This is a genomic window from Klebsiella sp. RCJ4 (genome assembly GCF_009025755.1).
In the GTDB taxonomy this organism is placed as follows: domain Bacteria; phylum Pseudomonadota; class Gammaproteobacteria; order Enterobacterales; family Enterobacteriaceae; genus Klebsiella; species Klebsiella michiganensis.
Genome location: NZ_WCIN01000010.1, coordinates 57,672 through 105,027, shown reverse-complemented (window position 1 = coordinate 105,027; position 47,356 = coordinate 57,672). Strand labels below are relative to the sequence as shown.

Below are 47,356 nucleotides of genomic sequence, written 5' to 3'. Positions count from 1 at the left end.
ACTCAGGAACAGATCGACGCCATTGTGGCGAAAGCCGTCGATAAAGCCCTGGCCGAACGCCAGGCGAAAATCGACGCCGCGGCTGATAAAAAAGTGGATGTTATCACCAACCCGCAGACCACCGCGGCCACGCCGGATATGGCGATCCCCTTCGGCCTGAAGTTCAGCGGCTACGCCCGCTACGGCGCGCAGTTCCAGACCGGCGATCAGAAGTTTGTCGGCGTCGATGGCTCCTATAACGGCGCCTCGGCGATCGGCCGTTTAGGCAACGAAGGCAACGGCGGCGAATTCCAGATAACCAAAGCCTTCAGGAGCAGTAAAGGCGCTATCTGGGATATCAACGTCATGTTTGACCACTGGAGCGATGAAGTTAACCTGAAAAAAGCCTACGTCGGCGTCACCAACGTGCTGGAGTCTAATCCCAACGCCTATATCTGGGCCGGCCGCGACTTCCATCAGCGCCCGCAGCAGGGGATCAACGACTACTTCTGGATGAACCACGACGGCCAGGGTGCCGGGGTGAAGAACTTTGATATCGGCGGCGTGCAGTTTGACGTGGCGGGAGTGTCGCAGGTGGAGTCCTGTAGCCCGGAAGTGATGGCGGACGAGGCCAACCCGTCGCGCATCACCTGTACCGGCGGCTCCGGTACCGGCGATAACGGCCACTACGCCCTGACCACCAAAACCCACAACATCAAGGCCGGGCCGATCGACGTTGAGGTGTACGCCAACTACGGTTTCGATTCGAAAGCGGTGGACAGCGACGAACGTCTCGACGCCTGGCAGGGCGGGCTGGTGCTGAGCCACACCAACGACAGCGGCGTCAATAAAGTGATCCTGCGCTACTCCGATAACTCGGATAACAGCGTCTACAACAAAACCGATGACCTGACCGCGATTTACGCCAGCTTTGAAGGGCTGCATAAATTCACCCGGCAGGCGCAGATCGAATATCTGCTGGCCTTCCACGACTATGACAACGGCAAGGATAACACCGATAACCGTAAAAACTACGGCGCCATTGTCCGTCCGATGTACTTCTGGAACGATGTGCACTCCACCTGGCTGGAAGCGGGCTACCAGCGCGTCGATTACGACCAGGGCGGCGATAACCACGGCTGGAAGCTGACGCTGTCGCAGAACATCGCCATCGGTATGGGGCCGGAGTTCCGCCCGATGCTGCGCTTCTACGTGACCGGCGGCCAGGTGGATAACAAGCGCACCGCGAAGGTTAACGGCACCAAAGATGAGCAGCTGGATTCGCTGAACGTCGGCGGCATGTTTGAGGCGTGGTTCTAAGAGAGTGAAACCATCCCGGGTCGCGGCGTCAGAGCCCGATCCGGGCTATCAGATCGTAACCTGTAGCCCGGCTAAGCGCAGCGCGAGCCGGGAAGAAGCCGCATCGATATATTCATCCCGGCGCATTCCCCGGGCTGCGGCGTAACGCCTTACCCCGGCTACCGCTGGCTTAGGTGGTTTGCAAAAGGAGCCGGAGATCACCTCTGGCTCATCCGGCGAGCGATGCGTTCAAGCTTAATCATCAGCAGCAGCGTGACGCCCACCAGCACGATGGTCAGCGCCGAACCATCGGCAATATTGCCGCGATCGGTCAGGCTGAAAATCGTCACCGGCAGCGTTGTCCAGCCCGGCGGGTAAATCATCACCGTCGCGCCCAGCTCCCCCATCGACAGCGACAGGCTTAACGCCAGTGCTGAAATCATCCACGGCGTCATCAGCGGCAGCGTAACGTAGCGCAGGCGATACCACGGCGATGCCCCGAGGCTGGAGGCGACGTTTTCAATATCGGCGGAAATCCGCGCCAGACCGGTGGAAACGTTGCTGAAGGTAAACGCGGAAATCAGCACGAAGTGCGCCGCCAGAACGATCCAAAAGGTGCCGTTCATCTGCAGCGGTCCCTGGCTGAAGGCCACCAGAATGCCAAGACCCACAGAAACGGATGGGATGGCGCTTGGCAGATAGAACATCAGCCCAAGGTATTTTTGCAGCTTCGCACCGTACTGCCGCAGGGACAGCGCAGCCCACATGCCGCACAGCAGAGCGAACAGGCTGGCGCAAAACCCGACCATCAGGCTGGAAAAGAGCGCATCCCACGCGGCGCCGCGAAACGCGTTAACAAAGTGTCCGAAGGTAAAGCCGGACGGCAGCAGGCCGTTCCACTGCTGGCTCAGGCTGGACATCAAAATCACCGCCAGCGGCAGGAAGAAAAACCCGGCAAACAGCGTCACCGCCAGCGCTCCTGCCGCCGTACGGCCTTTACGCGACCAAATCAACATCGTTAGCTCCTCACGCCGGTACGCGCGGCGGCCAGCCGATAGAGCATAAACAGCCCCAGCGACAGCAGAATATTAATCAGCGCAATCATGCAGGCGACGCTGTAGTCCGACTCGAGAATAGCCTTGCTGTAGACCATCATCGGTAGAGTATTTACCCCTTTGGCGCCGATAAACAGCACGATGCCGAACTCGTTGGTGGTCAACAGCAGACACAGGCTGCCGCCCGCCATTAGCGCCGGCAGCACCGCCGGAAAAATCACCTGGCCGATGACCCGCAGCGGATGCGCGCCGAGGATGCTCGCCGCTTCAAGCTGGCTTTTATCAATCTGCCGCAGCCCGGCCATCAGCGGGCGCATCACCAGAGGGGTGAAGACGGTCATTTCCGCCAGTATGACCCCCTGAATCGAATAGAGAAAATCCACCGGCGGCAGTTCAAAAGCAAACAGCGACATCAGCGTTCCGTTCAGCAGACCGGCGGAGCCGTAAATAAAGGTGAAAGCCAGGGTGATGAGAAAGGTCGGCAGCGCAATAAAGGTATCAATTATCCGGCTAATCAGCTGGCTACCGGGAAACGGGATAAACACCAGAATCAGCGCCAGCACGCTGCCGAGCAGCAGGCAGCCTGATGTCGCGATAACCGCGATTTGCAAGGTATTGAGCAATGCGCTGAGAAAGCGCCGGGACTCCACCACCTGCCAGAAGGTTTCGAGGCTCAGATGACCCTCGGTATCGCGCAGCGCCTGTTCGCCGATGAGCAGCAGCGGGTAGAAAAACAGGGTCGCCAGCACCAGCAGCGGCGGCAGCAGCCACAGTAAGGGCCGCAGATGAACAGAGCGACGCGGGAGCGTTAAGATCTGCGACATTATGACACCTCAATCAGGACCGCATCGTTGGGTTCAAAATAGAGCGCCAGCCTGTCGCCCGCACGCGGCAGCGGATTCACGTGGGTCATCACGATACGCACCGCCTCCCCCGCCACGTCGCATAGCAGATGGGTCAAATCGCCCTGCCAGTGCACGGAGGTCAGGATGGCGTTCAGCCGGTTGCTGGTGGCCGATCGCGGCGCGAGACTCATATGCTGCGGGCGAATACACAGCAGCTTATTGTTGCCATGCTGGCCGCCGCGGCTGAACGCGGCGATCAATCCGCCGCCGCAGCTGACGCTGACCAGGCCAGGTCCCGCGGTATCTGTCAGCGCCGTCGCCTGCAGGATATTGGCACGTCCGAGAAACTCAGCGCTAAAACGATTAGGCGGATAGTGGTAAAGCTGATGGGTTTCGCCGTGGGCAATGAGCGAGCCGTCTTTCATGATGCCAATCTTGTCCGCCAGGGTCAGGGCTTCGGTCTGATCGTGGGTGACGTAGAGAATGGTCAGCTCCGGCAGTTCGCGGTGCAGACGGGCAATTTCCTCCACCATGTTGTGACGGATTTGCGCATCCAGCGCCGAGAGCGGCTCATCAAGCAGCAATACCCGCGGACGCACGGCGATGGCGCGGGCAATCGCGACGCGCTGCTGCTGGCCGCCGGAAAGCTGGTGCGGATAGCGGCTGGCGTAATCCGCCATGCCGACGATTTTCAGGGCTTCCTGAACCCGTTCAGCGATCTGCGCTTTGGGCTGCTTCTGCGCCCGCAGGCCGAAGGCGACGTTATCTTCTACCTTCATGTGCGGAAACAGGGCGTAGTTTTGAACCACCATACCAAGGCCGCGTTGATACGGCGGCAGGTGGGTGATATCCGTGTCGCCAAGCAAAATTCGACCACCGGCAGGCTGCACAAAACCGGCTATCGCCCGCAGCACCGTGGTTTTCCCGGAGCCCGAAGGGCCAATCAGCGCCAGCACCTCACCGGGGTCAATGGTTAATGTCAGCGGCTTCAGCACCACGTTGCCGTGATAAGAAACGCGCAGCGCGTCGAGAGTAATTCCGGACGTCCCCGCCAGCGACGGGGTGGGGGCAACGGTCGTTTTCATTAACATCACGCTTACTCGCTGTCCGTCACTTTATGCCAGCGGGCAATATCCGCCGACAGCGAAACCGCAACGTCGTCCCAGTTGGGTTCCCAGCTTTTCACGCCGTTAAGCGCCGCTTTCGCCGCTTTAAAGTTAGCGTCTTCCGGCGTCACGTCGCTGCGCACCGGCAGACCCCAGGAGAGCGCGCTGACGCTGGACTGAGCGGATTTATCGAGCAGGAAGTTAATCAGCTTTTTACCGTTTTCGCCGTTCGGACCGTTCTGCACCAGGCCGATGGTATAGGGCAGCGCCAGCGCGCTGCGTTCGCCTTGCGCGTCCGCTGGCCAGAAGATTTGCACATTCGGGTTACGCGCCATCTGCGACAGGTTCATTTGCAGATCGCCGTTAGCGATGTACAGCTCGCCTTTATTGACCAGCGCGGTCAACTTACCGGTGGAAGCAGACGGACCAACGTTATTGGCCTGGAGCTTACCGAGATAATCGAACCCCGCCTCTTTGCTCCCCATGCTGTGAAACGCCTGTAGCATGACCGCCGTACCGTCACCCGCCTGCCCCGGCGTCGAGTACTGCAGTTTGTTCCTGAAGCGGCTATCGAGCAAATCCTGCCAGCTGGCCGGCGCGGTTTTCAGCAGCTTACTGTTATAGATAAAGGTCAGATAGTTATTCACCAGCGGCGAGTAGCGGTCGTGTACGCCCGGGATCCGAGCGCTGTCCTGCGGCTGAAATTCGGCCAACAGCTGTTCTTTCGCGGCACGCTGGATAAACGGCGGCACCGTCACCAGCACATCGGCCTGAGGGTTGGTGCGCTCTTTTGCCAGGCGTTCAACAATCGCCCCGGAACCGCCTTCCACGTACTGCACCTTGATGCCCGTTGCTTTGGTGAAAGCGGCGAACTGGTGCTGGTACCAGCTGTTATCACCATCGTGCAGGCCGTCAGCGGAGTAAACCGTGACGATGCCATCTGCCCAGACCGGAGAGCTGGTCAGCGCGAACAGGGACAGCAGGGCAAGTCGGGAGAGTTTCATCGTATATGCCTCATCGGGTAGTTAGTCGTTCTGGTGTAGACCAGATTGTTTTTCACGCTACCGGGGGTTTATGACAAAACGATGAATGAAGTGTGGCGAAAGGATGACGCCGGTGCAGAAGAATCCCTCCCGGAGGCGGCGCTTGACGCGCCTGTCCGGGCTACCCGTCCGCAGTCAGCGGTGAGCCCGTAGCCCGGGTAAGGCGCCAGCCGCAACCCGGGAAAACGCTCGGGCTGGACCAATAAAATCAATGGGTATCGACTTCAATACGGAGGCTGTCGTGGCGCCAGTACTCAATATCGTAATCGAGAATTCGCCCGTGCTGATCGTAGTTGAGGCGGCGCAAGAGCAGCGCCGGCCGCCCTTCCATCACCCCCAGGGCTTCCGCGGCCTGGGGCGGCATTGAGGTGGGCCAGAACGACAGATGCATACTGGTATATATCAGGTCATAGTGGGTCTGATAAATTTCGGTCAGGCTGCCGTTTAAATCATGGCGCAGCAGCTCCGGAACCCTGGCCGGCAGGCAGTGATTTTCACAGTAGCAGATTGCCCGCCCGTCAGCATGGCGCAGTCGGGTGAGCAGGTAGATCTGGTCGAACGGCTGCAGCGCCAGCGGCGCCATAACGTCCAGCGGAACGGCGGCCAGACGACCGTCGAGCAGCACCGTTTTCGGCTCCCGCCCCTGTTCCAGGCACAGCTTGTGGAAGTTGGTATTCTGCGTCGGATCCAACCACAAGCGCTCCGGCGTAACAAACCAGCCGCGGCGGTCGGCGCGATAAATCACGCCGCTGGCCTCAAGCTGCGCCAGGCTCTCGCGCACCGTAATACGCGTGGTATTGAACAGCGCGCACAGCTCGCGCTCGGACGGCAGCTTATCGCCGCTCTTCAATGCGCCGTTTTGAATACGCGCCTGAAGCTGCGCCTTGATCAGCAGATACTGTGGCGTCTCGCCAGAGGGTGATTTCATGTTCGCTCGCGGCCAAATTTGATGCGCTCATTATACATAACCAGATGAATTTTTTGTTGCAGCGCTACTTTCCCTTTGACCTTTTCGGGGCACGATCGTCATTATAAAAAACATCTGGTATAGACCAAATGGTGAAAACAATGACTTCGCGTAATTATCTGCTGCTGACGCCCGGACCGCTAACCACTTCCCGTACGGTAAAAGAGGCGATGCTGTTCGATAGCTGTACCTGGGACGACGACTACAATCTCGGCGTCGTTCAGGTCATTCGCCAACGGCTGGTGGAACTGGCGACGCCCGCTCACGGCTACACCTCAGTGCTGCTGCAAGGCAGCGGCAGCTACGCGGTTGAAGCGGTGCTCGGTAGCGCGATCGGCGCGCAGGGGAAAGTGCTGATTATCAGCAACGGCGCCTACGGCGCGCGCATGATCGAGATGGCGAAACTGATGTGCATTGCGCACCATCCCTACGACTGCGGCGAAGTGGCGCGGCCGGACGCGGCGGCGATCGAACGGATCCTGCAAACCGACCCGGCGATCACCCATATCGCCATGGTGCATAGCGAAACCACGACCGGCATGCTCAACCCGATCGAAGAGGTCGCCGCGCTGGCGAAACGGTACGACAAACGCTACATCGTCGATGCCATGAGCAGCTTCGGCGGCATTCCCATGGACGTCGCCGCCCTGAATATCGATTATCTGATCAGCTCCGCCAACAAATGCATTCAGGGTGTGCCGGGCTTTGCCTTCGTCATTGCCCGGGAGGCGGAACTGGCAAACTGCCAGGGCCGCTCGCGCTCGCTGTCGCTGGATCTGTACGCCCAGTGGCGCTGCATGGAGGATAACCACGGCAAGTGGCGCTTCACCTCACCGACCCATACCGTGCTGGCCTTTGCCCAGGCGCTGAAGGAGCTGGCGGAGGAAGGCGGCGTGCGCGCACGTCATCAGCGTTACAGCACGAACCAGCAGCGTCTGGTGGCGGGAATGCGTGCGCTAGGCTTTCAGCCGCTGCTCGACGATAGCCTGCACTCGCCGATCATCACCGCGTTTTACTCCCCGGATGCGCCGCAGTATCGCTTTAAGGATTTCTATCAGCGGCTTAAAGAGCAGGGTTTCGTGATCTATCCGGGCAAGGTGTCGCAAAGCGACTGCTTCCGTATCGGCAACATCGGAGAAGTGTACGACGCCGACATCACCGCCCTGCTGGCGGCCATCAAAAACGCCATGTACTGGCAATGCTAAGGAACCGTCATGAACCGTATTAACGCCGTTATTCTTGATTGGGCAGGCACCACCGTCGACTTTGGCTCCTTCGCGCCGACGCAGATTTTCGTTGAGGCCTTCCGTCAGGCTTTTGCCGTGGAGATTACGCTCGAAGAAGCCAGGGTGCCGATGGGTCTCGGCAAATGGCAGCATATTGAAGCGCTGGGGAAACTGCCCGCCGTGGACGCCCGCTGGCAAGCGAAGTTTGGCCGGGCGATGAACGCTGCCGATATCGACGCGATCTATGCTGCTTTTATGCCGCTGCAGATTGCCAAAGTTGTCGATTTTTCTGCGCCGATCGCCGGGGTTGTCGACACCATTGCCGCGCTGCGCGCCGAAGGCATAAAAATTGGCTCCTGTTCCGGCTATCCGCGTCCGGTGATGGAAAAGCTGGCGCCGGCCGCCGCCGCGCAGGGCTATGCGCCTGACCACTGGGTGGCGACGGACGACCTCGCCGTCGGGGGGCGGCCAGGCCCGTGGATGGCGTTACAGAACGTCATTGTCCTCGGCATCGACTCGGTAGCCCACTGCGTCAAGGTTGATGATTCCGCTCCCGGCATTACCGAAGGATTAAACGCCGGGATGTGGAGCGTGGGTCTGGCGGTTTCCGGTAACGAATTCGGCGCCAGCTGGGAGGAATATCAGCAGATGAGCGCCGAAGAGATCGCCGCCCGCCGCGAGCACGCTGCCGGGAAGCTGTACGCCGCCGGTGCGCACTATGTGGTGGATACGCTGGCGGATTTGCCGGGCGTGATTGCCGACATCAACCGTCGTCTGGCGCAGGGCGAACGCCCGTAGTTTTATTGACGATTCGCCTGACTGCGGCCCCATTACACTCGTACTTTCGTCGCCACCAGCAGGCCGGTCAGCAGCATCAACGTACCGGAGAGGACCAGCGGCGAGAGCAGACCAAGGTGATCCAGCGCCACGCCGCCAACCGCGGCGCCGCAGGTGTTGGCCAGCTGGATCACCGCCACCTGAATCGACCCGGCTTTCTCCGCCTGATCGGACAGGGAGCGGGTGATCCACGTTGACCAGCCAACCGGTATCAACGCGAAGGCAAAGCCCCAGATAACGGCAACCGTCGACGCCACGATTTTACTCTCCCCCCACAGTACCAGCACCGCCGCGCTGATGGCCAGCACCACCGGGGCAACCGCCAGCGCCGCTTTCACCGAACGTTTGAGCAGCATCGAAGAGAGCGAGGTGCCGACGAAGCTGGCGATGCCGAAGCTCAACAGCACCAGCGTCAGGCCGTCAACGTCAAAGCCTGCCAGCGTCATATACACCGGGCGAATATAGGTAAAGAAGGCGAACTGGCCGGCGAAGGCCATAAAAATGGCACACATCCCGGCCATCACGCCGGGGCGCTTTAGCAGGCCGAACATATTTTGCTGCGCCGAGGTCGACTCGCCCGGCAGAGACGGCAGCGCCTTCAGCACCCAAATCGTACAGACCCCCCCCATCACCGCGGCGCCGTTAAAGACGTTACGCCAGCCGATAATCCCACCGAGGAAGCTGCCCAGCGGCGCGGCGATCACCAGCGCTATTGATACCGCGCCAAAAATAACCGACAGGGCTTTGGGCACCACGCGCATCGGCACCAGCCGCATGGTGAGCGACGCCGACATCGCCCAAAAGCCGCCCAGCGCCAGCCCGAGGCAGGCGCGGCCGAGCAGCAATAACGCAAAGCTGTTGGCAAAAGAGACCAGCAGGCAGGAAAGGGTCAGCAGAACCGAAAACAGAATCACCACGTAGCGGCGATCGGTACTGCGGATGATCGAGGTGATAAACAGGCTGGCGAACATCGCCACGAACGCCGTGGTGGTGACCGACTGTCCGGCAACCCCTTCGGAGATGCCTAAATCCTGCGCCATCGGCGTGAGCAGGCTTACCGGCAGGAACTCAACGGTAATCAGGCAGGCGACGCAGAAGGCCACCGCAAAAACCGCCGACCAGTTGGGTCGCGCCGCCTGATGAGCCTGTGGCGTAGAGGCATTCGAAGGAGTCATAAGTTACCTGCATGGTTGAACACGGGGAAGCCGCGCAGTGTAACATTTTAAATGTGACGAATTTAACGTTTTGACAACTTTCTCACCAGCATCGCCAACGGACACAAGGTTCGCAGGATTAAAGATGGAATGCGATTCGCTTACCGGTTGGCAGCTTAACATCAATACTGAGTTCCCCCCCGAGCGCTGCAACATAGCGCTTCAGCGTTGACAAACGCGGGTCGTTATCAGCCTGTTCCATTTTTGCTATGGTGGGTTGTTTAACGCCCATTGCCTTAGCCAGCTCTGCCTGAGACATATTGAGTTCTTCCCTTAACATACTTAAAGCGATAGCCTGGCGCATCTCCTCGACTTTTTCAGCAATACGCGCCTGGCTTTCCGGGCTCTGTTTGGCCATTAATTCTTTAAGGGTCGCCATATTTTTTCCTTACTGATTAAGGTGCTTACGGTACTCAGCATCTGCAAGCTTGATCATATCTTTATAGAATCTCTTTTCATTTAACCCTGTTTTATCTCCGGCGCATAACACGATGCCACAACGAGAAGGGTCAAATACAAAGAAAGCTCGGATGGGTCTACCTTGATGCTGAATGCGCAGCTCTTTCATATTCGAAAAGGCAGAATCGTTTACTGTATCCGCAAACGGCCTTCCCAACCGGGGGCCATACTCGGATAAGATCACCATTGCGGCGAGCATATCCTCTTTGAGCGCTTCGGTCTGCGCCTCAAACCACTTGTCAAAAACCTCCGTTGTTTCAACATCCCACATCAGCGATCCCTCATAGCCAATAAGCTATAAGTAAATTATAGCCTACTAGCTATAAAAGCAACCCCTCTTTATAAAATGACTTACGCATTGGCTAATCTGCTGTTACGTGCCGCCGTCGCCAGCCCAGCCCGCTAATGAGGATTTCATTGGAAGGACGGCCAGATGATGGCCCTTTGTTACGATGACTTATGCACCGGTGGCCTCGTCGGCGTGACGTTTAACGAAGCCAACAGTGCACCGGGAAGTGATATCAGTGCAGCCAGTGGACGCCATCCTCCGCTAAAAACAGCGCGTTATAGCGCTCCTGCAAAGCGTGCAGGTCGCTCACCTCCGGCTCCAGCTCGCGAAGAAAACCTTGTGCCAGGCGGATTTGCGCTTCGGTAATCGGCGCCGCGAGGCGGGCCTTTTTCATCAACCGATACCAGTAATGCAGGTTCTGCTCGCTGCCGTCGACGATAGCAGTCTGCCAAATCAGCAGCACCTGAGCGGCATTTTGCAAATGCGCTTCATTCGGCCGTTCCAGGTAGTGCAGATACTCGTTACCGGCCGTTTTTCCCAGCTGATCGATCATCGATTCCAGTGGTACCGGCGTAATGCCTAACCGTTCGCTCAGACGGCGAATCGCACGGCGTGAATCAGAGGTAAGCACCCGAAATCCCACAACAAATACCACTATCAGCGTGGCCAGTCCTAACCAGATCATGCATCCTCTCATTCAATCGCAGCACCACTATCATAATGGGAAATTGCCCGCTGTCGACTGTCGGAGGTACCAGAATGTGACTTATCGCGACCCCGTCTCGCTATCATCAAACCGCCCGGCAAGAGGTATAAAAAAGCCCGGCGCAGGGGCCAGGCAACGTGACTCACACCCAATGACTCAGGCAGTCTGCAAAGTTTGCGTCTTTTTCTGACGGCGGATTTTACGTTCTTCAAACACCGCAACGATGGCCATCAGGCAGATGCAGCCAATTGCCGCCGCATCCAGCGCCGCAAAGGTGCCCGCCCAGCCGGTGAGGCCAAAAATCGGCGTACCGTCGGCAATCATCCCGAGGCCGAGCTTGGCGAAGCTATCGCCGATCAGATAGGCAAAGGTGCCCTTGATCCCGTCGGCAGCGCCAATCGCCTTTTTCGGCACGAAACCTACCGCGGCAACGCCGATCAGCAGCTGCGGGCCAAACACCAGGAAGCCCAGCGCAAACAGCGAGGCGAGATAAACGTACTGGTTACTGGCGTGCTGATAAACCCCCAGGGTGGCGATAATCAGCGCCAGCGCAATGCAGGCCACCAGCGCGCGACGACCGTTTGCCAGATCCGACAGCCAGCCCCACAGCAGCGTGCCGACCAGCGCGCCCACTTCAAACAGGGTAAAGCCTTGAATCGCCACCTCTTTGGAGAGCTTCAGCTCCTGGAAAGCGTAAACGGTGGACCACTGGTCAATGCCGATGCGCACCACGTACAGGAAGATGTTGGAGAAGCACAGCAGCCAGATGACTTTGTTCTTCAGTACGTACTCGACGAAGATCTGCCATTTGGTCATGGCGTTCTCTTCCGTCTCTTTATCCTCTTCGCTGATCTCTTCGCCAAACAGCTCTTCGGCGTTACCGAGGCCGTAGGATTCCGGGGAGTCGCTGCCGAAGCGCAGGCCGATAAAACCGACGATCAGCGCGATAATCGACGGGAAGATAAACATCCCGATCACGTGGCCGTCGAACAGGTAGTTGGCGCCAAACAGCGCCACGCCCGCCGCGCCGGCGCCGCCGAGGTTGTGAGAGATATTCCAGAAGCCGAGGAAGGTGCCGCGTTTACGGCGGGGCGTCCACTTGGTAATGGTCGAATAGCTGCACGACCCACCGGTGCTCTGGAAAAAGCCGCTCAGGGCGTAGAAGGCGATCATCAGGAACAGGCTGGTCGACCCCGCGCCCATGCTGGCGCTGAAGCCAAGCATACAGATGGCCGAGAGGATCAGCATAAACGGCAGAAACTGCTTGGTGTTCTTACCGTCTGCGTAGTAAGAAACCAGCGTTTTACCGACGCCGTAGGTGATTGAGAATCCGAGACCGATCATCCCCAGCTGCGTCATGCTCAGCCCGTAGGTGGAGATCATGTCGTTCTGCGCGATGTTAAAGTTTTTGCGGATCAGGTACATGGTCAGATAGCCGATGAAAACCACCAGATACGACTGCATGAACGGTTTGAACCACATTTTGCGCCGCGCTTCGAGCGGCAGGTCCAGGGTTGGCTTACGCACCTGGTTTAAGAAGGCCAGCATGATTGGGTGACTCCTGAGCTGATTTAGTACCTGCGAATGGCAGGCATTGTAAAAATCAGCCGGGAGACTCGCCTGAGACAGCGTCCAGGCGAAACCGGGAAAATTTCTTAGTTTTACGCCATTCGGCGAAGAAAGGTGAAGTGGGTCACGCTTCTCGCGGCGCCTGGGCGTTTAAAAACGGCAGCAGCAGCAGGGCGGAAATGCCGGCGGCAATGGCGATAACCACGAAAAAGCCGCTCCAGTGCCAGATTTCCATCACCTGCGCCAGCGGCCAGCCGGAGAGCGATGCGCCAAGATAGGCAAACAGGCCAACAAAGCCGGTTGCCGCCCCCGCCGCCTCTTTGTGCGAGCACTCCGCCGCCGCCATGCCGATCAGCATCTGTGGGCCAAAAACGAAAAAGCCGGTCGTGAAGAAGCAGGCCGCCTGCATCACGTAGCTGGCGAACGGCATCAGCCAGAGGCCGCCGACCGACAGCAAAATACCGGCGGCGAAAATCAGGTTCATCGGCCCGCGGTTGCCGTTAAACAGTTTATCCGAGCCCCAGCCCGCCACCAGCGCGCCGATAAAGCCGCCCACCTCGAACATGGTGACCGCCGAATTCGCCGTGACCAGATCGACGCCGAGCGTTTCCGACATATACAGGTTGCCCCAGTCGTTAATCGCCGCGCGCACCACGTACACCAGCACGTAGCACAGTGAGAGCAGCCAGATATAGGGATTCAGCAGCACGTATTTGGTGAGGATCTCTTTACGGGTCAGGCCAGCGCCCTCCTGCTGCTGGGCAATCTCCAGCTCATCGTGCCGCCAGTCGCCCACGGCGGGCAGGCCGACCGCCTGCGGCCGGTCGCGCAGCCGCCAGCAGAGAAACAGTCCGGCGAGGATCGCCAGCATGCCGGCAATCATCATCCCCGTTCGCCAGCCGTAGTGCAGCGCCGCCGCGCCAACCACCATCGGGATCAGCGCCCCGCCGACGTTATGCGCCGTATTCCACAGCGCCCACCAGCCGCCGCGTTCGGTGCGCGAATACCAGGTCGTCAGCAGACGGGCGCACACCGGCGAGCCCCAGCCCTGGAAGAAGGCGTTCAGCGCCCACAGCAGCGCGAAGGCCCACAGCGAAGTGGAAAAGCCAAACAGAATATTCACCACGCCGGTAGCGACCAGACCGATGCCCATAAAATAGCGGGCGTTAGAGCGGTCGCTGACGATACCGGAGAAAAATTTCGACAGCCCGTAGGTGATGTAGAACAGCGTTGCCAGCAGGCCGATATCGCTGCGCGTCAGCACGTTGCTGGCGAGGATTTCCGGCACGGCGGCGTTAAAGCTTTTACGCGTAAAATAAAACAGCGCATAGCCCAGCCAGATGGTCAGCAGAATATGCCGACGCCAGTAGCGGTAACGCGCGTCCAGCGCCGGTTTGTCGGTAATCGGCGGAGCCGCGGGCGGGGATTTCAAAAAGGCAAACATCGTCGCTCCTCAGGCGTAGCGCAGCGGCAGGCTGACGCAAACGCGGGTGCCGTGGGTGCAGGAGATGGTTAAGGTGCCGCCCAGCGCGCTGACGCGCTCGCGCATGCCGGTCAGGCCGAAGCCCTGCTGACCGGAGCCCGGCGGCAGGCCGCAGCCGTCGTCCTCCAGCACCAGCATCAGCCGCTGCTCCTGCTGCCAGCCCTGCAGCGTGACGGCGCTGGCGCTGGCGTGTTTGACGATATTATTCAGCCCTTCCTGGCAGACGCGGAACAGGGTGACGCGCTGGTTTTCGCTCAGCAGCGACTCATCAATGCGCCACGCCAGATGGCTGACCATACCGCGGTCCTCCAGCTCCATTTCGCGCATCAGCGAACGCACCGCCTGTTCAAGCGTCAGGTCGTCCAGCTGGCGCGGGCGCAGGCGGCCCAGCAGGCGGCGCACCGAATCATAGACGCCGAGCGAAAGCTGCTCAATCAGCTGGCCGCTCTGCCTGACGCTGGCGCTGTTAGGCGCCAGACGCTGGACGATCCCCGCCTGAGTACGGATGGCGGTGATGGTCTGCCCGATATCATCGTGCAGCTCGCGGGCCACCTCGCGGCGCACGCTCTCTTCGGTTTCCAGCAGGCGTTCCGCCAGCCGCTGGTTACGCACCAGCTCGTTTTGCAGCGACTGATTCAGCTCGCGCAGCCGCTGAATGCCTGCGCCCAGCAGCAGGCCCGTCAGGCTTTGCGCCAGCAGCGAAAGCAGCAAATCCACCGGATGATCGTGCCAGCTCTGGCTGGCAATCAGCGCGATGGCGTTCATCAGGGTCGCGATCAGCGCGCCCTGCCAGCCGTAGTGCCAGGCCAGGGCGATAATCGGCAGCGCCAGGCAGAAAGGCGTAAATCGCGAGAGCTCGGCGGGCAGCCCCAGCTGGAGCCAGAGACTGACGCTGAACAGCAGCAGGTACCAGATAAGATGCCGCCCGCGCCAGTTTACCGGCTGCGAGACCAGCGATGGCCCCAGCGGCCGCCAGACGGTACTGGTAAGGTAGTGCCAGATAACCAGGCAGGTAGGCGCCAGCGTCAGGCCGCCGGTCAGGGTCAGCAGCAGCGCGTTCAGCCCCTCCTTGCCTTCCGGCAGCCACGGCAGCGACTGGAGCAGCGCAGCGGCGATCAGCGCCCCTCCCTGACGCAGCAGGGTGAGCCAGTCACGCTGCTGGCGATAGCGTGAGATCAGCGCCACCGGCAGCAGGGTCAACAGACTTCCGGTCATCAATATTATCGGGTGCGCCAGCGCCACTTCCTGCGCCAGCCAGAAGATCAGCAGCCACTCAGCGCCCAGCAGAACCGGCCAGTAGCCGCGCGGACACTGCAGCATCAGGCCAAGACGCAGGCCAAAGGGGAAAAGCAGCACCGCAAGATCGGCACGCTCCACCAGGTGCAGGCTGATGCTCCACAGGCAAAACCACGCGGCGGAAAAGATAAAGCAACAACCGATAACCGAGAGCAGCCGGGAGAGAAAGGCGTTCATTGCCAGCTATCGAACATGCGGCGCGCCAGCTCGACGTCGTTGCTGACGCCCAGCTTTTCCAGCAGATTGGCGCGATGAACGTGCACGGTTTTTGGCGACAGGCCCAGCTCGGCGGCAATCTCTTTTACCGCCATCCCCTGCGCCAGCTTTTCCGCCACCTCGCGTTCGCGTTTGGTGAGCGGGTCCCGTCGCCCGGCCGCCAGCTTCATGGCGATATCCGGCGTCAGGTAGCAGCCGCCAGCCGCCACGGTGCGGACGGCGGCGATCAGCTCATCCGGGCTGCAGCGCTTGGAGAGAAAGCCGCGCGCGCCGGCGTTCAGCGCCTGCTCCACCAGCGCCGGGCTGTCGTGCACCGACAGCATCACGATCGCCATCCCTTTCGGCAACTGGCTTAACAGCTCAAGCCCGGAGATATCCGGCATCGAGATATCGCAGATACAGACCTGCACGCCGCGGCCGGGCAGCCCCGCCAGCGCTTCGCGCCCGGAACCGAATTCGGCGACGACCTGAAAATCGGCTTCCAGCCCCAGCAGTTGGGCAAAGCCGGAGCGGACGATAAGATGATCGTCAATAAGGGCGATTGTGGTCATGGCGATTCCTGGGGAGGATAAAAAACGCGCTTACCTTAACGGTATAAACGCCATCCTTCAAGCTGCCTCTGTTCCCCCCCAGTCACTGACTTCAGTCAGCTCCCGGGGGATTCTCAGAGTTGCCGCCCTGATGCGGCTTGAGTGATTTTGTTTATCGCGCGCAGCGGATCAAGCCGCGAGCGATTATTCGAAGAACACCGCGATTTTGCTGAACATGGAGGGATCGGACTGATTGCGCACCACCTTCTCAACGTCTTCCAGCTTTTCGATCTGGCTAATCATCTGCCCGAGGCGCTGATCGTCGTTGACCAGTAGCCAGATGCGGCTCTGGTTGCTGTCCGGGATCGGCAGACAAAGAATGCCTTCCACGTTAAATGCGCGGCGGGCAAACAGGCCGCAAACGTGGGTCATCACGCCAGGGTGGTTGCGCACGGTGAGCTGTAGAATAACGTTTTCATGAGTCGCTTGTTGCATGGCTTATTCCCCCACCATTTCAGTATTGGCCGCACCCGGCGGTACCATCGGATACACTTTTTCTTCGGCATCGATACGCACGTGGATCAGTGCCGGACCCGGGCGGTCGATAATCGCCTGCAGCGCCGCCTGCGGATCGGCTTCGTTATTTAAATCACAGGTTTGCAGACCAAAACCGGCGGCGATCTGCATAAAGTTGACCATGCCAGGATAGGTCGCGGCGAACACGCCCTGCTTGTAGAACAGGCTCTGCTGCTGGTGAACCAGCCCCAGCGCTTCGTTATTCATCAGGATAATTTTCACGTCCAGCTGATTTTCCGCCGCGGTAGCCATTTCCTGAATGTTCATCATCAGGCTGCCGTCGCCGGAGAAACAGATGACCTTGCGCTGCGGGTTAGCCAGCGCCGCGCCTACTGCGGCAGGCAGGCCAAAGCCCATGGTGCCGAGGCCGCCGGAGGTCAGCCACTGGCGCGGGCGGTTGAGCGGATACGCCTGCGCGACCCACATCTGGTGCTGGCCGACGTCGGTGGTCACGATTGCCTCATCGTCAACGCAGGCGGCAACGGCGTTAATCAGGCCATAGTGGGTAAGCGGGTCTTGCTCCTGCGGAATGGTGCAGGGGAACTCCCGCTGCAGATCGGCCACCAGCTGCAGCCATTCGCTGCGCGGCTGCGCCTCGACCTGCGGGATCAGCTGCGCCAGCACTTCGCCAACGTCGCCCTGAATCGCCACGTGCGGCTGTTTGATTTTACCCAGCTCAGAGCGGTCGATATCAACGTGGATAATTTTCGCGTTCGGGCAGAACTGCTCGGTTTTACCAATCGCCCGGTCATCAAAACGCGCGCCTAAAACAACTAATAAATCAGCCTCTTGCAAAATAAAATTGGTGCTGCGCGCGCCGTGCATCCCCAGCATGCCCAGCGACAGCGGATGCGCTTTCGGCAGCATCCCCAGCGCCATCAGGGTCTGGGTGGTTGGCAGGTTGGCTTTTTCCGCCAGCTGGCGAATGGGCTCAGGCGCGTTGATCACCCCACCGCCCAGATAGAGCACCGGACGCTGCGCGGCGTTAATCATCGCCGCCGCTTCACGCACGCTGGCGCTATCGAACGTCGGAGGCGCCGTACGGGCGCCGGGTTCCGGCAGGGCGTCAAGCTCAATGGTCGCGGCCTGAACATCCTTAGGAATATCTATCCACACCGGCCCTGGTCGCCCGGACTGCGCGATGCGAAACGCGTCGCTTATCACCTGCGGCAGCTCAGCAATGTTGCGTACCAGATAGTTATGTTTCGTGATGGGGATAGAGATACCGTAGGTGTCGACTTCCTGGAAAGCGTCGGTGCCGATCATTGAGGCCGGAACCTGGCCGGTAATGCACACCAGCGGAATCGAATCCAGACGGGCGTCAGCGATAGCGGTGATCAGGTTAGTGGCTCCCGGGCCGCTACAGGCCATACACACCGCCGGTTTGCCCTCGGTGCGCGCCATGCCCTGGGCGATAAACCCCGCGCCCTGCTCGTGACGCGCCAGAATATGGCGGATCTGCGTGCTTTGGCTTAACGCATCGTAAATGGGAAGGATGGAGCCGCCCGGAATGCCGCTGACCGTGGTGATCCCCTGACGCTCCAGTAAATGAACGACTAACTGTGCGCCAGTGAAGCGCATTTTTTGTGATGTTGTGCCCGAACTTGCCATGCTCCAGTCCTTTTATTCTGGGCCGACTTACCGGGGGGCATGAAACGAAAAACCCCGCTCGGTTTGCGCCGGCGGGGTTTGGAATTCGTGTTGTTCCGGACCCTACGGCGCGTTGCCGACGACGACCACCACAGACACGACGACCACCGCGGCAGGCGCGGTTAGTAGTAGGGTCGAAGTCAGCGTGGTAGCGTTCATGAGGGACCTGTTGTCTCAAAAAAGGGAATGAATTTATACAAACACAGCTTTTGTCATTTCACAATGGATTTATTTTCAACCAGGAGAAACTGCGCGGAAGATCACATTAATTTGCGGCGGGATAAAAACAAAAAACCCCGCCGCGGCGAGGTTTTCTGTTCGGTGTTTTTACGGTTGGTAGCCGCAAGCACACTGTATTACGTCAACGAAAAAAGTATACGCGATCGGGGAAGAAGGCGCAATTTTCACGATGGTTTTTGCTGATTTAGAGTATGGATCGCGTATACAAATTTGTCCAAAAAATACTGTTCATATATACAGTATTCATTCTATACTGAGGGGGTACGCAGGGGGAATCTGGGGCCGCACTTTTACCGGCGCAAAAAAGTCCTGGCTGAAACGGGTGGTGCCGTCAGCGCCTTAACCCCAGAAGAGCACACTGTGTTACGTCAACAAATACCCCGAATTATTGAGTCCGCCACCGGCAGGTGGCGCCTGAATATGACGGGTATACCCTGGCTGGCAACAGGCGGCGGAAAGGTACGCCAGCCGGTTGTGCTCCTGAACCAGAGGAGACGCGTATGGGCGGAGTGGATATCGTTGTTCTGATCCTGAAACTCATGGTTGCCGTGTTGCAACTACTTGATGCAGTCCTGAAGCAGTTCCGCTGATTCAGGTTCAAGTCGCACCTGAGAGGGGCGGGAAACCGCCCCTCTACAGGCTAACCTGACGGAGAAAAATTATGGCACCGTTGTTGATCGCCGCTATCACCCCGGACGAACCCGGTTTTTCGGCACTCCGCGCCGAAAGCCTGGCGCAAAACCTGAACATGCTGCGTCGCCTGGCGGAGAACTGGCAGAACGGGGAAAACCGTTTTAACGCGCCGGGAGAAAAGCTGCTGGGGGCTTTTGCGCACGGGCAGCTGGTCGGCGTGTGCGGGCTTAACATCGACCCTTTTAGCCAGCAGCCGCGGGCCGGTCGCATCCGCCATTTGTATATCGCCGAGCGCCATCGTCGGCAGGGGATCGGGCATCAGCTGCTGGTCTCGGTTATCACCCACTCCGGCAGCAGCTTTGATTTTCTCAACACCCATGCGCCGTCAACGGCCTGGTCGTTTTATGAAAATCTGGGATTTCGCCCGGTCTATGATGAACCGCGGGTCACCCATCGTCTGTTCTGTTCGCTCTAGCCGCCGCTGGCTGCTGAAGAGTGCGCATGTTACAGTCCGTTGACGATTTATTCCCCAGCGCCAGGCCGCAATGACCATTACCGTATTCTGTATTTTGCTGTTCGCCGCCCTGCTTCACGCCAGCTGGAACGCTATCGTTAAAGCCAGCGGCGATAAAATGTACGCAGCGGTAGGCGTTAGCGGCTCTGCCTCGCTCATCGCCCTGGTTCTGCTCCCTTTTGCCCCCCAACCCACGCTCGCCAGCGTGCCGTTTCTTGCCGTCTCCTGCGCGCTACAGGTGGTGTATACGGTGCTGGTGGCAAAAACCTATCAGGTCTCGGATATGAGCCAGACCTATCCGCTGATGCGCGGGACCGCCCCGCTACTGGTGGCGATAATCAGCGTCGCCTTTCTTGGCGACACTCTCTCCCCGCTGGCGTGGCTGGGCATCGGCGTCATCTGCCTGGCGATTCTGGCGATGGCCTTTAACGGGCGCGCCAGTTCGAGCCAGGGTATCGTACTGGCTCTGATCAACGCCTGCTTCATTGCGGGCTACACGCTGGTTGACGGAACCGGGGTGCGGCTTTCAGAAACCGCGCTGGGCTATACCCTGTGGACCTTTTTTATGAACGGCTTCTGTCTGCTGGGCTGGGCGATGATTGCCCGACGCCCGCAGGCCAGCCGCTATCTGCGCCAGCACTGGAAGAAAGGCATGGTCGGCGGCGTCGGTACCATGGGCTCCTATGGCCTGGCGCTGTGGGCCATGACCCAGGCGCCGCTGGCGGTGGTAGCCGCCCTGCGCGAAACCTCGATTCTTTTTGGCGCGGTTATCGCGTTTATCCTGTTGAAAGAGAAGGTAGTTCCATTGCGCATCGCCGCCGCCTGCGGCATTGCCGCCGGGGCGATTCTGCTGCGGCTGTCGTAATCCACACATGGCAACATTAGTTGCCGACTTTCGTTTACAAAACCTGCCTGAACATCCCCGACAATCCCCCCTTACAGGGTTGTTCTGTCATTTTTATGTGGTAGATTCCTCCATCGTTTAGCGGGTGTGCCAGTCACATATTCTTCATCTCCAACTTTATACAAAGTATTCATCGACATGAAACGGCATAAGAACTTCAATTTGTTGTTGATGCTGGTGCTGCTGGTGGCCGTAGGCCAGATGGCGCAGACCATTTATATTCCGGCGATTGCCGATATGGCGATATCGCTCAACGTTCGCGAAGGCGCGGTGCAGAGCGTAATGGCCGCTTATCTGCTGACCTACGGCGTCTCGCAGCTTTTCTACGGCCCGCTCTCCGATCGCGTTGGCCGCCGCCCGGTGATCCTGGTGGGAATGTCCATTTTTATGCTGGCGACGCTGGTTGCCATTACCACCCATAGCCTGCCGGTGCTGATTGCCGCCAGCGCAATGCAGGGGATGGGTACCGGCGTCGGCGGCGTGATGGCGCGAACCCTGCCGCGCGATCTGTATGAAGGGGCGCAGCTCAGGCACGCCAATAGCCTGCTGAATATGGGGATTCTGGTTAGCCCGCTGCTGGCGCCGCTGATTGGCGGCATTCTCGATACCTTATGGAACTGGCGGGCCTGCTTCGTATTTCTGCTGGTACTTTGCGCCGGCGTCACCTTCAGCATGGCGCGCTGGATGCCGGAAACCCGGCCCACCGGCGCGCCGCGTACCCGGCTCATCACCAACTATAAAACGCTGTTCGGTACCGGCGCGTTCAACTGCTATCTGCTGATGCTGATCGGCGGCCTGGCGGGCATTGCCGTATTCGAAGCCTGTTCCGGCGTGCTGATGGGCGCGGTACTGGGTCTGAGCAGTATGTCGGTCAGCATTCTGTTTATTCTGCCGATCCCGGCGGCGTTCTTTGGCGCCTGGTTTGCCGGCCGCCCGAACAAACGCTTCCCGACGCTGATGTGGCAGTCGGTGATTTGCTGCCTGCTGGCGGGGGTGCTGATGTGGATCCCTGGCCTGCTGGGCGTGATGACCGTCTGGACCCTGCTGGTTCCCGCCGCGCTGTTCTTTTTTGGCGCGGGGATGCTGTTTCCGCTGGCGACCAGCGGCGCGATGGAGCCCTTCCCGTTCCTCGCCGGCACCGCCGGGGCGCTGGTGGGCGGGCTGCAGAATATCGGTTCCGGCGTGCTGGCGTGGCTGTCGGCGATGATGCCGCAAACCGGTCAGGGCAGCCTCGGCCTGCTGATGATGCTGATGGGATTGCTGATTCTGCTGTGCTGGCTGCCGCTGGCGTCGCGCTTTCATCAACACCAGCAGCCGGTTTAAGGCTTCTTTGCGGGTTCCCCGGGTCGCGACGCGGCGCGTCTTACCCGGGCTACAAATGACGGACGCCGATAAACCCGTAGCCCGGCTAAGCGCAGCGCAAGCCGGGAAGCAGTGGCGAATTATCAGCCCCGGCATATTTCCCGGAGGCGGCGCCTGACGCGCCTGTCCGGGCTACCGGCCCGCAGACGGAGGTAAACCCGTAGCCCGGTCAGCGCAGCGCCACCGGGATGAAACTAAGCCGGTCATCATAATTGCGCCTGACTCTGCAGCCAGTGGATAAAGGCGTCAATTTTCGGCCACTGACGGCCCGGCAGGGTCGTCACGTAGTAGTGCTGATGGCACTTCAGGGTCATCTCGCCGAACGGTGCGATCAGCTCGCCGCTCTCCAGGCGCTTTTGCACCAGCCGCTTACGCCCCATCGCCACGCCAACGTGATTCATCGCGGCAATCACCGCTAAATCCGAACGATCGAAGCCAATACCCGACGATTGCGGCAAATCGACGGAAAATGTCTGCGCCCAGCTGAACCACTCATCGGTGCCGGAATCGTTGCTCCACGCCTGACGATCGTGCAGCAGCGTACAGTGGCGAAGATTGCCGGGGTTCTGCTGTAGCTGATGCTGGCGCGCGTAATCCGCCGTGCAGACCGGTACGATGGCCTCATCCATCAGAAAATGGTGGCTCAGCTGCGAGGAAGGCGCATCATCGAAGTAGATTGCCAGATCGATGCCCGCGCGCTGCATATTGACGTTATCGTTGCCGGTCAGCACGGTAAGCGAGATCGACGGATAGCGGCGGGTAAAGTCGCCGAGCGCGGGAACCAGCCAGCACTGGGCGATGGACGGGCGCGAATAGACCGTTAACGTCCCCGACAGCTCCTGGTTTTTAATATCCAGAATTTCCTGGTTCAGGCTATCCAGCGAGGACTTCAGCGCCCAGAACACCCGCTTACCTTCATGCGTCAGCTCTACTTTGCGGTGCGAACGCACAAACAGCTGGATCCCCAGCTCTTCTTCCAGCTGATTGATACGGTGGCTCACCGCGCTGGGCGTCAGCGACAGCTCCTCCGCCGCCAGCGCAAACGACTCATGCCGGGCGGCGACTTCAAAGGTATACAGCTTCGATAGCTGCCAGCCGTTAAGCAGGCGAGTGCCTAACTCTTTTAGCGTCTCCATCTCTTACTCCTTCACAATTCCCCGCCGAGTGTAAGAAATTTTTCGCGCCAGCTGCGCATTAAAGATGAATAAAAGTGATGCATAGCACACATAACAGACAATTTTAGAGCAAAATCACCTTTTTGATTCAATCTGATTCACCTTAAGGGCCGTTTATATCGTTTGTCAGCGCGTGCCGTTTTTCTGTTCAATACCCATAGATTATTCACAGGCGAGGTGGGGTATGGAATCTCAGATCTGGGTTGTGAGCACGCTGCTGATCAGCATCGTGTTGATTGTATTAACTATCGTCAAACTGAAGTTTCACCCGTTTCTGGCGCTACTGCTGGCAAGCTTTTTCGTCGGTGCCATGATGGGCATGAGCCCGCTGGATATGGTTAACGCCATTGAGAGCGGGATTGGCGGCACGCTGGGCTTCCTTGCGGCGGTGATTGGGCTGGGAACGATTCTCGGCAAAATGATGGAGGTCTCCGGCGCAGCGGAACGTATCGGCCTGACGCTCCAGCGCTGCCGCTGGCTGTCCGCCGACGTCATAATGGTGCTGGTGGGCCTGATTTGCGGGATCACCCTGTTCGTTGAAGTGGGCGTGGTGCTGCTGATTCCGCTGGCGTTTTCCATTGCCAAAAAGACCAACACGTCGCTGCTGAAGCTGGCCATCCCGCTGTGTACGGCGCTGATGGCGGTGCACTGCGTGGTGCCGCCGCATCCGGCTGCGCTGTTCGTCGCCAACAAACTGGGCGCGGATATCGGAACGGTGATCGTTTACGGTCTGCTGGTGGGCCTGCTGGCCTCGCTGGTCGGCGGCCCGCTGTTCCTGCGGCTCCTCGGCAACCGCCTGCCGTTTAAAGCGGTGCCGGCTGAGTTTGCCAACCTCGAAGTGCGCAAAGAAGAGACCCTGCCGTCGCTGGGCGCCACGCTGTTTACGGTGCTGCTGCCGATCGGCCTGATGCTGGTAAAAACCATCGCCGAACTGAATATGACCAAAGGCGGCACGCTGTATATGCTGCTGGAGTTTATCGGCAACCCGATCACCGCCATGTTTATCGCCGTCTTTGTGGCCTACTACGTGCTGGGTATCCGCCAGAATATGGGCATGAGCACTCTGCTGACGCATACGGAAAACTGTTTCGGTTCTATCGCCAATATCCTGCTGATTATCGGCGCAGGCGGGGCCTTTAACGCCATTCTGAAAACCAGCGGCCTGGCCGATACGCTGGCGGTGATTCTGTCGAACCTCGATATGCACCCGATTCTGCTGGCCTGGCTGGTGGCGCTGATTCTGCATGCCGCCGTCGGTTCCGCCACCGTCGCCATGATGGGCGCAACCGCCATCGTCTCGCCGATGCTGCCGCTCTATCCCGGCGTGAGCCCGGAAATCATCGCTATCGCCATCGGCTCCGGTGCGATTGGCTGCACTATCGTGACGGATTCCCTGTTCTGGCTGGTTAAGCAGTACTGCGGGGCAAGCCTTAACGAAACGTTCAAATACTATACCACGGCGACCTTTATCGCTTCGCTGCTTGCACTGGCCGGTACATTCCTGCTTTCTTTCATCATCTGAGCGCAAAGAGACGTAATATGAAAAACGCTGACATGACCACTTTACTCGCCCAGTTTCCTCTACTGGAGGAGCTGATAGCCCTGAAAGAAACCACCTGGTTTAACCCGTCAACGACGTCGCTGGCGGAGGGGTTACCCTACGTTGGCCTGACGACTGAAGACGTTCAGGACGCCCACGCCCGCCTCGATCGTTTTGCGCCCTATCTGGCGGAAGCCTTTCCGGAAACCGCCGCCACCGGCGGTATTATCGAATCCGAGCTGGTGGCCATCCCGGCAATGAAGGCCCGGCTGGAAAAAACCTTTCGTCAGCCCATTGCTGGCGATCTGCTGCTGAAGAAAGACAGCCACCTGCCGATTTCCGGCTCGATTAAGGCCCGCGGCGGCATTTATGAAGTCCTGACCCACGCGGAAAAACTGGCGATCGACGCGGGATTGTTAAACACAGCCGACGACTACCGCAAGCTGCTGACCCCCGAGTTCAGGACGTTCTTCAGCCAGTACAGCATCGCCGTTGGCTCCACCGGCAACCTGGGGATGTCGATTGGCATAATGAGCGCGCGCATCGGTTTCAAGGTGACGGTCCATATGTCCGCCGACGCCAGAGCGTGGAAAAAGGCCAAACTGCGCAGCCACGGCGTGACGGTGGTGGAGTATGAAGAGGATTACGGCGTGGCGGTTGAGCAGGGGCGTAAAGCCGCCGAGTCCGACCCGAACTGCTTCTTTATCGATGATGAGAACTCGCGCACCCTGTTCCTCGGCTACTCCGTGGCCGGCGAGCGGCTAAAAGCACAGTTTGCCCGCGAAGGGCGCGTGGTGGACGCCAGTCATCCGCTGTTTGTTTATCTGCCGTGCGGCGTTGGCGGCGGCCCCGGCGGGGTGGCGTTTGGCCTGAAGCTGGCGTTTGGCGATAACGTCCACTGCTTCTTCGCCGAACCGACCCACTCCCCTTGCATGCTGCTGGGGGTGTATACCGGCCTGCATGACCAGATTTCGGTTCAGGATCTGGGAATTGATAATCTGACCGCCGCGGACGGTCTGGCGGTAGGCCGCGCTTCCGGTTTCGTTGGCAGGGCAATGGAGCGCCTGCTGGATGGGTTCTACTCTCTCGATGACCAGACAATGTACGACATGCTGGGTTGGTTAGCCGAGGAAGAAGGTATTCGCCTGGAGCCGTCCGCGCTGGCCGGCATGGCCGGGCCGCAGCGGGTCTGCGCCAGCCAGGCGTATCAGCAGATGCACGGTTTCACCGCCGGGCAGATGCGCAATGCGACCCACCTTGTGTGGGCAACCGGCGGCGGCATGGTGCCGGAAGAGGAGATGGCGCAGTATCTGGCAAAAGGACGGTAAACCTCCCGTCAGGTCAACGCGATGGCGACGAAGCTTCTTTCGTCGCCATTTTTTAGCGCAGCAGATGCATAAGCTCAACCGGCGAACGATGCTGATTGAGTAGATCGCGCAGAACGCGCATATAGGGGGCGCTCCAGCTATAAAACTGCCGGTAACCCTCGCATAGCGCATTGGAGCCATCCTCCAGACGCAGCTGCGGGCAGCCCCCACCGCATAATCTTAGCCAGGCGCAGCCCGCGCAGGCTGGCCCCGGCGGATTGTTGGCATACTGCACCGACTCGCCGCGCCAGGCGCGCAGCGTGGCCTCAAACAGCGGCACGACGATGCGGTTAGCATCTTCTTTAACCCAAATCGCAAACACCGCGCAGAGGAAATCCCCCCACAGCCGGGCGTCGGAAGGTTGCAGATGGGGAATAAACTTGATGGCCACGGCTCCCTGAGCGCTCAGCTGATGGTAGACACGCTCGGGGCGTTGGCACGCCTGACGATCGATAATGACTTCCTGTACCGGAAAATCGCTCGCCAGCGATTTGCAGTTCCCGCAGTGCCGATCGTCACCGTAATCGGCCTGACATCCTGTCATGTCATATCCTTAATAAACAAAATCACCTGTCGTATATGGGTTACAGCAAACAACAATGACAGGGAAAGTACTGCGAATGCGATCAAAAATTTGTCACGAACTGCCTGCGGCTGAGCAAAATCGCTTTGCTCAACGTTCATCAGATTGCGGCTGCGGGTATAGCGCCAGAGGATGAGGGCGGCGAACGGCAATATGCACAGCGAAATCCAGAATGCGATCCCCGCCTGATGCCAGTGGTGCTTAATCGCCAGCGCCAGCAGCGCGCCATAGCCTAAAAGGGTGCGAAACCAGGCCAGCGACGTACGCTCCGGCTGCAGGCCCGGATCGCTCTCGCGACGCGCCCGGCGATTATCCGGCATAGAGCACCAGCGCCATCACCACCACGATGACGAGGGTCAGCAGAATACTGATCAGCAGCAGCGTGCGGGTATAGGGAAGATCCTGTTTCAGCCGCATCGCCTTTTCGTTGCTCAGCCAGCGTATATAGCCGTAAATCGCCAGACCGCCGGCAAACAGGCACAGCAGCAGCGCCAGAATTTCGCGAATCAGCGGCGTAGCGAAATCCGGCGCCAGCTGGTCCAGGCCGACGCCACCGGCTAAAAAGCCAAGCGAAGTGCGGATCCACGCCAGAAAGGTACGTTCATTCGCCAGCGAGAAGCGGTAATCCGGCGCTTCACCAAGGCGGGATATTTTCATCATGACTCCTTGATGGATTCCCGGTTGCGTAAAATACCGCCGATTCTACCTGACTGCCAAAGCGGAGGGCATTAATAATCGCCCCGTTTCAGAGGAAGCTCAGGCCTGATAACCGCATAAAGTCGGGCTATCAGGCCGATAAATGAATAACCGGCACCCTGTGGCTGCCGGTCAGCAGGATTAATGCAGTTCCGGCCAGTACGCTTTATTGGCCGCAATCAGGTCATCAAGAATCGCTTTCGCAACGGATGCGCTCGGCACGGTTTTCGACAGCGCAATGGCCTGCCACAGCTTGTGATAAGAGCGCTGTTCCCAGGCATCCACCACCAGTTTTTCCACCGCAACCTGCTGGCTCATCATCCCTTTCTGGAAGTGGGGAATGTCGCCTACCGTCAACGGCTCCGGTCCATTGTGGCCAACCAGGCACGGAATTTCCACCATCGCATCGGCGTCAAAGTTATGAATCGCCCCGTTGTTTGGCACAATCAGCAGCATGCGTTCCTGAGTATTAAAGGCAATCGCCGCTGCCAGATCGACGATATAGGACGCGTGTTCGTCAATTTCCAGATCGCCTGCGGACGAGTGGCCAGCGGCAATAATGGCCCGGCAGGCGCTAAAGACGTTTTTCTCACGGTGGTCCATCACCTCGTTGGCGCGGGTGCGTTCCGGATTGGAGTGCGCCACGACGTAGTCCGGGAACAGATAATACTTAAGGTAAGTATTCGGCATCGTATCCGGATCCAGCGCCTGCACGTCCTTCGCCTTGGCGAAGGTGTCGTTCCAGCTCGCCTCGGTATGGGGATCGTTTGATGGCGGAACATAGCCGAATTTCGCCACATGTTCGCGCAGTTTCGGCATCAGATCGTTACCCTGCAGATCTTCAATCGAGGTCCACCAGCCGAAGTGGTTCAGCCCATAGTAGCGCACGCGCATCTGCTTGCGGTCCTTGAGGCCGACGATTTGCGCCATCCGCCCTTCGATACCGATCGGCATATCGCAAATGTTGAGAATTCTGGCGTTCGGACGCAGGCGACGGGTCGCTTCCGCCACAATGGCCGCCGGGTTGGAGTAGTTCAGCATCCAGGCGTTCGGCGAATATTTTTCCATATAGTCCACCAGCTCCAGGACGCCGCCGATGGAGCGCATACCGTAGGCGATACCGCCAGGGCCGCAGGTTTCCTGCCCCAGCACGCCGTGGCGCAGCGGAATTTTTTCATCTTTTTCACGCATCGGGTATTTGCCCACGCGGATATGCGCCATCACGAAATCAACGTCGGTAAAGGCCACCTGCGGGTCGGTGGTATAGCTGAATTCAATCTCCGGCGCCTGCTCTTTGAGGATCACTTTGCACGCCTCGGCGATGGTCTCCTGACGCGCGCCATCGTTGTCGTAAAATTTCAGCGACCGCAGCGGGAAGCGATCCTGGTTCGCTAACAGCATCAGCACGATGCCCGGGGTGAAGGTACTGCCGCCGCCTGCGATAACAACTGAGAATTTTTTCATGATACTGCCTCCGTCATGGTGGTTTGTTCGGTCTGTAGAGAATCTTTGATGAGGGTTTCCAGCTGGTCACGGACCTGAGGGACGTGCAGGCCGACGATGACCTGAATTCCGTTGCCGCGGCGGACTACGCCGTGGGCGCCCAGCGCTTTAAAGACGTCGTCGCTTTGCGTCTTCGCCATATCGACCAGCGCGATGCGCAGTCGGGTGGCGCAGTTATTAATGCTTTCGATATTGCCCGCTCCGCCCAGCGCCTGCAGGAAGCCGGCGGCCTGGCCCAGTTTGGTATCCGCTGCCCCCGCGGCGCTGGTTTTGCCGCGCGCGGCCTGATAATCCGCTTTGCTATAGAGCTTAATTTCACTCTCTTCGCGGCCCGGCGTTTTCAGGTTCAGGCGCAGAATCAACGTGCGGAAGATGACGAAGTAGAGTGCGGTGAAGCACACGCCAACGCCTATCTGGATAAACATCATTGAGGCATGGTTGTGGAACATGGGGATCCAGTTTTGCGGCAGGAACTGGTCGAGCAGGCCGCCGCCAAAGTTGCCTACCACGCCGCAGATATACATCACCGTCGCCATAGTGGCCGCCAGCACCGCATGGACGGCAAACAGCAGCGGCGAGATAAACAGGAAGGTGAACTCTAACGGCTCGGTTATTCCCACCAGTACGGCGGTCAGGGTGGCGGGAATCAGCAGACCGGCGACTTTCACGCGATTTTCCGGCGCGGCGGTGTAGTAGAGCGCCAGCGCGATACCCACGGAACCAAAGACCTTCGAGTTACCGTGCAGCGCGAATCCGCCTTCCGGGAACAGGGTTTTCAGCGCCTCGGTACTCTGGCTGAACTCATGTAAATGCTGCGCCCAGTAAACCTGAATACCGCTTTCCACTACCGCCGGGCCGAAAATAAACGGTCCGTAGACAAAGTGATGTAAACCGGTCGGGATCAGAATGCGCTCAAGGAAAATATAGACCCAGACCCCCAGCGCCCCGGCCGAGCGTAAGAAGGCCTGCAGCGATTCAATGCCCATCTGCACTTTTGGCCAGCCAAGCAGGGTCAGCCAGGCGCAGGGGATCATCGCCAGGAAGGCGACAATCACCACAAACGAGGAGCCCTGGAAAATCCCCAGAAACACCGGCAGCGGTTTATCGAAGTAGCGGTTATGCAGGGCGGTCACCAGCCCGGAGATAACGATCGCGCCGATAATGCTGGTATCGAGCGTTTTAATCCCGGCCATCATCGTCAGGCCACTGCCTGCCGTCGGCTCCACGGAAAAATCGACGCCGAAGAAGTGGCCCCAGGTCATTCCCATGGCGTTGATGAAGTAGTTCCAGGTGAGGAAGCTGACCAGTACCGCCAGGCAGGCCCGGCCCTGGGCCTGTTTCGCCAGGCCGATCGGCAGACCGACGGCGAAAATCAGCGGCATATTACGAAAGACGGTCCAGCCGCCCTCTTCAACAATGTGAACGATCTGAGCAAATAAACTATCGGGTGCTGTGAGCGCTTCCCCGACGAACATCGGGTTGCGCAGCATAATGGCGATACCCACCACGATCCCGGCGAAAGGAAAGAGTAAAACCGGGGTAAACATGGCGCCGCCAAAGCGTTGTATTTGACTGAGCATTTGAAAATCCTCATATAACAACTCATAGGGTGAGTGGCCTTATCCATACCCGGCATGCTTCACGTACCGCGGTGAATGATTCAGGGTAATTATTTGTACTGGCCTGAAACGAGAATAGAAATTTGCCCGGTCGACAACATGCGGCGCCGTTACGATTCGTGATCGCTTTCATGGTTTTAATTGCGCCAATGTTGTCTACTTTTTAAGTAAAAATTAGACATTCTGAATTGCGCTTATTACGCCTCTGTAACCAAGCGTATTTATCCATATGTATTAACTCTATTTTTAAAGCTAATAATCCGTGCATCATCGTTTTCAACTGAGTGAATAGAGGTCTACTGGTGATCTACAAATCCATCGCCGACAGATTACGTTTGCGCCTCAACTCCTCCGATTTCGAAGTCGGCAGCCCGCTTCCCGGGGAAAAAAAGCTGGCGGAAGAGTTCGGCGTTGCGCGCATGACTATCCGCAAAGCCATCGATCTGCTGGTCACCTGGGGACTGGTGGTGCGTCGGCACGGCTCCGGCACCTACGTCGCCCGCAAAGACCTGCATCATGAAACCAGCAATCTGACCGGGCTGGCCGAGGTGCTGCGCAAGCAGGGTAAAGAGGTGGTCAGCCGGGTATTGGTTTTTGAGGTGATGCCCGCCCCCCCGGCTATCGCCAGCCTGCTGCGGATACAAATTGATGAACGGATCTACTTCTCGCGCCGGGTGCGCTATGTCGATGGCAAGCCGCTAATGCTGGAGGACAGCTATATGCCGGTGAAGCTGTTTCGCAATCTGTCGCTGGTGCATCTGGAAGGGTCGAAGTTCGATTACATCGAGAAGGAGTGTGGCATAACCATTAGCGGCAACTATGAAACGCTGTCGCCGGTGCTGGCGGACAGGCAGCTGGCGCAGTCGATGAACGTGCCGGAGCAGACGCCGCTGCTGCGTATAACCTCCCTGTCCTACAGCGACAGCGGCGAGTTTCTTAACTATTCGGTGATGTTCCGTAACGCCAGCGAGTATCAGGTGGACTACCACCTGCGGCGCGTCCAGGCGGAGAATCCGTTAACCTATCCCCCAGAACAGCACCGCCAGTAGCTGCGGCGTGATAATACGTAAGAACATGACCAGCGGATAAACGGTCGCGTAAGAGAGCGCCGCCGCGCCGCTGGTGGCATGCAGGTTGTTGGCAAAGGCCAGCGCGGGCGGGTCGGTCATTGAACCGGCCAGCATCCCGCACAGGGTCAGGTAGTTCATCTTCGCCAGCATCCGCGCCAGAATACCGACAGCCAGCAGTGGGATAGCGGTGATAAAGATGCCGTAGACAATCCAGCTCATGCCATCACCGTCAATCAGCGTCGCCACAAAATCGCCGCCGGATTTCAGGCCAACCACCGCGAGAAACAGCACAATGCCCAGCTCGCGCAGCGCAAGGTTAGCGCTGGGCGGCATAAACCAGTAGAGCTTACCGATGCTGCCGATACGCCCGAGGATCAGCGCCATAATCAGCGGCCCCCCTGCCAGGCCCAGCTTCAGCGCCGCCGGGAACCCCGGAATAAACAGCGGAATGGAGCCCAGCAGCACGCCCAGGCCGATACCGATAAATACCGGCAGCATCTGCACCTGCTGCAGTTTTTGCTGGGCGTTGCCCAGCTCGGCGGCCACCGCGTCAATCGCCTCCGGACGGCCGACGAGGTTAAGAATATCGCCGAACTGCAGGCTGGCATGGCTGCTGGCGACCAGCTCAACCCCGGCGCGATTGAGTCGCGAGATCACCACGTCATAGCGCTGTTTAAAGTGCAGATCGCGTATGCGTTTACCCAATACTTTTTCGTTAGTGACCACCACGCGCTCGACTTTCAGATCGGTACCGCGCGTGGAGAGCGAAGTGGAAACCTCCTTGCCAATCACCAGCTGGGCATTGTGTAAATCCTCCGGTCGCCCGACCAGGTGCAGCAGGTCCCCGAGCTGAATCAGGGTATTCGGCGCGGGCACCATTAGCATCTCCTCGCGCTTGAGGCGCGAGCAGATCAGCTTGTCGCTGTTAAGCATCGGCACATCCTGAATCGCCATATTGTTCAGGTTGGGGTTTTCGACCCGCACGTTGATGGTCTGAAGATGCGCGTGGCCGTTGCCGCTGATCTCGTCAAACTGCTGGGCTTCTTTCTCGACGTTGATGCGGAAAAACAGTCGCACCAGCCACATGGTCAGCAAAATGCCGCAGATACCAAACGGATAGGCCATGGCGTAGCTCATCCCCATCTGATCGACGGTATCAAGCGGCACGCCAAGGTCGCGCAGGATCTGCTGCCCGGCCCCCAGCGCAGGCGTGTTGGTTACCGCGCCGGAGAAGATACCGAGCACCACGGGAAGAGGGATATCGAACAGTTTATGCAGGACCGCGGTGACCAGGCCGCCGAGAATGACGATCAGAATAGCGAAGAGGTTCAGCCGCAGGCCGGAGACGCGCAGCGAGGCGAAGAAGCCCGGCCCCACCTGAATACCGATGGTATACACGAAGAGAATCAGGCCAAATTCCTGAATAAAGTGCAGCATAGGGCTGCTGAGCGTAATGCCCGCCTGGTCCACAAAGTGGCCGACGATAATACCGCCAAACAGCACGCCTCCGATACCGAAGCCGACGCCGCGCACTTTTACATTGCCGATCCACAATCCGACGACCGCCACCAGCGCCAATACGCTAACGGTCAATGCTATATCACTCATCGTCTCTTCCCTGTGTATAACATTACTCACAATGAGGATTATGACCGGTACTCACCAGGCTGTATGCCGCCTGGCGCACAATAATCACGGGATCAGCCAACGACCATTTTGTTGAACACAGCAAGAAAGGACAAAGTAATGCGTATCACGCACAAAAAAGCCCCGAACATCGGGGCTTTATAGGTGGTTAGCTTAATTAGCTATCTAACGCGGGGCGCTCGCTGATGGCGATACGCTGCGGGGCGATCTGTTCCGGCTCGTTGCGGGTCAAATCGATATGCAGCAGGCCGTTGGTAAAGGTTGCCCCGGAGACTTCCATATTTTCGGCGAGCGTGAAGCTCAGGCTAAACGCCTGGTTAACCAGCCCCTGGTGCAGCCATTTGGTCTCTTTTTCCGGCTGCTGCGGCGCGCCTTTTACCGTCAGGCGCGTGCCTTCAAGCTGGATATCCAAATCTTCCTGACGGAAACCGGCCAGCGCAAGGGTAATGCGATAGTGGTTGTCGTCGCTTTTTTCGATGTTATAGGGCGGGAAGCTCTGGCTTTCACCGGCGGTTTGTAGCGCGTTGGCCAGTTTGTCAAAACCGATCCATTGACGCAGCAGCGGGGATAAATCGTAGTTACGCATAGTCTTTCTCCTTCTAAGAAGCGAGTGGATATCTGCAAATCCTGTGGATTCGCCTTTGCCCCCTGACGGCGGGCAGTTTTTTTGAATGAATACCGGGCCGCCTTCGCGGCCCAACAAATTAGTTGATCTCGATACGGCGCGGCTTATTCGCTTCAGGAATAACTCGCTCAAGGTCGATATACAGCAGACCGTTTACCAGGTTGGCGCCGCGAATATGAATATTTTCCGCAAGCTGGAATTTACGCTCAAAATTGCGTTCAGCGATGCCCTGATACAGGTAAGTGCGCTCTTTCTGCTCGGCGGCATGGGCGCCTTTTACGATAAGCAGATTATCCTGCGCGGTAATTTCCAGTTCGCTCTCGGCAAAACCGGCAACGGCAATCGCGATGCGGTAGTTGTTCTCGTCTACTAACTCAACGTTGTACGGAGGATAGCCGCCATTACTCTGGCTTTGATTATTTTCTAACAGATTGAAAAGGCGGTCGAAACCAATAGCAGAACGATACAGCGGGGAGAGATCGAAATTACGCATAATACATAGCTCCTGAAATCAGCGAGAATTATCTGACCTTCCATCATGGACAGGCCGTTATTACCCGGAATACCCATTCGGCGTATTCTCCGGGAGACACATTCCTAAAATGGGTATATCCATGACCTTTTCAAGGGGAAATGGGCAATTTTTTTTGCAGTTTGCGGTCTATTGCTTAGACTGGAGGGACAGCACAAAAGGCAAAGTGCGACGCCTGCCACAGTGCGGCGCAATGGCACTATGCATCCATGGAATGGCCCGATATAACCGATATGTACGCCATTCTTCGGGCCGCGGCTCTGTTGGCTGCGCCCTGCATGATTTTGTACATAGAAGGTTCTATCAACGCCCGTAACGATGACGGAAAAATGATGAAAAACGGTCTGTTAAAGCTGGTCCTGTTTAGCGGGATGATAAGTTTAGGCGGTTGCTCCAGCGTGATGTCACATACCGGCGGTAAGGAAGGAACCTATCCGGGAACGCGCGCCAGCGCGCAAATGCTGGGAGATAGCGATGCCAACTGGGGTACGAAATCCCTGGTGGCGCTGGATATGCCGCTCACGGCCGTTATGGACACGCTGCTGCTACCGTGGGATATGTTCCGCACCGATAGCTCGGTTAAATCGCGCGTGGAAAAGAGCGAGAAAGAGACGCTGGCGACCAATGCCGTGATCCCGCCAGCGCCAATGCCGACCCCCTGATTTAGCGCGCCGTTGCGGTTACCCACAGCTGGCGGTAACCGTCCACCTCCTCCATCCAGGCAAGCCGTTTGCCGTCTGGCGAAAAGACGACCGCGTCGGCCGAAGGCGGATTGGCATGCCCATCAGTCAAAAAGTCGATTTCCCCGCTTCGCGCATCACAAAGCGCGATGCGGTTTTCCAGCACAAAGCCCAGCCATTTTCCTGACGGATGCCAGTTAAACGCCGACTGGATATCGGATCGGCTGTTGGTCAGCTGCCGCAGCTTGTCTCCCTGCGCCGAGATAAGCCACATTTGCACCACGCCGGCCTCGTCGCGCATCAGAAAAGCGATGTCCGTTGCCGACGGATTAGCGCGCACCCAATGACGCGGCGTATTCACCAGTCCCGGGTAACGGCGTTGGTGGGTAAACGTTAAGCGACGCTGAACAACGCCGGCAGGGGGAGCCGGCATCGTGGTTTCCGTTCCTGCCAATGGCGCATCGCCAGACTGCTTCCAGCCCTGCTCGCTCTCCGGCAGCTCGACAATAAATAGCTCCGGCACTTTGTCGCCATTTACCGCCAGCGTATCGCCAATAAACGCCAGCGCCCGGTTGCCCACCCAGCCCTCTTCATAGGCGCGATTAATCTCGTCGCTGCCCGGCGCGGGGGTTGGCGTTGTGCGGCTGACCAGCACGCACCAGTGGCTGCCGCCGTATTCTCGTGGATGATCCCCACGCGGTACTACCGGGCCATAGGGAACCGCCACGCCAACGTTGCGCAAATCCAGCGCCGGATCGCGTTCATGCAGCACGTGGTCGTTATAGGTAAAGCTGACAAATTCGCCGCTCGGGCTGAAGACATGCACATGGCTGCCGCCGCGCAGCGCGCCGGGAGTATAGGGGGCGGAAATATCCATCGCATCGAGGTTGTGCGTATCTCCCTGCCAGGAGACCACGCCGCGACGATGGTGGAAATCGTAATGCCAGCGCTCGTCAGGGTTTTCCGGGCCGTGGATAAAGACATATTTATCTATCGATGGATGAACGGTCACCACGCCAACGTACGCGCCCTGTCCGGCACGGTAGAGGATCTCAACCTCTCCCGTCTCGACATTCACCCGCTCGATGGTTTCGCCGGTAAAAGAGGCGCCAGAGGGACGAACGTCAAAGACCAGCCACCGGCTGTCCGCCGTCCAGGCGCGCGTGTTGGTAAGCTGATGATGACGGGGAGCAAAGGTGACTTGTTTCATAAACATACCCTGATGCGAGACTTTCGCATCAGGGTATCGTATCGGAAAGAATTAGCCTACTCGTTTGACATCCCCCACCAGCAGGATGTAAGAGAGCGCGCCCACCAGCGCAATAACGGAAATATAAACCAGCGCAGGGGCAAAACCATAGTCCTGGGCCAGATAGCCCACCACCAGCGGAACGGTGATACCGCCCAGCCCGCCGACGAAATTAAACATCCCACCGGTCAACCCGATAAGCCGCATCGGCGCAAGCGAAGAGACCAGCGACCAGGTAATGGAAGCGAAGCCGTTACCGAAGAAGGCCAGCGCCATCAGGACCATAATCCACACCGGATCGTTGGTATAGTTTGCGCCCATGATGCAGGTCGAGATCAGCAGGCCGCAGATAATCGGGGTTTTACGCGCGGCGCCTAATGAGAAACCTTTTCTCACCAGCCTGTCCGCCAGCCAGCCGGAGAGCAGCACGCCAACAAAGGCGGCAAGAAACGGAACCGTGGTCATAAAGCCCGCTTTCAGCGCCGTAATCCCCTTTTCCTGGGTCAGATAGTTAGGGAACCAGGTCAGGAAGAACCACAGCGTCGAGGTCACGGCAAACTGTCCAAGGTAAACGCCAATCAGTTTGCGATGGAATACCAGCTTCCAGTCGGCTTTGGTCAGCGGCTGCCGCGCCTCTTTTTTAACGGGCGCATCGCCGTCCACCAGACCACCGCCGTCGCGAATATAATCCAGCTCGGCTTTGCTGATGCTTTTCGTCAGACGCGGCGGCTGATAAACCTTAATCCAAATCAGTGACCATACGATCCCGATAGCGCCGGTAACGATAAATACCCAGTGCCAGCTCAGCATTTCCTGAATCCAGATTAATAGCGGGGTCAGGAATGCCAGCCCGACAAACTGGCCTGAGGTGTAAAAACCGACGGCTGATGCGCGCTCGTGCTCCGGAAACCAGCTGGTCACCATGCGATTATTGGTGGGAAACGCCGGCGCTTCAAATATCCCGGTAATCGCGCGCAGGCCAATCAACGACATCAGCCCCGTGGCAAATCCCTGCAGTAGCGTCGCCACCGACCAGCCAAAAATAGCGATAAAGTAGGTCAGCCTTGAGCCCACGCGGTCAAGGAACCAACCGCCGGGAATCTGGCAAAGCGTATACAGCCACGCGAAGGCGGAAAATACATATCCCATTTCCGCTTTGGTAATACCAAACTCTTCCTGAATATGCGCCGATGCCACCGCAAGGTTGGCGCGATCAACATAACAAATCACCACGGTAATAAAGATCATAATCAGCGTCAAATAACGACGACGCCCGGGTTTTGCAGCTGTAACTGAAATATCCATCGCAATCTGTCTCCAGATTTTGGGCATAGCGAGGCCGCTCACCATGCCCGGTAATTTACAGAGGGTTTATTTAAATTTTTTATTAATAACTTAACCGTAATGCGCTAAATAATTTGTGCTGGGGAAAGGCGGCAAATTTTCGCATTCCCGGGAGCATACATTAGTATGTGACTGGGATAAGAAAATGCAGCCAACGCATCAGCAGCGCAAAGTATGACGCGCATTTACCACTCGGCGACGCTACCATCCTCATGCCGCCACAACGGATTACGCCAGTCCGGCGCATTCTGACTTAATTCAATGACCCGCGCTTCATCGATTTCTACGCCAAGCCCGGGCTTCATTAATGGTTTAAAGAAACCGCCTTCCATATTGAAGTCGTCTTTATTTTTCACAAAGTCGAGTAATTCCGCGCCCTTGTTATAGTGAATGCCCATACTTTGCTCCTGGAAGACGGCGTTATAGGAGACAAAATCGACGTGCAGGCAGGCGGCAAGCGCAACAGGCCCCAGCGGGCAGTGCGGCGCCAGCGCCACGTCGTAGGCTTCGGCCATTCCGGCGATTTTATAGCACTCGGTAATACCGCCCGCGTGCGACAGATCGGGTTGGAGAATGGCCAGCCCACCGGCTTCCAGCACGCGTTTAAACTCGAAGCGCGAGAACATGCGTTCGCCCGCCGCGATAGGAATCGAGGTTTGCGCCGCCAGCCGCGGATAATATTCCGCCTGCTCGGCAAGAACCGGCTCTTCAATAAACAGCGGGCGATATTGCTCCAGCTCTTTAATCAGCACTTTCGCCATTGGCGCGCTAACGCGGCCGTGAAAATCGAGACCGAACTCAATTTCATTGCCGAACGCTTCGCGAATTTGCGCGACGGTATTCACCGCCGCATCCACCGCGCGAGAATTATCGATCAGCCCCAGCTCTTCGCAGCCGTTTAATTTGAAGGTATCAAAACCAATACCGCGCAGCTTCTTGATGCCATCAATCACCTCTGCCGGACGGTCGCCGCCAACCCAGCTGTAGGCTTTGATTTTGTCACGCACCAGGCCGCCCATTAGCTGCCAGACCGGCGCGTTCAGCACTTTGCCTTTAATATCCCACAGCGCCTGGTCGATACCGGCGATGGCGCTCATTAAAATCGGGCCGCCGCGGTAAAAGCCCGCGCGGTACATCACCTGCCACAGGTCGTTAATCCGCGCCGGATCCTGGCCTATGAGATAATCGCCGAGCTCATGCACCGCCGCCTCTACGGTGCGCGCGCGCCCTTCAATCACGGGCTCGCCCCAGCCAACCACGCCTTCATCGGTTTCAATTTTTAGAAACATCCAGCGCGGGGGTAAACGATACGTGGTGAGTTTGGTTATTTTCATTGCACTGCCTCTCGATACGCTTTAACAAATGCTGCCGCCTGCCGTTGGGTACGCTCTACGGATTGGCCAGCGCGATAGAGATCGCTGCCCAGCCCGGCACCGGCACAGCCTGCTTTTATCCACTGCGCCAGATTTTCCGGCGTCACGCCGCCCACCGCAAAAATGGGCACCTCCGGCGGCAAAACGGCCTTTAGCGCTTTGATGTAGTCAGGGCCAAAAGCCGAAGATGGGAAGACTTTCAACGCCTGAGCCCCGGCGTCCAGCGCGGCGAACGCTTCCGTCGCCGTCGCGCATCCGGGACAAACCGTCATGCCGTAGCTCACCGCACGGCGAATGACCTCCGGCTGAATATTGGGCGTGACGATAAGCCTGCAGCCCATTCGGGCAAGCTGGTCCACCCGCTCTGCATTAAGCACGGTGCCCGCGCCAATCAGCGCCTTATCACCATAAGCCTCAACAACGGCGGGAATACTCTTTTCCCACTGCGGTGAGTTGAGCGGAATTTCAACGGCGTCGAAGCCGGCGTCGATCGCCGCCCCCACGTGCGCCAGCGCCTCTTCCGGCGTAATCCCGCGCAGGATAGCGATAAGCGGTAAGTTAGTTTGCCACTGCATGGATGATGCTCCTTATTCCTGTCTGAAATGCGTTGTCGCCCGACACCACGGTGGTCTGACGGCCAATGGCGCTCAGTGCCTGCTGATAGCGGTTCGCCAGCGTCTCGCCGGCGACAATGGTGACCTGCTGGTCGCGAAAGCGTTGGCTCAGGGTGGCGACTTCCGCGCCAATCAGCAGTCCCGACAGAAACTCGCCGACTTGCGCGCGCGGCAGCGAACCCAGCACGTGTGAAGCGCGAACCTCAAAAAGCTGCGGCAGGATGTCTGGCGAATGCAGGCCGCGCTCAAGCCCGGCGTTAAACGCGTCAGGAGCGGAGACCTGCTCCGGTAACCCGGCGCCGACCAGCGAGTGGCGCAGCAGCAGATGATGCAGTTCGCCGGTCATCACCGTGCGAAAGTCGTTAATTTGTTGGCGGTCTGCCTGCACCCATTTGCAGTGGGTGCCGGGCATCACGTAGACGGAAGAAGGGGCTATCGCCCGCGCGCCGAGGAGCTGAGTCTCTTCGCCGCGCATCACATTATGGTTATCGTCGCGAGAGACGCTGAGTCCGGGAATAATCCAGACGTTGTCGCTAACGGCAGTTAATTGTTCACCAATGGCGGAGAAATGAACGGGAACCGGCAAGTAGGGTACCGCCTGCCAGCCGACGTTACTGCCGACCATTCCTGCCATCACCGCCGGGGTCGCGCCGTCGCGCCAGCCCCGGGTTATTTCGCTAAACACCGCGGCGGGGGAGTGTCCGTTCAGACGCGTGACGCCTGCTTCCGATTGCCTGCTCTCCAGGCACCGTTCGCCCTGATAGAGCCAGGCGCGCAGGTTGGTCGATCCCCAGTCAATTGCGATGTAGCGAGATGTCATGTGATTTCCTTTAACCTTCGTGTCGAGCTGGCGATCATGGTGAGCGCCGCCTGCTCCGCCGCTTCGCTGTCCTGATGCCGGATGGCGTCAAACAGCGCCTTATGTTCCTGGAGCGTTTTCGGCATGTTGGCCTCATCGCCCATCCACGTTCTTTCAAATACCGCCCGCTGTAGCGAGCTGATCGCCACGTTGAGCTGCTGCAGAACCGGGTTATGCACCGACTGCAGCACCGCCTCGTGATAGCGAATATCCGCTTCGTTAAACGCTTCCCTGTCCTGGTTATTGGCGATCATGTCGTTGAGCGCTTCTTCTATTTGCGCCAGGTCGCTCGACGTCGCGCGCTCTGCCGCCCAGCGGGCGATCGCGGGTTCAACCAGGTTACGTACCTCGCTCATCGCGCTAATCAGCCGCGGGTCGTAATCACTCTCCAGCACCCACTGTAAAACGTCGGTGTCGAGATAATTCCACTGGTTGCGCGGGGTAACGAACGCGCCGCGATAGCGCTTCATTTCAATCAGCCGTTTAGCCATCAACGAACGGAACACTTCGCGAATGATATTGCGCGAGGTGGCAAACTCCTCACACAGGTCGGCTTCAGCGGGCAGCGCAGAACCGGGAACGTATTTGCCGCTGACAATCTGCTTGCCCAGCGTGATGACGATGCGATCGGTTTTATTGAGAGTCATGGAAAGTCCTTGTGCTCTGGATGTCTCTCTACTTTACCGCGACAGGCGGTTTTAACCGCAACTTTGTAGTACTAACGTGATGTCACTCGTCATTGCCATGGACACAATGTAGTACAACACAAACATGTTGTACTACAATTTAGATCACAAAAACGACAATTCGGTTTGGTGATTTTGCGGCGGGGTAAACTCAAGGCATAAAAAAACCCGCGATAAACGCGGGTTTTTCAGAAAGAGATTTTTAGTTTAAGACATATTTTTCAATAGCATATGCCACACCGTCTTCCAGGTTGGATTTGGTGATAAAGTTTGCCGCTTCTTTGACGGCCGGAATCGCGTTATCCATCGCCACGCCGACGCCAGCGTATTCAATCATCGCGATGTCGTTTTCCTGATCGCCAATCGCCATCACCTCTTCCGGCTGGATGCCCAGCGCATCGGCCAGCGATTTCACGCCGGTACCTTTGGTGACGCGTTTATCAAGAATTTCAAGGAAGTACGGCGCGCTTTTCAGCACGGTGTACTTCTCTTTCACTTCAGCCGGAATGCGGGCGATAGCCTTGTCCAGAATCGCCGGCTCATCGATCATCATCACTTTCAGCAGCTGGATATTCGGATCCATCTTTTCGGCTTCGCAGAAGACCAGCGGGATCGTCGCCACGTAGGATTCATGTACCGTGTAATAGCTCACATCGCGGTTCGCGGTATACAGGGTGTTACGATCGAGCGCGTGGAAGTGGGAGCCGACATCGCGGGCCAGCTGTTCCAGATAGCGGTAGTCGTCGTAGCCCAGCGCGGTTTGCGCAACGGTACTACCGTCGCTCGCCTTCTGCACTAAAGCACCGTTATAGGTGATGCAGTAATCTCCAGGCTGCTCCATATGCAGTTCTTTCAGATAGCTGTGCACGCCAGCGTAAGGACGGCCGGTGGTCAGCACCACGTTGACGCCGCGTTCACGGGCTGCGGCAATCGCGGTTTTCACCGCAGGAGAGATAGTATGGTCAGGCAGCAGCAGCGTGCCGTCCATATCGATTGCAATCAGTTTAATAGCCATGAAATCCCCGGGTAAGATGAGTCCTTACTCATGCTAACGCGATTAAGCCCACAAAAATAGAGCTACATTGCGCAGCAGAACCCCCCCTTTTAGGCAAGATCCGGGGAACGGGGTCTTACTCGCGGGTGAGCACGATTTTGCCAAACGCACCGCGATCGAGGTGTTCAAGCGCCTGTGCAAGCTGGTTAAAGCGGTAACGGTGCTCAATCACCGGTTTCAGCCTGGTCACGTCAACGGCGCGGACAAAATCTTCCAGTGCGCGGCGGTGACCCACGCCAATACCTTGAATCACCGGGGATTTCAGCAACAGTTCGCCTGCCGGTAGCGAGATTTCACTGCCGGCCAGCACGCCGATGACCGAAATACGCCCATGAACCGCCACGGCGCGCAGGGAATGCCTCAGGTTCTCCCCGCCAACGGTTTCAATGATGTGGTCGATGCCGCGATCGTTCGTCAGTTCGTATATCCCTTCAGCCCAGTCGCCTTTAAGCCGGTTGATGCCATAATCGGCGCCGAGTTGTTTGGCCCGCGCCAGTTTTTCATCGCTCCCGGACGTGACAAAAACCTCTGCCCCCTGCGCTTTGGCAATTTGCAAAGCGAATATCGCCACACCGCCCGTGCCCTGCACCAGTACCGATTGCCCGGCGCGTAAATGACCGCGCTCCACCAGCGCGAACCATGCGGTAAGCCCGGCGCACGGTAACGTGCTGGCCTCGGCGTCATCCAGGGTTTCCGGGGCGGCCACCAGCCCGTTTTCATTCACAATCACGTACTCAGACAGCATGCCCTGGAAGTAACCGCCAGTCGTTTTATAGGGCAAAGTGCGGGCGTCCGCTGTTGGCCTACCGTCGATCCACTCCGGGAAAAAGGTCGAGATGACGCGAGCGCCGGGTGTGAAACGCGTGACGCCCTCACCCGTACTTTCCACCACGCCCGCCATATCGGACGCCGGCGTAAACGGGAAGGAAAGCGCAATCGGCATGGTGCCTTCAATGACCATTTTATCGCGATAGTTGAGCGCAACGGCATTCACCCGTACGCGGACTTCACCCGGCCCTGGCTGCGGAACAGGCGCCTGGATGAGTTTGAGGTTGTCGCGCCCGAGGGCGTCCATGGACCAGCGTTGCATTGTCTCAGTCATTTTTTCTCTCCTGCCATTAAATAAGCTTCAGGAGCGACAGTCTACCGTTGACTCAGGGTCGCCAGTGGCGATAAGTTTTCCCATTATTGATGAAAGCAAAGATACAATCCATGACCGATACGCTGAAGGATATTCCGGTTTTTGTGGCCGCCGTTGAGGCGGGGAGTTTTGCTCAGGCCGCAATCCGTTTGCACTTGTCGCGTTCGGCGGTAGGAAAGAGCATCGCTCGCCTTGAGGAGCGACTGGGGGTACGTCTGTTTCAACGTACCACCCGCAGCCAGAGCCTGACCGACAACGGCGCCCTTTTTTATGAACACTGCCTGCGCGCGCTGGAGGAAATTCGGGGCGCAGAATCGCTGCTGGAAACGGGGAAACAGCAGGTCAGTGGCCGCCTGCGCGTGGCCATGCCGGTGCTGTTTGGCCGCCAGTGCGTCGCCCCGCTGCTGATCGCGCTGGCGCAGGAACATCCAGGCCTTGAGCTGGAGATGTCATTCAGCGATCGCGTGGTGGATCTCGTCGAGGAAGGGTTTGATATGGCGGTGCGTAACGGCACGCTTCAGGACAGCAGCGTTCTGGTCGCCCGAAGGCTGGGAGAACACCGCATGGTGCTGTGCGCCGCGCCGGATTATCTGCTGAAGAAGGGCACGCCGCAAAGCGTTGATGATTTACCCCATCATGCGGCCATTAACTATCTGCAGGCCGGCAGAGTGCTCTCCTGGCAACTGATGGATAGCGAAGGTGCCTCGCACACCTTCACTCCCCGTTCATCGCTCAATATGGATGATTTGCAGGCGATCTGCGACGCTGCGCTGGCCGGACACGGCATTGCATGGCTGCCCTGCTGGATGGTCAGCAAAGAAATTCATCAGGGAAAACTCGTTCCGCTGTTAAAGCAGGCGCCGGATGTGCGCTTCGACGTTCACGCGGTCTGGCAACAGACGCCGCATCTACCGCTGAGGGTGAGAATTGCCGTCGATACGCTCGCCAGCCGCTTACCGTCCGTGATGTCGCTGGACAGGCCTGCGCCCACAAAAAAGCCGCGCTAAACGCGCGGCCTGAGTATGGCGGTGTACGACGATTAAATATCGATGTTTGCCGCTTTGAGGGCGTTCTCTTCGATAAAGGCGCGACGCGGTTCAACGGCGTCCCCCATCAGGGTCGTGAACAGCTGGTCAGCGGCAATCGCGTCCTTGACGGTCACGCGCAGCATGCGGCGGCTGTCCGGATCCATGGTAGTTTCCCACAGCTGATCCGGGTTCATCTCACCAAGACCTTTATAGCGCTGGATAGAGAGGCCGCGACGGGACTCCTTCACCAGCCAGTCCAGCGCCTGCTCGAAGCTGGCAACCGGCTGACGACGTTCGCCGCGCTCGATAAAGGCATCGTCTTCAATCAGACCGCGCAGCGTTTCGCCCAGCGCGCAGATACGGTGGTATTCCGGCCCGGTGACAAACTCGTGATCCAGCGGGTAGTCGGTATCCACGCCGTGGGTACGCACGCGAACGATCGGCTCAAACTGCTGCAGCTCGGCGTTCTCGCGGACATCAAATTTCCACTGGCTGCCGTGCTGCTCTTTCTCGTTCAGCTCGCTCACCAGAGCGTTGATCCAGCGCGTTACGGTCTGCTCGTTCGCCAGGTCGGCCTCCGCCAGCGTCGGCTGATAGATAAGCTCTTTCAGCAGGGCTTTAGGATAACGACGTTCCATACGCGTAATCATTTTCTGCGTGGCGTTATACTCGGCAACCAGTCTCTCCAGCGGCTCGCCGGCTAAGGCCGGCGCGTTGGCGTTGGTATGCAAAGTGGCGCCATCCAGCGCGATGGAGATTTGGTACTGATCCATCGCTTCGTCGTCTTTAATGTACTGTTCCTGCTTGCCTTTCTTCACTTTGTACAGCGGCGGCTGGGCAATGTAGACGTGTCCGCGCTCAACGATTTCCGGCATCTGGCGATAGAAGAAGGTCAGCAGCAGCGTACGAATGTGCGAGCCGTCGACGTCCGCATCGGTCATGATGATGATGCTGTGGTAGCGCAGTTTGTCCGGGTTGTACTCATCGCGGCCAATGCCGCAGCCCAGCGCGGTAATCAGCGTCGCCACTTCCTGAGACGCGAGCATTTTGTCAAAGCGCGCTTTCTCAACGTTAAGGATTTTACCTTTCAGCGGCAGAATCGCCTGGTTCTTACGGTTACGCCCCTGTTTCGCAGAGCCGCCCGCAGAGTCCCCTTCCACTAAGTACAGTTCAGAGTGCGCGGGGTCGCGTTCCTGACAGTCCGCCAGCTTGCCCGGCAGGCCAGCCAGATCCAGCGCGCCTTTACGGCGAGTCATTTCACGCGCACGACGTGCGGCTTCGCGCGCGCGCGCCGCGTCGATGATTTTACCGACCACGATTTTGGCGTCAGACGGGTTTTCCAGCAGGTATTCGTTCAGCAGTTCGTTCATCTGCTGTTCGACCGCCGATTTCACCTCGGAAGAGACCAGCTTGTCTTTGGTCTGCGAGGAGAATTTCGGATCCGGCACCTTCACGGAGACCACGGCAATCAGGCCTTCACGGGCATCGTCGCCGGTGGCGCTGACTTTCGCTTTTTTGCTATAGCCTTCTTTATCCATGTAGGCGTTCAGGGTACGGGTCATTGCCGCACGGAAGCCTGCAAGGTGGGTACCGCCGTCGCGCTGCGGAATGTTGTTGGTAAAGCAGTAGATGTTTTCCTGGAAACCATCGTTCCACTGCAGCGCAACTTCAACGCCGATACCGTCTTTTTCGGTGGAGAAATAGAAGATATTCGGGTGGATCGGCGTTTTGTTTTTGTTCAGATATTCGACGAACGCTTTGATACCGCCTTCGTAGTGGAAATGATCTTCTTTACCGTCGCGCTTGTCGCGCAGGCGAATCGACACCCCGGAGTTCAGGAACGACAGCTCGCGCAGGCGTTTTGCCAGAATCTCGTATTCGAATTCGACCACGTTGGTAAAGGTTTCGTAGCTCGGCCAGAAGCGAACCATGGTGCCGGTTTTTTCGGTTTCGCCGGTAACCGCCAGCGGCGCCTGCGGCACGCCGTGGGCATAAATCTGACGGTGAATTTTGTTATCGCGCTGAATGACCAGCTCCAGCTTCTGCGACAGGGCGTTAACAACGGAAACGCCTACACCATGCAGACCACCGGAAACTTTATACGAGTTATCATCGAATTTACCGCCCGCGTGCAGAACGGTCATGATCACTTCCGCCGCCGACACGCCCTCTTCCGGGTGAATACCGGTAGGAATACCGCGGCCGTCATCCTGTACGGAGACGGAGTTGTCGCTGTGGATAGTAACAACGATGTCTTTACAGTAACCTGCGAGCGCTTCGTCGATAGCGTTATCCACAACCTCGAATACCATGTGGTGCAGACCGGTGCCGTCATCCGTGTCGCCGATATACATACCCGGGCGCTTACGCACCGCATCCAGCCCTTTCAGGACTTTGATACTGGAGGAGTCATAAGAATTCGACATCAACGTTTCTCGCTCATTTCATCTTAGGTTAATCCGCTATTTTACCCTTTTCCACGGTAAACATCTTCGAATTTTCGTCCGACATGTCCATAACGTGTTCAGCGCTAATGGCGCTGACGAAAACCTGCGACTGCGTGGCTTTTAAGCGGCTGGCCAGCAGCCCGCGCCGCGCGTCGTCAAGTTCCGAGGCAAAATCATCTATCAGGTACAGGCAGCGCCGCCCGCTTTCACGGGTCAGAAACTCGCCTTGCGCCAGTCGTAGGGCGCACATCAGCAGCTTAAGCTGCCCGCGTGACAATGTATCCTCTACCGGCGCGCCGTCGGCACGAATGCGGAAATCCGCTTTGTGCGGGCCGTGGGCGGTATAGGTTAGCATGCGGTCGCGTTCGAAATTTCGCTCCAGCACCTCGGCATAATCCGTTTCTTTCTCCCAGCCGCGCTGGAAAGAGAAGGTGAGAGCAAACTCCGGTAAAAACTGCCGACAGGTATCCGCCATGTCTTCGACGATAGCGGCACTGTATTCGGCCCGCCAGCGGCTGATTTGCTC

Annotated in this window: 47 protein-coding genes and 1 other annotated feature (1 of these 48 running past the window's edge); of the genes, 12 read left to right on the top strand and 35 right to left on the bottom strand. The window is 58.1% G+C overall.

The window, feature by feature from the left end:
- Positions 1 to 1,299, top strand: a 1,299-nt coding sequence (locus F8562_RS03350) for a carbohydrate porin (protein WP_151891885.1), incomplete at its 5' end; no start/stop codon positions are given.
- Positions 1,300 to 1,496: 197 nt separating this feature from the next.
- Here F8562_RS03350 and phnV read toward each other — a convergent pair.
- The 5 genes from phnV to phnR form a co-directional block, all read right to left on the bottom strand.
- Positions 1,497 to 2,294 carry a 2-aminoethylphosphonate ABC transport system, membrane component PhnV gene (phnV, locus tag F8562_RS03345; RefSeq protein ID WP_014227306.1) on the bottom strand — a complete coding sequence of 266 codons (798 nt, stop codon included), beginning with the start codon at positions 2,292 to 2,294 and terminating at the stop codon, positions 1,497 to 1,499.
- A 2-nt stretch (positions 2,295 to 2,296) separates the two neighbouring features.
- Entirely contained in the window at positions 2,297 to 3,157 is an 861-nt protein-coding gene (gene phnU / locus F8562_RS03340) for a 2-aminoethylphosphonate ABC transporter permease subunit (protein WP_014839836.1), read from the bottom strand.
- On the bottom strand, positions 3,157 to 4,269 hold the full coding sequence (gene phnT, locus F8562_RS03335) for a 2-aminoethylphosphonate ABC transport system ATP-binding subunit PhnT (RefSeq protein ID WP_094909528.1): 1,113 nt from the start codon (positions 4,267 to 4,269) through the stop codon (positions 3,157 to 3,159). Before phnT ends, phnU begins: the two co-directional genes overlap by 1 nt.
- Before the next feature lie 5 nt (positions 4,270 to 4,274).
- On the bottom strand, positions 4,275 to 5,288 hold the full coding sequence (phnS, locus tag F8562_RS03330; protein WP_014227308.1) for a 2-aminoethylphosphonate ABC transporter substrate-binding protein: 1,014 nt from the start codon (positions 5,286 to 5,288) through the stop codon (positions 4,275 to 4,277).
- Between the two features lie 247 nt (positions 5,289 to 5,535).
- Entirely contained in the window at positions 5,536 to 6,255 is a 720-nt protein-coding gene (gene phnR, locus F8562_RS03325) for a phosphonate utilization transcriptional regulator PhnR (RefSeq protein ID WP_014839839.1), read from the bottom strand.
- Between the two features lie 140 nt (positions 6,256 to 6,395).
- Here phnR and phnW point away from each other — a divergent pair, with 140 nt between their 5' ends.
- Together phnW and phnX are read left to right on the top strand one after the other, a co-directional pair.
- The gene (phnW, locus tag F8562_RS03320) at positions 6,396 to 7,499 is read left to right on the top strand and encodes a 2-aminoethylphosphonate--pyruvate transaminase (protein WP_042934427.1); all 1,104 of its coding nucleotides are present in this window, start codon (positions 6,396 to 6,398) and stop codon (positions 7,497 to 7,499) included.
- Between the two features lie 9 nt (positions 7,500 to 7,508).
- Positions 7,509 to 8,318: a phosphonoacetaldehyde hydrolase gene (phnX, locus tag F8562_RS03315; RefSeq protein ID WP_004855618.1), complete on the top strand. Its 810-nt coding sequence runs from the start codon at positions 7,509 to 7,511 to the stop codon at positions 8,316 to 8,318.
- A 32-nt stretch (positions 8,319 to 8,350) separates the two neighbouring features.
- Here the strand turns inward: phnX and nepI are convergent, their stop codons facing one another.
- From nepI to ivbL, 11 genes are all read right to left on the bottom strand, one after another.
- Entirely contained in the window at positions 8,351 to 9,532 is a 1,182-nt protein-coding gene (gene nepI, locus F8562_RS03310; protein WP_014839841.1) for a purine ribonucleoside efflux pump NepI, read from the bottom strand.
- Between the two features lie 118 nt (positions 9,533 to 9,650).
- Positions 9,651 to 9,950: a helix-turn-helix domain-containing protein gene (locus F8562_RS03305; RefSeq protein WP_014227313.1), complete on the bottom strand. Its 300-nt coding sequence runs from the start codon at positions 9,948 to 9,950 to the stop codon at positions 9,651 to 9,653.
- 9 nt (positions 9,951 to 9,959) lie between these two features.
- Entirely contained in the window at positions 9,960 to 10,301 is a 342-nt protein-coding gene (locus F8562_RS03300; RefSeq protein ID WP_014227314.1) for a type II toxin-antitoxin system RelE/ParE family toxin, read from the bottom strand.
- 250 nt (positions 10,302 to 10,551) lie between these two features.
- Positions 10,552 to 11,004 (bottom strand): DUF1198 domain-containing protein, encoded by a 453-nt coding sequence (locus tag F8562_RS03295; protein ID WP_094909529.1) that lies wholly within the window; start codon positions 11,002 to 11,004, stop codon positions 10,552 to 10,554.
- Between the two features lie 177 nt (positions 11,005 to 11,181).
- On the bottom strand, positions 11,182 to 12,573 hold the full coding sequence (gene uhpT / locus F8562_RS03290; protein WP_004107098.1) for a hexose-6-phosphate:phosphate antiporter: 1,392 nt from the start codon (positions 12,571 to 12,573) through the stop codon (positions 11,182 to 11,184).
- A 145-nt stretch (positions 12,574 to 12,718) separates the two neighbouring features.
- Positions 12,719 to 14,038, bottom strand: a complete 1,320-nt coding sequence (locus tag F8562_RS03285) for an MFS transporter (protein ID WP_014227316.1) — start codon at positions 14,036 to 14,038, stop codon at positions 12,719 to 12,721.
- Between the two features lie 9 nt (positions 14,039 to 14,047).
- Positions 14,048 to 15,529, bottom strand: coding sequence for a signal transduction histidine-protein kinase/phosphatase UhpB (uhpB, locus tag F8562_RS03280; protein WP_162097182.1), 1,482 nt, complete (start codon positions 15,527 to 15,529; stop codon positions 14,048 to 14,050).
- Positions 15,530 to 15,546: 17 nt separating this feature from the next.
- Positions 15,547 to 16,140, bottom strand: coding sequence for a transcriptional regulator UhpA (gene uhpA / locus F8562_RS03275; RefSeq protein ID WP_004107112.1), 594 nt, complete (start codon positions 16,138 to 16,140; stop codon positions 15,547 to 15,549).
- Positions 16,141 to 16,323: 183 nt separating this feature from the next.
- Positions 16,324 to 16,614, bottom strand: a complete 291-nt coding sequence (gene ilvN / locus F8562_RS03270; RefSeq protein WP_004855635.1) for an acetolactate synthase small subunit — start codon at positions 16,612 to 16,614, stop codon at positions 16,324 to 16,326.
- 3 nt (positions 16,615 to 16,617) lie between these two features.
- Positions 16,618 to 18,306, bottom strand: coding sequence for an acetolactate synthase large subunit (gene ilvB, locus F8562_RS03265; RefSeq protein WP_004855639.1), 1,689 nt, complete (start codon positions 18,304 to 18,306; stop codon positions 16,618 to 16,620).
- Between the two features lie 102 nt (positions 18,307 to 18,408).
- Positions 18,409 to 18,504: an ilvB operon leader peptide IvbL gene (gene ivbL / locus F8562_RS03260; RefSeq protein ID WP_004107123.1), complete on the bottom strand. Its 96-nt coding sequence runs from the start codon at positions 18,502 to 18,504 to the stop codon at positions 18,409 to 18,411.
- A 581-nt stretch (positions 18,505 to 19,085) separates the two neighbouring features.
- Here ivbL and tisB point away from each other — a divergent pair.
- The 4 genes from tisB to emrD all read left to right on the top strand — a co-directional run bounded on the left by tisB (position 19,086) and on the right by emrD (position 21,959).
- Positions 19,086 to 19,175: a type I toxin-antitoxin system toxin TisB gene (tisB, locus tag F8562_RS03255; RefSeq protein ID WP_004107126.1), complete on the top strand. Its 90-nt coding sequence runs from the start codon at positions 19,086 to 19,088 to the stop codon at positions 19,173 to 19,175.
- A gap of 71 nt (positions 19,176 to 19,246) precedes the next feature.
- Positions 19,247 to 19,693, top strand: coding sequence for a GNAT family N-acetyltransferase (locus F8562_RS03250; protein ID WP_014839843.1), 447 nt, complete (start codon positions 19,247 to 19,249; stop codon positions 19,691 to 19,693).
- 70 nt (positions 19,694 to 19,763) lie between these two features.
- Positions 19,764 to 20,597, top strand: a complete 834-nt coding sequence (locus tag F8562_RS03245; protein WP_014227319.1) for a DMT family transporter — start codon at positions 19,764 to 19,766, stop codon at positions 20,595 to 20,597.
- Between the two features lie 177 nt (positions 20,598 to 20,774).
- Positions 20,775 to 21,959 (top strand): multidrug efflux MFS transporter EmrD, encoded by a 1,185-nt coding sequence (emrD, locus tag F8562_RS03240; protein WP_004855651.1) that lies wholly within the window; start codon positions 20,775 to 20,777, stop codon positions 21,957 to 21,959.
- 245 nt (positions 21,960 to 22,204) lie between these two features.
- On the opposite strand, the gene dsdC is transcribed toward emrD, so the two are convergent.
- The gene (gene dsdC / locus F8562_RS03235) at positions 22,205 to 23,134 is read right to left on the bottom strand and encodes a DNA-binding transcriptional regulator DsdC (protein ID WP_014227320.1); all 930 of its coding nucleotides are present in this window, start codon (positions 23,132 to 23,134) and stop codon (positions 22,205 to 22,207) included.
- A 223-nt stretch (positions 23,135 to 23,357) separates the two neighbouring features.
- Here dsdC and dsdX point away from each other — a divergent pair, with 223 nt between their 5' ends.
- Positions 23,358 to 24,695: a D-serine transporter DsdX gene (gene dsdX, locus F8562_RS03230; protein WP_014839844.1), complete on the top strand. Its 1,338-nt coding sequence runs from the start codon at positions 23,358 to 23,360 to the stop codon at positions 24,693 to 24,695.
- Positions 24,696 to 24,712: 17 nt separating this feature from the next.
- On the top strand, positions 24,713 to 26,041 hold the full coding sequence (dsdA, locus tag F8562_RS03225; protein WP_014227321.1) for a D-serine ammonia-lyase: 1,329 nt from the start codon (positions 24,713 to 24,715) through the stop codon (positions 26,039 to 26,041).
- Between the two features lie 52 nt (positions 26,042 to 26,093).
- On the opposite strand, the gene F8562_RS03220 is transcribed toward dsdA, so the two are convergent.
- From F8562_RS03220 to F8562_RS03200, 5 genes are all read right to left on the bottom strand, one after another.
- Positions 26,094 to 26,624: a radical SAM protein gene (locus tag F8562_RS03220; protein WP_014839845.1), complete on the bottom strand. Its 531-nt coding sequence runs from the start codon at positions 26,622 to 26,624 to the stop codon at positions 26,094 to 26,096.
- A complete protein-coding gene (locus F8562_RS03215; protein ID WP_014227322.1) occupies positions 26,621 to 26,983 on the bottom strand; it encodes a DUF202 domain-containing protein in 363 nt (120 codons plus the stop codon). The genes F8562_RS03220 and F8562_RS03215 overlap by 4 nt, the downstream gene beginning before the upstream one ends.
- Entirely contained in the window at positions 26,973 to 27,320 is a 348-nt protein-coding gene (locus tag F8562_RS03210) for a YidH family protein (RefSeq protein ID WP_004855665.1), read from the bottom strand. Before F8562_RS03210 ends, F8562_RS03215 begins: the two co-directional genes overlap by 11 nt.
- Positions 27,321 to 27,500: 180 nt before the next feature.
- Positions 27,501 to 28,823 carry a 6-phospho-alpha-glucosidase gene (locus F8562_RS03205; protein WP_014839846.1) on the bottom strand — a complete coding sequence of 441 codons (1,323 nt, stop codon included), beginning with the start codon at positions 28,821 to 28,823 and terminating at the stop codon, positions 27,501 to 27,503.
- On the bottom strand, positions 28,820 to 30,442 hold the full coding sequence (locus F8562_RS03200) for an alpha-glucoside-specific PTS transporter subunit IIBC (protein ID WP_014839847.1): 1,623 nt from the start codon (positions 30,440 to 30,442) through the stop codon (positions 28,820 to 28,822). The genes F8562_RS03205 and F8562_RS03200 overlap by 4 nt, the downstream gene beginning before the upstream one ends.
- Before the next feature lie 341 nt (positions 30,443 to 30,783).
- On the opposite strand from F8562_RS03200, the gene F8562_RS03195 reads away from it, so the two are divergent.
- Positions 30,784 to 31,530: a GntR family transcriptional regulator gene (locus F8562_RS03195; protein ID WP_014227323.1), complete on the top strand. Its 747-nt coding sequence runs from the start codon at positions 30,784 to 30,786 to the stop codon at positions 31,528 to 31,530.
- Here the strand turns inward: F8562_RS03195 and F8562_RS03190 are convergent.
- The 3 genes from F8562_RS03190 to ibpA all read right to left on the bottom strand — a co-directional run bounded on the left by F8562_RS03190 (position 31,498) and on the right by ibpA (position 34,316).
- On the bottom strand, positions 31,498 to 33,159 hold the full coding sequence (locus F8562_RS03190; protein ID WP_004855675.1) for a putative transporter: 1,662 nt from the start codon (positions 33,157 to 33,159) through the stop codon (positions 31,498 to 31,500). The genes F8562_RS03195 and F8562_RS03190 overlap by 33 nt on opposite strands.
- Positions 33,160 to 33,355: 196 nt before the next feature.
- Positions 33,356 to 33,784, bottom strand: a complete 429-nt coding sequence (gene ibpB, locus F8562_RS03185; protein ID WP_014227324.1) for a small heat shock chaperone IbpB — start codon at positions 33,782 to 33,784, stop codon at positions 33,356 to 33,358.
- Between the two features lie 118 nt (positions 33,785 to 33,902).
- Positions 33,903 to 34,316 carry a small heat shock chaperone IbpA gene (ibpA, locus tag F8562_RS03180; protein ID WP_004126917.1) on the bottom strand — a complete coding sequence of 138 codons (414 nt, stop codon included), beginning with the start codon at positions 34,314 to 34,316 and terminating at the stop codon, positions 33,903 to 33,905.
- Positions 34,310 to 34,384, bottom strand: a sequence feature (ROSE (Repression Of Heat Shock gene Expression) occurs in the 5'-region of heat shock genes and acts as an RNA thermometer to modulate expression.). Its footprint overlaps the gene before it by 7 nt.
- 300 nt (positions 34,385 to 34,684) lie before the next feature.
- Here ibpA and F8562_RS03175 point away from each other — a divergent pair.
- Positions 34,685 to 35,017, top strand: a complete 333-nt coding sequence (locus tag F8562_RS03175; protein ID WP_032694303.1) for a YceK/YidQ family lipoprotein — start codon at positions 34,685 to 34,687, stop codon at positions 35,015 to 35,017.
- 1 nt (position 35,018) lies between these two features.
- Here F8562_RS03175 and F8562_RS03170 read toward each other — a convergent pair whose 3' ends face one another.
- The 8 genes from F8562_RS03170 to F8562_RS03135 form a co-directional block, all read right to left on the bottom strand.
- Entirely contained in the window at positions 35,019 to 36,245 is a 1,227-nt protein-coding gene (locus F8562_RS03170) for a DUF3748 domain-containing protein (protein ID WP_014839849.1), read from the bottom strand.
- 51 nt (positions 36,246 to 36,296) lie between these two features.
- Entirely contained in the window at positions 36,297 to 37,634 is a 1,338-nt protein-coding gene (locus F8562_RS03165; protein WP_071846050.1) for an MFS transporter, read from the bottom strand.
- A gap of 179 nt (positions 37,635 to 37,813) precedes the next feature.
- Positions 37,814 to 38,962 carry a galactonate dehydratase gene (dgoD, locus tag F8562_RS03160; RefSeq protein ID WP_014227329.1) on the bottom strand — a complete coding sequence of 383 codons (1,149 nt, stop codon included), beginning with the start codon at positions 38,960 to 38,962 and terminating at the stop codon, positions 37,814 to 37,816.
- Positions 38,959 to 39,576 carry a 2-dehydro-3-deoxy-6-phosphogalactonate aldolase gene (locus F8562_RS03155; protein WP_014839850.1) on the bottom strand — a complete coding sequence of 206 codons (618 nt, stop codon included), beginning with the start codon at positions 39,574 to 39,576 and terminating at the stop codon, positions 38,959 to 38,961. Before F8562_RS03155 ends, dgoD begins: the two co-directional genes overlap by 4 nt.
- A complete protein-coding gene (locus tag F8562_RS03150; RefSeq protein WP_014839851.1) occupies positions 39,560 to 40,435 on the bottom strand; it encodes a 2-dehydro-3-deoxygalactonokinase in 876 nt (291 codons plus the stop codon). Before F8562_RS03150 ends, F8562_RS03155 begins: the two co-directional genes overlap by 17 nt.
- The gene (dgoR, locus tag F8562_RS03145) at positions 40,432 to 41,121 is read right to left on the bottom strand and encodes a D-galactonate utilization transcriptional regulator DgoR (protein WP_014227332.1); all 690 of its coding nucleotides are present in this window, start codon (positions 41,119 to 41,121) and stop codon (positions 40,432 to 40,434) included. Before dgoR ends, F8562_RS03150 begins: the two co-directional genes overlap by 4 nt.
- Before the next feature lie 241 nt (positions 41,122 to 41,362).
- Positions 41,363 to 42,175 (bottom strand): sugar-phosphatase, encoded by an 813-nt coding sequence (gene yidA / locus F8562_RS03140; RefSeq protein WP_004855697.1) that lies wholly within the window; start codon positions 42,173 to 42,175, stop codon positions 41,363 to 41,365.
- A gap of 115 nt (positions 42,176 to 42,290) precedes the next feature.
- On the bottom strand, positions 42,291 to 43,316 hold the full coding sequence (locus F8562_RS03135) for a zinc-dependent alcohol dehydrogenase family protein (RefSeq protein WP_014839852.1): 1,026 nt from the start codon (positions 43,314 to 43,316) through the stop codon (positions 42,291 to 42,293).
- Positions 43,317 to 43,426: 110 nt separating this feature from the next.
- Here F8562_RS03135 and F8562_RS03130 point away from each other — a divergent pair, with 110 nt between their 5' ends.
- Positions 43,427 to 44,362, top strand: coding sequence for a LysR family transcriptional regulator (locus tag F8562_RS03130; protein WP_014839853.1), 936 nt, complete (start codon positions 43,427 to 43,429; stop codon positions 44,360 to 44,362).
- 32 nt (positions 44,363 to 44,394) lie between these two features.
- Here F8562_RS03130 and gyrB read toward each other — a convergent pair whose 3' ends face one another.
- Positions 44,395 to 46,809: a DNA topoisomerase (ATP-hydrolyzing) subunit B gene (gyrB, locus tag F8562_RS03125; protein WP_004126944.1), complete on the bottom strand. Its 2,415-nt coding sequence runs from the start codon at positions 46,807 to 46,809 to the stop codon at positions 44,395 to 44,397.
- A gap of 28 nt (positions 46,810 to 46,837) precedes the next feature.
- On the bottom strand, positions 46,838 to 47,356 hold the 3' portion of the coding sequence (gene recF / locus F8562_RS03120) for a DNA replication/repair protein RecF (RefSeq protein ID WP_004126948.1). 555 nt of this gene lie beyond the right edge of the window; only the last 519 of its 1,074 coding nucleotides appear in the window; its start codon lies beyond the right edge, outside the window — the gene reads right to left on this strand; the stop codon is at positions 46,838 to 46,840.

Excerpts from the sequence above, each read along its gene's own strand:
- phnV (WP_014227306.1), bottom strand. The coding sequence starts at position 2,294 with ATGTTGATTTGGTCGCGTAAAGGCCGTACGGCGGCAGGAGCGCTGGCG.
- phnU (WP_014839836.1), bottom strand. The coding sequence starts at position 3,157 with ATGTCGCAGATCTTAACGCTCCCGCGTCGCTCTGTTCATCTGCGGCCC.
- phnT (WP_094909528.1), bottom strand. The coding sequence starts at position 4,269 with ATGTTAATGAAAACGACCGTTGCCCCCACCCCGTCGCTGGCGGGGACG.
- phnS (WP_014227308.1), bottom strand. The coding sequence starts at position 5,288 with ATGAAACTCTCCCGACTTGCCCTGCTGTCCCTGTTCGCGCTGACCAGC.
- phnR (WP_014839839.1), bottom strand. The coding sequence starts at position 6,255 with ATGAAATCACCCTCTGGCGAGACGCCACAGTATCTGCTGATCAAGGCG.
- phnW (WP_042934427.1), top strand. The coding sequence starts at position 6,396 with ATGACTTCGCGTAATTATCTGCTGCTGACGCCCGGACCGCTAACCACT.
- phnX (WP_004855618.1), top strand. The coding sequence starts at position 7,509 with ATGAACCGTATTAACGCCGTTATTCTTGATTGGGCAGGCACCACCGTC.
- nepI (WP_014839841.1), bottom strand. The coding sequence starts at position 9,532 with ATGACTCCTTCGAATGCCTCTACGCCACAGGCTCATCAGGCGGCGCGA.
- F8562_RS03305 (WP_014227313.1), bottom strand. The coding sequence starts at position 9,950 with ATGGCGACCCTTAAAGAATTAATGGCCAAACAGAGCCCGGAAAGCCAG.
- F8562_RS03300 (WP_014227314.1), bottom strand. The coding sequence starts at position 10,301 with ATGTGGGATGTTGAAACAACGGAGGTTTTTGACAAGTGGTTTGAGGCG.
- F8562_RS03295 (WP_094909529.1), bottom strand. The coding sequence starts at position 11,004 with ATGATCTGGTTAGGACTGGCCACGCTGATAGTGGTATTTGTTGTGGGA.
- uhpT (WP_004107098.1), bottom strand. The coding sequence starts at position 12,573 with ATGCTGGCCTTCTTAAACCAGGTGCGTAAGCCAACCCTGGACCTGCCG.
- F8562_RS03285 (WP_014227316.1), bottom strand. The coding sequence starts at position 14,038 with ATGTTTGCCTTTTTGAAATCCCCGCCCGCGGCTCCGCCGATTACCGAC.
- uhpA (WP_004107112.1), bottom strand. The coding sequence starts at position 16,140 with ATGACCACAATCGCCCTTATTGACGATCATCTTATCGTCCGCTCCGGC.
- ilvN (WP_004855635.1), bottom strand. The coding sequence starts at position 16,614 with ATGCAACAAGCGACTCATGAAAACGTTATTCTACAGCTCACCGTGCGC.
- ilvB (WP_004855639.1), bottom strand. The coding sequence starts at position 18,306 with ATGGCAAGTTCGGGCACAACATCACAAAAAATGCGCTTCACTGGCGCA.
- ivbL (WP_004107123.1), bottom strand. The coding sequence starts at position 18,504 with ATGAACGCTACCACGCTGACTTCGACCCTACTACTAACCGCGCCTGCC.
- tisB (WP_004107126.1), top strand. The coding sequence starts at position 19,086 with ATGGGCGGAGTGGATATCGTTGTTCTGATCCTGAAACTCATGGTTGCC.
- F8562_RS03250 (WP_014839843.1), top strand. The coding sequence starts at position 19,247 with ATGGCACCGTTGTTGATCGCCGCTATCACCCCGGACGAACCCGGTTTT.
- F8562_RS03245 (WP_014227319.1), top strand. The coding sequence starts at position 19,764 with ATGACCATTACCGTATTCTGTATTTTGCTGTTCGCCGCCCTGCTTCAC.
- emrD (WP_004855651.1), top strand. The coding sequence starts at position 20,775 with ATGAAACGGCATAAGAACTTCAATTTGTTGTTGATGCTGGTGCTGCTG.
- dsdC (WP_014227320.1), bottom strand. The coding sequence starts at position 23,134 with ATGGAGACGCTAAAAGAGTTAGGCACTCGCCTGCTTAACGGCTGGCAG.
- dsdX (WP_014839844.1), top strand. The coding sequence starts at position 23,358 with ATGGAATCTCAGATCTGGGTTGTGAGCACGCTGCTGATCAGCATCGTG.
- dsdA (WP_014227321.1), top strand. The coding sequence starts at position 24,713 with ATGAAAAACGCTGACATGACCACTTTACTCGCCCAGTTTCCTCTACTG.
- F8562_RS03220 (WP_014839845.1), bottom strand. The coding sequence starts at position 26,624 with ATGACAGGATGTCAGGCCGATTACGGTGACGATCGGCACTGCGGGAAC.
- F8562_RS03215 (WP_014227322.1), bottom strand. The coding sequence starts at position 26,983 with ATGCCGGATAATCGCCGGGCGCGTCGCGAGAGCGATCCGGGCCTGCAG.
- F8562_RS03210 (WP_004855665.1), bottom strand. The coding sequence starts at position 27,320 with ATGAAAATATCCCGCCTTGGTGAAGCGCCGGATTACCGCTTCTCGCTG.
- F8562_RS03205 (WP_014839846.1), bottom strand. The coding sequence starts at position 28,823 with ATGAAAAAATTCTCAGTTGTTATCGCAGGCGGCGGCAGTACCTTCACC.
- F8562_RS03200 (WP_014839847.1), bottom strand. The coding sequence starts at position 30,442 with ATGCTCAGTCAAATACAACGCTTTGGCGGCGCCATGTTTACCCCGGTT.
- F8562_RS03190 (WP_004855675.1), bottom strand. The coding sequence starts at position 33,159 with ATGAGTGATATAGCATTGACCGTTAGCGTATTGGCGCTGGTGGCGGTC.
- ibpB (WP_014227324.1), bottom strand. The coding sequence starts at position 33,784 with ATGCGTAACTACGATTTATCCCCGCTGCTGCGTCAATGGATCGGTTTT.
- ibpA (WP_004126917.1), bottom strand. The coding sequence starts at position 34,316 with ATGCGTAATTTCGATCTCTCCCCGCTGTATCGTTCTGCTATTGGTTTC.
- F8562_RS03175 (WP_032694303.1), top strand. The coding sequence starts at position 34,685 with ATGATGAAAAACGGTCTGTTAAAGCTGGTCCTGTTTAGCGGGATGATA.
- F8562_RS03170 (WP_014839849.1), bottom strand. The coding sequence starts at position 36,245 with ATGAAACAAGTCACCTTTGCTCCCCGTCATCATCAGCTTACCAACACG.
- F8562_RS03165 (WP_071846050.1), bottom strand. The coding sequence starts at position 37,634 with ATGGTGAGCGGCCTCGCTATGCCCAAAATCTGGAGACAGATTGCGATG.
- dgoD (WP_014227329.1), bottom strand. The coding sequence starts at position 38,962 with ATGAAAATAACCAAACTCACCACGTATCGTTTACCCCCGCGCTGGATG.
- F8562_RS03155 (WP_014839850.1), bottom strand. The coding sequence starts at position 39,576 with ATGCAGTGGCAAACTAACTTACCGCTTATCGCTATCCTGCGCGGGATT.
- F8562_RS03150 (WP_014839851.1), bottom strand. The coding sequence starts at position 40,435 with ATGACATCTCGCTACATCGCAATTGACTGGGGATCGACCAACCTGCGC.
- dgoR (WP_014227332.1), bottom strand. The coding sequence starts at position 41,121 with ATGACTCTCAATAAAACCGATCGCATCGTCATCACGCTGGGCAAGCAG.
- yidA (WP_004855697.1), bottom strand. The coding sequence starts at position 42,175 with ATGGCTATTAAACTGATTGCAATCGATATGGACGGCACGCTGCTGCTG.
- F8562_RS03135 (WP_014839852.1), bottom strand. The coding sequence starts at position 43,316 with ATGACTGAGACAATGCAACGCTGGTCCATGGACGCCCTCGGGCGCGAC.
- F8562_RS03130 (WP_014839853.1), top strand. The coding sequence starts at position 43,427 with ATGACCGATACGCTGAAGGATATTCCGGTTTTTGTGGCCGCCGTTGAG.
- gyrB (WP_004126944.1), bottom strand. The coding sequence starts at position 46,809 with ATGTCGAATTCTTATGACTCCTCCAGTATCAAAGTCCTGAAAGGGCTG.